At 74.9% G+C, this 54,786-nt stretch carries 56 protein-coding genes and 2 riboswitches (2 of these 58 cut by a window edge); of the genes, 24 read left to right on the top strand and 32 right to left on the bottom strand.

Features of this window, described 5'->3' with window-relative positions:
- Window positions 1-293: the 3' portion of a GroES family chaperonin gene (locus H1D33_RS26465; RefSeq protein WP_181570601.1), read on the top strand. Its footprint begins 55 nt before the window's first position; the window shows 293 of its 348 coding nt (coding positions 56-348); its start codon lies beyond the left edge, outside the window; it ends in the stop codon at window positions 291-293.
- A gap of 80 nt (window positions 294-373) precedes the next feature.
- Window positions 374-541 carry a hypothetical protein gene (locus H1D33_RS26460; protein ID WP_181570602.1) on the top strand — a complete coding sequence of 56 codons (168 nt, stop codon included), beginning with the start codon at window positions 374-376 and terminating at the stop codon, window positions 539-541.
- Between the two features lie 4 nt (window positions 542-545).
- Here the strand turns inward: H1D33_RS26460 and H1D33_RS26455 are convergent, their stop codons facing one another.
- Window positions 546-1,997 (bottom strand): PrsW family intramembrane metalloprotease, encoded by a 1,452-nt coding sequence (locus H1D33_RS26455; RefSeq protein WP_181572573.1) that lies wholly within the window; start codon window positions 1,995-1,997, stop codon window positions 546-548.
- A gap of 22 nt (window positions 1,998-2,019) precedes the next feature.
- Window positions 2,020-2,140: riboswitch (SAM riboswitch) on the top strand.
- 44 nt (window positions 2,141-2,184) lie between these two features.
- Between H1D33_RS26455 and H1D33_RS26450 the strand changes: the two genes are divergently transcribed.
- A complete protein-coding gene (locus H1D33_RS26450) occupies window positions 2,185-3,447 on the top strand; it encodes an aminotransferase class V-fold PLP-dependent enzyme (protein ID WP_181570603.1) in 1,263 nt (420 codons plus the stop codon).
- 10 nt (window positions 3,448-3,457) lie between these two features.
- On the opposite strand, the gene H1D33_RS26445 is transcribed toward H1D33_RS26450, so the two are convergent.
- A complete protein-coding gene (locus H1D33_RS26445; protein ID WP_414685446.1) occupies window positions 3,458-4,699 on the bottom strand; it encodes an FUSC family protein in 1,242 nt (413 codons plus the stop codon).
- A gap of 69 nt (window positions 4,700-4,768) precedes the next feature.
- Between H1D33_RS26445 and H1D33_RS26440 the strand changes: the two genes are divergently transcribed.
- Window positions 4,769-5,404, top strand: coding sequence for an HD domain-containing protein (locus tag H1D33_RS26440; RefSeq protein ID WP_181570605.1), 636 nt, complete (start codon window positions 4,769-4,771; stop codon window positions 5,402-5,404).
- Here H1D33_RS26440 and H1D33_RS26435 read toward each other — a convergent pair.
- Complete coding sequence (locus H1D33_RS26435; protein WP_181570606.1) at window positions 5,330-5,662, bottom strand: DUF4031 domain-containing protein; 333 nt, start codon at window positions 5,660-5,662, stop codon at window positions 5,330-5,332. The two genes, H1D33_RS26440 and H1D33_RS26435, sit on opposite strands and share 75 nt — an antisense overlap.
- A gap of 31 nt (window positions 5,663-5,693) precedes the next feature.
- On the opposite strand from H1D33_RS26435, the gene H1D33_RS26430 reads away from it, so the two are divergent.
- Window positions 5,694-7,094, top strand: a complete 1,401-nt coding sequence (locus H1D33_RS26430) for an FAD-binding oxidoreductase (protein WP_181570607.1) — start codon at window positions 5,694-5,696, stop codon at window positions 7,092-7,094.
- 1 nt (window position 7,095) lies between these two features.
- On the opposite strand, the gene H1D33_RS26425 is transcribed toward H1D33_RS26430, so the two are convergent.
- Entirely contained in the window at window positions 7,096-7,605 is a 510-nt protein-coding gene (locus H1D33_RS26425; RefSeq protein WP_181570608.1) for a hypothetical protein, read from the bottom strand.
- 69 nt (window positions 7,606-7,674) lie between these two features.
- Window positions 7,675-9,477 (bottom strand): glycerol-3-phosphate dehydrogenase/oxidase, encoded by a 1,803-nt coding sequence (locus H1D33_RS26420; protein WP_181572574.1) that lies wholly within the window; start codon window positions 9,475-9,477, stop codon window positions 7,675-7,677.
- 68 nt (window positions 9,478-9,545) lie between these two features.
- Between H1D33_RS26420 and H1D33_RS26415 the strand changes: the two genes are divergently transcribed.
- The 3 genes from H1D33_RS26415 (at window position 9,546) to H1D33_RS26405 (ending at window position 13,192) form a co-directional block, all read left to right on the top strand.
- Window positions 9,546-11,975: a S8 family serine peptidase gene (locus tag H1D33_RS26415; protein ID WP_181570609.1), complete on the top strand. Its 2,430-nt coding sequence runs from the start codon at window positions 9,546-9,548 to the stop codon at window positions 11,973-11,975.
- Window positions 11,976-12,008: 33 nt separating this feature from the next.
- Window positions 12,009-12,929: a GNAT family N-acetyltransferase gene (locus H1D33_RS26410; RefSeq protein WP_181570610.1), complete on the top strand. Its 921-nt coding sequence runs from the start codon at window positions 12,009-12,011 to the stop codon at window positions 12,927-12,929.
- 62 nt (window positions 12,930-12,991) lie between these two features.
- On the top strand, window positions 12,992-13,192 hold the full coding sequence (locus H1D33_RS26405) for a hypothetical protein (RefSeq protein WP_181570611.1): 201 nt from the start codon (window positions 12,992-12,994) through the stop codon (window positions 13,190-13,192).
- A gap of 71 nt (window positions 13,193-13,263) precedes the next feature.
- Here the strand turns inward: H1D33_RS26405 and groL are convergent, their stop codons facing one another.
- From groL to H1D33_RS26390, 3 genes are all read right to left on the bottom strand, one after another.
- Window positions 13,264-14,886, bottom strand: coding sequence for a chaperonin GroEL (gene groL, locus H1D33_RS26400; RefSeq protein WP_181570612.1), 1,623 nt, complete (start codon window positions 14,884-14,886; stop codon window positions 13,264-13,266).
- A gap of 275 nt (window positions 14,887-15,161) precedes the next feature.
- Window positions 15,162-16,655, bottom strand: coding sequence for a hypothetical protein (locus H1D33_RS26395; RefSeq protein ID WP_181570613.1), 1,494 nt, complete (start codon window positions 16,653-16,655; stop codon window positions 15,162-15,164).
- Between the two features lie 109 nt (window positions 16,656-16,764).
- A complete protein-coding gene (locus H1D33_RS26390) occupies window positions 16,765-16,968 on the bottom strand; it encodes a cold-shock protein (RefSeq protein WP_013288855.1) in 204 nt (67 codons plus the stop codon).
- Between the two features lie 222 nt (window positions 16,969-17,190).
- On the opposite strand from H1D33_RS26390, the gene H1D33_RS26385 reads away from it, so the two are divergent.
- Complete coding sequence (locus tag H1D33_RS26385; RefSeq protein WP_181570614.1) at window positions 17,191-17,706, top strand: GNAT family N-acetyltransferase; 516 nt, start codon at window positions 17,191-17,193, stop codon at window positions 17,704-17,706.
- A 61-nt stretch (window positions 17,707-17,767) separates the two neighbouring features.
- On the opposite strand, the gene paaN is transcribed toward H1D33_RS26385, so the two are convergent.
- From paaN to thrC, 3 genes are all read right to left on the bottom strand, one after another.
- Entirely contained in the window at window positions 17,768-19,441 is a 1,674-nt protein-coding gene (paaN, locus tag H1D33_RS26380) for a phenylacetic acid degradation protein PaaN (protein ID WP_181570615.1), read from the bottom strand.
- A gap of 52 nt (window positions 19,442-19,493) precedes the next feature.
- Window positions 19,494-20,666, bottom strand: coding sequence for a GNAT family N-acetyltransferase (locus H1D33_RS26375; RefSeq protein WP_181572575.1), 1,173 nt, complete (start codon window positions 20,664-20,666; stop codon window positions 19,494-19,496).
- Window positions 20,667-20,890: 224 nt separating this feature from the next.
- Window positions 20,891-22,180 carry a threonine synthase gene (thrC, locus tag H1D33_RS26370; RefSeq protein ID WP_181570616.1) on the bottom strand — a complete coding sequence of 430 codons (1,290 nt, stop codon included), beginning with the start codon at window positions 22,178-22,180 and terminating at the stop codon, window positions 20,891-20,893.
- A gap of 12 nt (window positions 22,181-22,192) precedes the next feature.
- Window positions 22,193-22,326, bottom strand: a riboswitch (SAM riboswitch).
- 182 nt (window positions 22,327-22,508) lie between these two features.
- Between thrC and H1D33_RS26365 the strand changes: the two genes are divergently transcribed.
- Complete coding sequence (locus H1D33_RS26365) at window positions 22,509-22,646, top strand: hypothetical protein (protein ID WP_220138734.1); 138 nt, start codon at window positions 22,509-22,511, stop codon at window positions 22,644-22,646.
- Window positions 22,647-22,653: 7 nt separating this feature from the next.
- Window positions 22,654-23,298 carry a DUF4232 domain-containing protein gene (locus H1D33_RS26360; RefSeq protein ID WP_181570617.1) on the top strand — a complete coding sequence of 215 codons (645 nt, stop codon included), beginning with the start codon at window positions 22,654-22,656 and terminating at the stop codon, window positions 23,296-23,298.
- Here H1D33_RS26360 and H1D33_RS26355 read toward each other — a convergent pair.
- The 3 genes from H1D33_RS26355 to H1D33_RS26345 form a co-directional block, all read right to left on the bottom strand.
- Window positions 23,285-23,839, bottom strand: coding sequence for a DoxX family protein (locus H1D33_RS26355; RefSeq protein ID WP_307755260.1), 555 nt, complete (start codon window positions 23,837-23,839; stop codon window positions 23,285-23,287). The genes H1D33_RS26360 and H1D33_RS26355 overlap by 14 nt on opposite strands.
- A gap of 180 nt (window positions 23,840-24,019) precedes the next feature.
- Window positions 24,020-24,904 carry an ABC transporter permease gene (locus tag H1D33_RS26350; protein WP_181570618.1) on the bottom strand — a complete coding sequence of 295 codons (885 nt, stop codon included), beginning with the start codon at window positions 24,902-24,904 and terminating at the stop codon, window positions 24,020-24,022.
- A complete protein-coding gene (locus H1D33_RS26345; RefSeq protein WP_181570619.1) occupies window positions 24,904-27,768 on the bottom strand; it encodes an alpha/beta fold hydrolase in 2,865 nt (954 codons plus the stop codon). Before H1D33_RS26345 ends, H1D33_RS26350 begins: the two co-directional genes overlap by 1 nt.
- Window positions 27,769-28,141: 373 nt before the next feature.
- On the opposite strand from H1D33_RS26345, the gene H1D33_RS26340 reads away from it, so the two are divergent.
- From H1D33_RS26340 to H1D33_RS26310, 7 genes are all read left to right on the top strand, one after another.
- Entirely contained in the window at window positions 28,142-29,290 is a 1,149-nt protein-coding gene (locus H1D33_RS26340; RefSeq protein WP_181570620.1) for a hypothetical protein, read from the top strand.
- Window positions 29,277-32,120 (top strand): sensor histidine kinase, encoded by a 2,844-nt coding sequence (locus H1D33_RS26335; RefSeq protein WP_307755259.1) that lies wholly within the window; start codon window positions 29,277-29,279, stop codon window positions 32,118-32,120. The genes H1D33_RS26340 and H1D33_RS26335 overlap by 14 nt, the downstream gene beginning before the upstream one ends.
- A gap of 102 nt (window positions 32,121-32,222) precedes the next feature.
- Window positions 32,223-32,687, top strand: a complete 465-nt coding sequence (locus H1D33_RS26330) for a roadblock/LC7 domain-containing protein (RefSeq protein WP_181570622.1) — start codon at window positions 32,223-32,225, stop codon at window positions 32,685-32,687.
- The gene (locus tag H1D33_RS26325; protein WP_181570623.1) at window positions 32,684-33,133 is read left to right on the top strand and encodes a DUF742 domain-containing protein; all 450 of its coding nucleotides are present in this window, start codon (window positions 32,684-32,686) and stop codon (window positions 33,131-33,133) included. The genes H1D33_RS26330 and H1D33_RS26325 overlap by 4 nt, the downstream gene beginning before the upstream one ends.
- Window positions 33,111-33,872, top strand: coding sequence for an ATP/GTP-binding protein (locus H1D33_RS26320; RefSeq protein ID WP_181570624.1), 762 nt, complete (start codon window positions 33,111-33,113; stop codon window positions 33,870-33,872). The genes H1D33_RS26325 and H1D33_RS26320 overlap by 23 nt, the downstream gene beginning before the upstream one ends.
- 44 nt (window positions 33,873-33,916) lie before the next feature.
- Entirely contained in the window at window positions 33,917-34,435 is a 519-nt protein-coding gene (locus H1D33_RS26315; RefSeq protein WP_181570625.1) for a hypothetical protein, read from the top strand.
- 39 nt (window positions 34,436-34,474) lie between these two features.
- Entirely contained in the window at window positions 34,475-36,709 is a 2,235-nt protein-coding gene (locus H1D33_RS26310) for an AAA family ATPase (protein WP_181570626.1), read from the top strand.
- Window positions 36,710-36,976: 267 nt separating this feature from the next.
- On the opposite strand, the gene H1D33_RS26305 is transcribed toward H1D33_RS26310, so the two are convergent.
- From H1D33_RS26305 to H1D33_RS26250, 12 genes are all read right to left on the bottom strand, one after another.
- Entirely contained in the window at window positions 36,977-37,330 is a 354-nt protein-coding gene (locus H1D33_RS26305; protein ID WP_220138735.1) for a gas vesicle protein K, read from the bottom strand.
- Window positions 37,327-37,599, bottom strand: a complete 273-nt coding sequence (locus H1D33_RS26300) for a gas vesicle protein (RefSeq protein ID WP_181570627.1) — start codon at window positions 37,597-37,599, stop codon at window positions 37,327-37,329. The genes H1D33_RS26305 and H1D33_RS26300 overlap by 4 nt, the downstream gene beginning before the upstream one ends.
- Window positions 37,590-38,402: a GvpL/GvpF family gas vesicle protein gene (locus H1D33_RS26295; RefSeq protein WP_181570628.1), complete on the bottom strand. Its 813-nt coding sequence runs from the start codon at window positions 38,400-38,402 to the stop codon at window positions 37,590-37,592. Before H1D33_RS26295 ends, H1D33_RS26300 begins: the two co-directional genes overlap by 10 nt.
- Window positions 38,383-38,754, bottom strand: coding sequence for a gas vesicle protein (locus H1D33_RS30430; protein ID WP_181570629.1), 372 nt, complete (start codon window positions 38,752-38,754; stop codon window positions 38,383-38,385). The genes H1D33_RS26295 and H1D33_RS30430 overlap by 20 nt, the downstream gene beginning before the upstream one ends.
- Window position 38,755: 1 nt before the next feature.
- Window positions 38,756-39,067, bottom strand: coding sequence for a gas vesicle protein GvpO (locus H1D33_RS26285; protein WP_181570630.1), 312 nt, complete (start codon window positions 39,065-39,067; stop codon window positions 38,756-38,758).
- Complete coding sequence (locus H1D33_RS26280) at window positions 39,064-39,402, bottom strand: gas vesicle protein GvpG (protein ID WP_181570631.1); 339 nt, start codon at window positions 39,400-39,402, stop codon at window positions 39,064-39,066. The genes H1D33_RS26285 and H1D33_RS26280 overlap by 4 nt, the downstream gene beginning before the upstream one ends.
- 2 nt (window positions 39,403-39,404) lie before the next feature.
- The gene (locus H1D33_RS26275) at window positions 39,405-40,160 is read right to left on the bottom strand and encodes a GvpL/GvpF family gas vesicle protein (RefSeq protein ID WP_181570632.1); all 756 of its coding nucleotides are present in this window, start codon (window positions 40,158-40,160) and stop codon (window positions 39,405-39,407) included.
- Between the two features lies 1 nt (window position 40,161).
- Window positions 40,162-40,557 carry a gas vesicle protein GvpJ gene (gene gvpJ / locus H1D33_RS30425; RefSeq protein WP_181570633.1) on the bottom strand — a complete coding sequence of 132 codons (396 nt, stop codon included), beginning with the start codon at window positions 40,555-40,557 and terminating at the stop codon, window positions 40,162-40,164.
- Complete coding sequence (locus H1D33_RS26265; protein WP_181570634.1) at window positions 40,554-41,684, bottom strand: SRPBCC family protein; 1,131 nt, start codon at window positions 41,682-41,684, stop codon at window positions 40,554-40,556. The genes gvpJ and H1D33_RS26265 overlap by 4 nt, the downstream gene beginning before the upstream one ends.
- Window positions 41,685-41,686: 2 nt before the next feature.
- Entirely contained in the window at window positions 41,687-42,139 is a 453-nt protein-coding gene (locus H1D33_RS26260; protein WP_246411850.1) for a hypothetical protein, read from the bottom strand.
- Between the two features lie 258 nt (window positions 42,140-42,397).
- Entirely contained in the window at window positions 42,398-42,907 is a 510-nt protein-coding gene (locus H1D33_RS26255) for a GNAT family N-acetyltransferase (RefSeq protein ID WP_181570635.1), read from the bottom strand.
- 152 nt (window positions 42,908-43,059) lie between these two features.
- Window positions 43,060-43,962: a hypothetical protein gene (locus tag H1D33_RS26250; protein ID WP_181570636.1), complete on the bottom strand. Its 903-nt coding sequence runs from the start codon at window positions 43,960-43,962 to the stop codon at window positions 43,060-43,062.
- 143 nt (window positions 43,963-44,105) lie between these two features.
- On the opposite strand from H1D33_RS26250, the gene H1D33_RS26245 reads away from it, so the two are divergent.
- A complete protein-coding gene (locus H1D33_RS26245; RefSeq protein ID WP_181570637.1) occupies window positions 44,106-44,318 on the top strand; it encodes a hypothetical protein in 213 nt (70 codons plus the stop codon).
- A gap of 6 nt (window positions 44,319-44,324) precedes the next feature.
- Here the strand turns inward: H1D33_RS26245 and H1D33_RS26240 are convergent, their stop codons facing one another.
- The 4 genes from H1D33_RS26240 to H1D33_RS26225 all read right to left on the bottom strand — a co-directional run bounded on the left by H1D33_RS26240 (window position 44,325) and on the right by H1D33_RS26225 (window position 47,864).
- A complete protein-coding gene (locus tag H1D33_RS26240) occupies window positions 44,325-44,786 on the bottom strand; it encodes a DUF3263 domain-containing protein (protein WP_181570638.1) in 462 nt (153 codons plus the stop codon).
- Window positions 44,787-44,923: 137 nt separating this feature from the next.
- Window positions 44,924-45,937, bottom strand: a complete 1,014-nt coding sequence (locus H1D33_RS26235) for an ABC transporter permease subunit (protein WP_181570639.1) — start codon at window positions 45,935-45,937, stop codon at window positions 44,924-44,926.
- Entirely contained in the window at window positions 45,934-46,935 is a 1,002-nt protein-coding gene (locus H1D33_RS26230) for an ATP-binding cassette domain-containing protein (protein ID WP_307755258.1), read from the bottom strand. Before H1D33_RS26230 ends, H1D33_RS26235 begins: the two co-directional genes overlap by 4 nt.
- A 143-nt stretch (window positions 46,936-47,078) precedes the next feature.
- A complete protein-coding gene (locus tag H1D33_RS26225; protein WP_181570640.1) occupies window positions 47,079-47,864 on the bottom strand; it encodes a DeoR/GlpR family DNA-binding transcription regulator in 786 nt (261 codons plus the stop codon).
- A gap of 199 nt (window positions 47,865-48,063) precedes the next feature.
- Here H1D33_RS26225 and H1D33_RS26220 point away from each other — a divergent pair, with 199 nt between their 5' ends.
- From H1D33_RS26220 to nagA, 3 genes are read left to right on the top strand one after another with little or no spacing between them, the layout of a single operon-like run.
- On the top strand, window positions 48,064-48,993 hold the full coding sequence (locus tag H1D33_RS26220; protein WP_181570641.1) for an SIS domain-containing protein: 930 nt from the start codon (window positions 48,064-48,066) through the stop codon (window positions 48,991-48,993).
- Between the two features lie 55 nt (window positions 48,994-49,048).
- The gene (locus tag H1D33_RS26215) at window positions 49,049-49,981 is read left to right on the top strand and encodes an ROK family protein (protein ID WP_181570642.1); all 933 of its coding nucleotides are present in this window, start codon (window positions 49,049-49,051) and stop codon (window positions 49,979-49,981) included.
- Window positions 49,978-51,087 carry an N-acetylglucosamine-6-phosphate deacetylase gene (gene nagA, locus H1D33_RS26210; RefSeq protein ID WP_181570643.1) on the top strand — a complete coding sequence of 370 codons (1,110 nt, stop codon included), beginning with the start codon at window positions 49,978-49,980 and terminating at the stop codon, window positions 51,085-51,087. Before H1D33_RS26215 ends, nagA begins: the two co-directional genes overlap by 4 nt.
- Before the next feature lies 1 nt (window position 51,088).
- On the opposite strand, the gene H1D33_RS26205 is transcribed toward nagA, so the two are convergent.
- Entirely contained in the window at window positions 51,089-52,297 is a 1,209-nt protein-coding gene (locus tag H1D33_RS26205; RefSeq protein WP_181570644.1) for a DUF4032 domain-containing protein, read from the bottom strand.
- Window positions 52,298-52,398: 101 nt separating this feature from the next.
- Between H1D33_RS26205 and H1D33_RS26200 the strand changes: the two genes are divergently transcribed.
- Together H1D33_RS26200 and H1D33_RS26195 are read left to right on the top strand one after the other, a co-directional pair.
- Entirely contained in the window at window positions 52,399-53,166 is a 768-nt protein-coding gene (locus H1D33_RS26200; RefSeq protein WP_181570645.1) for a phosphatase PAP2 family protein, read from the top strand.
- 111 nt (window positions 53,167-53,277) lie between these two features.
- Window positions 53,278-54,483: an APC family permease gene (locus tag H1D33_RS26195; protein ID WP_181570646.1), complete on the top strand. Its 1,206-nt coding sequence runs from the start codon at window positions 53,278-53,280 to the stop codon at window positions 54,481-54,483.
- Window positions 54,484-54,489: 6 nt separating this feature from the next.
- Here the strand turns inward: H1D33_RS26195 and H1D33_RS26190 are convergent, their stop codons facing one another.
- A protein-coding gene (locus H1D33_RS26190) for a potassium channel family protein (protein WP_181570647.1) crosses the window boundary here: on the bottom strand, window positions 54,490-54,786 show its 3' end. It continues 1,476 nt past the right edge of the window; only the last 297 of its 1,773 coding nucleotides appear in the window; its start codon lies beyond the right edge, outside the window; it ends in the stop codon at window positions 54,490-54,492.

Below are 54,786 nucleotides of genomic sequence, written 5' to 3'. Positions count from 1 at the left end.
GCGTGCTGGTGCGTACCGAGGGCGCCGAGGGGGAACGCCGCTCCACCGCCGGCATCGTGATCCCGGCGACCGCGGCGGTCGGCAAGCGCCTGGCCTGGGCCACCGCGGTGGGCGTCGGGCCGCACGTCCGCTCGATCGTCGCCGGGGACCGGGTGCTCTTCGACCCGGACGACCGCTCCGAGGTCGAGCTGCACGGCCGGGCGTACGTGCTGCTGCGCGAGCGCGACGTGCACGCGGTGGCGGCGGAGCGGGTGGAGAGCAGCGAGACCGGCTCGACCGGGCTCTACCTCTGACGGCCGCCCCCGCGCCGGCGCCGTTTGCGGCGCTGCCGGGCGGGAAGCCCAGGCACCTCAGCGCGCCCTGGGGAGGGACCATGCCGATCGTGATCAAGAGGATTCTCGCCTGGGGGTTCCTCGCGTTCCTGATCTACTTCATGGCGTTCCGGCCGGACGGCGCGGCGCAGCTTTTCCGGGGCATCGGCGCAGCGCTGATGGCCATCGCCCAGGGGCTCGGCGACTTCCTCACCGGCCTGATGTCCTGACCGCTCAGCCGTGCGGGTGCCACGGGTGCGGGGCGTGACCGACCGGCGGGGGCGGCGGGGCCAGCACCACCGGGATCGGCACCACCGGCTCGTCCGGCGCCTCGACCGTGCGCCGGGACCCGTCCGGGAACCGCAGGTGGTAGCGCTGACCGTCCCAGACCCCGACCGGCGCCTGCGGGTCCCGACCGACGAAGAACGACCGGTACGCGGCGATCGAGTCCAGCAGCTCCCGTTCCTCCCGTGCCGTCCGGTCCCGCTCGGCGGGCTTGCGGTCCAGCCCCCGGCGCATGCCGTCGCGCAGCAGCGCCAGCCGGGTGGCGGCGAACTGGTAGCCGCGCATCGCCTTCACCCCGCCGTCGCCGGCCACCCGGCGGGCCCAGGCGCGGGCCGCGTGCCGCCGGCCCAGGCTGCCCAGCGCCGCCACCTCGGGTGGGGTGAGCCAGCCCGCCCGGACGTAGTCGGGCAGCGTGCGCTCGGTGAGCCGGCCCTCCCAGGCGCGCAGGCCGACGGCCAGCCCCACCATGCCGAAGAAGATCGGCACCATCACGCCGATGTAGCCGTAGAGCGCGATCACCGGCTGCCCGGTGATCTGCGCCAGCGACGGGATCAGGTTCCAGGTGCCGTGCAGCATCATGGCCAGCAGCAGGCCGGCGAGCGGGGCGAGGATCCGCACCCGCCGGTCGGCGGTACGCGCGGCGACGCCCAGCCCGACGCCGGTCATCGAGGTGAACAGCGGGTGGGCGAAGCCGAACAGCAGGATCCGCACGATGAAGATCGCGATCACCTGCTGCGCGCCGGTCGCCGGGCCGTACTCCTCGACGCCGGTGCGGTAGCCGTAGCCGCCCAGGTAGAGGATGTTCTCCACCATGGCGAAGCCGACCGCGGAGAGCCCGCAGTAGACCAGGCCGTCGGTGACCCCGGAGAACTCCCGGCGCCGGAAGATCAGCAGCAGGATCGGGCCGGCCGCCTTGGTCAGTTCCTCGATGAACGGCGCGACCAGCACCGCGGTCAGCGCGGCGGGCAGCCCCCAGTCCTTGAAAAGCCGCGCGCCCGTCTCGTTGACCAGCAGCGAGATGGCCGTGGAGACGAAGGCGCCCCAGGCGAAGCAGAAGATCAGGTATTTCAGCGGCTCGGGCTCGTAGCGGTCGAGCCAGAGGAAGCAGGACACCAGCACCGGCACCGGCAGGATCGCCGCGATCACGCCGACCAGCAGCGCCTCGGCGCCCAGGCTCTCGCCCAGCGTGAACACCATGAACAGGGCGCCGGCCGCGATCAGCAGCACCACCCCGGCCAGCGCCAGGAAGCGCCGCCAGCCGAGCCGGCGCAGCGGCATCCGCGGCGACGGCGCCCCGGGCGGCGGGACGGCGGGCGCGGACGGCGGCGGCAGTGCTCCGCCGGGCGGGGTGACGGCCATGCGGTCAGCGTAGTCACCCGCGCCCCACTGTTCCGGCCGCATCACGACGGCTATGCTCCGGACAGGTCACGAGCGCCAGCGTCAAGCCCCGGCTTGCTGGCCGGCAACCCTCGTCAGTTCGCGGTGGGGTGCCCCGGGTGATGACCGGGCCCAGCGCCGCCACGCGTGCTGGGCAAGCGCGGACCCCGTCACCCACACCCGGGGTCCCGGTGCCCCGGGAGGCTTCGCCATGACCGTCACCCTCGTACCCGCCCTGCCCACGCTGCCCGTGCCGGCCCGGCCGGACCCGCTCGGCGTGCTCGGCGTACCGGGTGAGATCAACCTGGACCACGCCGCCAGCGCGCCGTGCGCGCGGGCCGCGGCGGACGCGGTGGCCGAACTGCTGCCCTGGTACGCGAGCGTGCACCGCGGCGCGGGCGCGCTGTCGCGGCGCTGCACGCTCGCCTACGAGCGGGCCCGGCAGGCGGTCGGGGACTTCCTCGGCGCCCGTCCCACCGACCACGTGATCTTCACCCGGAACACCACCGACGCGGTGAACCTGCTGGCCCGGGCGTTGCCGGCCGGCACCACGGTGGTCACGTTCGGCGGGGAGCACCACGCCAACCTGCTGCCCTGGCCGCGCGGCTCGGTGCGGCTGCCGGTGCCGGACAGCCCGGCCGGGGCGGTCCGGTCCCTCGACGCGGCGCTGGGCGAGCTGGCCCGCGACGCCCGGCCCGGCCTGCCGGTGCTGGTCGCCGTCACCGGGGCGAGCAATGTGACCGGCGAGTGCTGGCCGGCGGCCGAGCTGGCCCGGGTGGCCCACCGGTACGGCGCGCGGATCCTGGTGGACGCCGCCCAGCTCGCCCCGCACGCCCCGGTCGACGTGACCGCGTCGGACCTGGACTACGTGGCGCTCTCCGGCCACAAGCTGTACGCGCCGTTCGGCGCGGGCGTACTGGTCGGGCGCGCCGACTGGCTGGACGCGGCCCCGCCGTACCTGCCCGGCGGCGGCGCCACCGCGCACGTCGGCGCGGCCACCCACGACGTCCGGTGGACGACCGGACCGGCCCGGCACGAGGGCGGCACCCCGAACCTGCTCGGCGCGGTGGCGCTCGCGGCGGTCGGCGCGGCGCTCGACGCGGCGGACCGGGCCGCGCTGCACGCCGAGGAGCAGGCGTTGCTGGCCCGGCTGCGCACCGGCCTGGCCGCGCTGCCGGACGTGGTGGAGCTGCGCGCGTTCGGCCCGGACGCGCCCCGGGTGGGCATCGTCAGCTTCGTGGTGGCCGGGCGGGACTCCGCCGAGGTGGCCGCGCACCTGGCCCGGCGTCGGATCGGCGTCCGGGACGGCCTGTTCTGCGCCCACCCGCTGACCCGCCGCCTGCTCACCGAGGCCGCCGCCCGGTCCGGCCGCACCGACCTGCCCCCGACCGCGCTGCGCGCCAGCATCGGCCTGGGCACCACCGCCGGTGAGGTCGACGCCCTCCTGACCGCCCTGGCCACCCTCCCCGGTTGACCGCCGACGGTCAGCCGACCGGCGGGGCGGTGGGCGCTTGGGGCGCCTCGTCGGTCTGCTGGTCGTTGCCGTGGAACGCCTGGCGGACCAGGCGGTTCGCCTCCTCCTGCTCGATGCCGGAGGCCACCATCAGGTCGCTGGCGGCGGTCCGCACCTGCGCGATCACCACGCTGCCGGAGAAGCCCACCCCCTCGGCGTACGCCCGGCTGGCCTCGCTGACCGCGCGCAACGTCCGTTCGCGGGCCTGCTGCGGCTCCTCCCCGGCGGCGAACTCGTGCCGGAGCAGGCGTACCGACTCGGCGAGGTGGGCGATCGCGTCCGGCATCGGCTCGGGGATCTCCTCCTCGTCCTCGATCATGGTGACCGAGCGGCGGATCAGCGTGCCGCTGTTGCGCATCGCCCGGTCGATCGGCTCGGCCGCCTCCGCGTAGTGGGTCAGCTCGCTGCGCCGGTGCCAGCGGGCCGGCGAGATGGTGATGGTCTCCTTGGCGCCCTCGATCGCCTCGCTGAGCGCGGCCAGCTCCTCCTTGTTCTCCCGGAGCCGGAACAGCGCCCGCTGGGCCGCGCCCCGGTCCCGGTTGCGCAGCGCCTCGGCGCAGGCGTCGAGCTGTTCGGCGAGCAGGTCCAGCGCCGGCCGGGCGGCCCGGTTGATCACCCGTAGCGGGTTGAGCGGCAGCAACAGGGCGGTGACGATCAACGCGATGCTGCCGCCGAGGAACGCGTCGACGAAGCGCGGGAACTCCAGGTTCTGGGTGGACGGGCTGAGCGTCACGATCAGCACCGCGGTGGCCGCCGCCTGGATCACGATGGCGACGCTCGCCCCGGCGAAGATGGTCAGCAGGATCGCCGAGGTCACCACCAGCGCGAGCTGCCAGGCGCCGGTGCCGAGGAAGTAGATCAGCACGTCGCCGACCAGGACGCCGACCGCCACCCCGATGATCAGCTCGACGGTGCGCCGGAATCGTTGCCCGACCGACGCGGCCAGCGTGCCCACCGCGGAGATCGGCGCGAAGACCGGCTGCGGGTTGTGCAGCAGCCGGTGCGAGACCAGGTAGGCCAGGCCGGCCGCGAGCCCGGCCTGCAACGCCAGCCCGAACGCGGTGCGGACCCGGTGCAGCCGGTCGTGCAGGGTGGCCTTGCCCTTGTCGCGCAGCTCGTCCACGGCGGCGGCGATCCGCGGCCCGTCCAGGTCGGCCAGCCCCTCGCGCGAGGTCATCCGCCGCAGGAGCGGCGGTCGTCGGTCCCGGGCCATGGCGGGTACTACCCGTCCCGCCCCGGGTGAATCCTCGCCCCGGCGCCCGGATCGGGCAGACTGCACCGGATGGACGAGCTGACGGCGCGGTGGGAGCGGGCGGCGCGGGCGGCCGGCGCGACCGACCCGGACGGCGTACGGCGGGCCGGGGACCGGCTGCTGGCCGGGTGGCGGGAGCCGCACCGGCGCCACCACACCGTGGACCACCTGCGGGCGGTGCTCGACGTGGTCGACGCGTACGTCGGTTGGGCCCGCCGCCCCGACCTGGTCCGGCTCGCGGCGTGGGGCCACGACGCGGTCTACGACCCGCGCGCCGGCGGCGACGCCAACGAGCGGGCCAGCGCCGACCTGACCGGGGCGCTGCTCACCGCCGCCGGGCTGCCGGCCGCGCCGGTCGACGAGGTACGCCGGCTGGTGCTGCTCACCGCCGGCCACGCCATCGGGCCGGACGACCCGGACGGCGCGCTGCTCTGCGACGCCGACCTGGCCGTGCTGGCGGCCGAGCCGGCCGACTACGACCGCTACGCCGTCGCGATCCGCCGGGAGTACGCCCACGTTCCCGAGCCGGACTTCCGCGCCGGACGGGCCGCCGTGCTGCGGCACCTGCTCGACCTGCCGGCGCTCTACCGGCTAGCCGAGCCGCACGCCCGCTGGGAGGACCGCGCCCGCGCCAACCTGACCCGGGAGCTGGACGGCCTCACCTGAACCTCGGCGCTTCGGGCGGCGCATGCCGGCGGTGTGCAGCCGGCGGACGATCTCCCGGGGCGGGACCACCGTGGCGCCCAGCCAGACCGCCACCGGGAACCGCTCGGCGGGCAGGTCGTAGTGGTCCCGGTCGAAGCCGCGCCGGGGCACGCCGAGCATCTCGGCGAAGACGTGCAGCTCCGCGTACGAGACGTCGCTGATCAGGTGCGACCAGAGCCGGCCGCGCCAGGGCACCGCGGGCGGGTCCAGGTAGAGCATGACGACCGACGGTACGCGTAGCCTTCCCGGCATGGCCGCCCATCCCCTCCTCGACGACCTGCGGTCCACGCTCGGCGAGTCCGCCGTGCTGACCGACCCGGACCTGCTGGCCGGTCACGAGCGCGACGAGGCGGACCTGTGCGCCTCGGGCACCCCGCTGGTGGTGGTCCGTCCCCGCGACACCGCCCAGGTGGTGGCCGCCGTGCGCGCGGCCGGGCGGCACGGGGTGCCGGTGGTGCCGCAGGGGGCGCGGACCGGGCTGGCCGGCGCGGCGAACGCGGTGGCCGGCGCGATGGTGCTGAGCACGGTGGCGATGGACCGGATCGTGGAGGTCGACCCGGTCGGCCGGATCGCCGTGGTGCAGCCCGGCGTGGTCAATGCGGCGCTGGCGCAGGCGGTGCGGGCGCGCGGGCTCTGGTATCCGCCGGACCCCGGCTCCTGGGAGTCGTCCACGATCGGCGGCAACGTGGCCACCAACGCCGGCGGCATGTGCTGCGTCAAGTACGGCGTGACGAGCGAGTACGTGCTCGGCCTGGAGGTGGTGCTCGCCTCCGGCGAGGTGCTGCGCACCGGCCGGCGCACCGCCAAGGGCGTCGCCGGGTACGACCTGACCCGGCTCTTCGTCGGCTCCGAGGGCACGCTCGGCGTGATCACCGAGGTGACCGTGGCGCTGCGTCCCGCGCCCGAGGCGTCGCTGACCCTGGTCGCGGTCTTCCCCACCACGGCGGCGGCCGGCGGCGCGGTGGCCGGGATCGCCGAGCGGGGCCTCACCCCGAGCCTGCTGGAGCTGCTGGACCGCACGCACCTGCGGGCGATCGAGGCGTACCGGCCGATGGGGTTGCGCACCGACGCGCAGGCGCTGCTGCTGGCCGCCGTGGACACCGGCGACCGGGCCGCCGACGACCTGGCCCGCATCGCCGAGGTGTGCGGCGCGGCCGGGGCCGACGAGGTCTGGACCGCCACCGACGTCACCGAGGCGGCAGCGCTGCTCCAGGCCCGGCGGCTGGCCCACCCGGCGATGGAGCGGTTCGCCGCCGAGACCTTCCCCGGCGGCAACGGCGGCCTGGTCATCGACGACGTGGCGGTGCCGCGCGGCCGGCTCGCCGAACTGCTCGACGGGGTGGCCCGGATCGCCGAGGCGTGCGACGTGCCGATCGGCGTGGTCGGGCACGCCGGCGACGGCAACATGCACCCCAACATCGTCGTCGACCGGGCCGACCCGGCGAGCCTGGACCGGGGCCGGCGCGCCTTCGACGAGATCATGCGGCTCGGTCTGGAGTTGGGCGGCACCTGCACCGGGGAGCACGGCGTCGGGCTGCTCAAGCGGGACTGGCTGGCCCGGGAGATCGGCCCGGTGGGCGTCCGGGTGCACCAGGCGATCAAGGCCGCGCTGGACCCGGCGGGGTTGCTCAACCCCGGCAAGGTGATCTGACTCAGCCCTTGTCCTCGGCCGGGGTGGCCTGGGTGAGCAGCAGCAGCACGTCGTACGCCACCGGGGGCGCCGGCTCACCCGGGCAGTCCTGGATGGTGATGGTCAGCTCCGGCGGGATGAGCAGCGACGAGGTCAGCGCGCCGATGCAGAGCTGCCGGTAGCGCCGGGCCTCGTCGGTCTCCCGCACCAGCGCCGGGTCGGCGAGCATCCGCTGCAACCGCTGGGTCTGCTCCGGGTTGAGCGCGCCGGTCGCGTCGACGCCGTCACCGGCGCAGTCGCGGCACTGCCACCGCCCGGCCGGGTCGACCTCCAGCGTGCGGACCTTGCCGTCCGCGCCGAGTCGTTGCAGCAGGGTGACCGGTTTCCCGGCCGGTGTCGGGGTGGCCGAGCCCGGCTGACCGGGTGTCGTGGCGCTCTCGGCCCGGCCGAGGACCGAGCAGCCGGTCAGGGCGGTCGCCAGCAGGACGGCGGCGGACAGTGCGGGGACGCGCGTCGAGGATGGACGAACCACGCGGGAAACCTACACTTCCGTAGGTTGCGCGCACTACCCACCGAGCGGACGGTAGGGGCTGCTATTTCCTCAGCGCGGCGAGGTGGGCAGTCCGGTGTTCCGGTCGGCCGCGAAGCCGCGCACGTCGGGCGCGCCGAGCCGCGCCGCGTCGGCGGCGATGTCGTCCGGCATGAGCTGCGACTCCCGCTCGGCCTCGACCCGCGCCCGGTAGTGGGCCACCTCCCGGGCCCGGGTCGCCGCGTCCCAGCCGAGCACCGCGCCCATCAGCTCCGCGGCGTGCTCCGCCGACTCCAGGCCGCGGTGGCTGGTCTCGATGGAGATCCGGGTACGCCGGGTGAGCACGTCCTCCACGTGCAACGCGCCCTCGGCCCGGGCCGCGTACGTCACCTCGGCGGCGAGGTATTCCGGCGCGCCGGCCAGCGGCGAGCCGAGCAGCGGGTCGGCCTCGATCAGGGCGAGCAGGTCGAGGGTGAGGTTGCCGTAGCGCTCCAGCAGGTGCTCGACCACCCCGACCGGCACCCCGTGCCGGCGGGCCAGGTCGGCCCGGTCCCGCCACATCGCGGCGTACCCGTCGGCGCCGAGCAGCGGCAGGTCGGCGGTGCGCGACGGGCGGGCCCGGCCGAGCCGGTGCGCCGCGTGGTCGACCACGTCGGCGGCCATCACCCGGTAGGTGGTGTATTTCCCGCCGGCCACCAGCAGCAGGCCGAGCATCGGCTCGACCACGGCGTGCTCGCGGGACAGCTTGGAGGTGGAGTCCGCCTCGCCGGACAGCAGCGGGCGCAGCCCGGCGTAGACGCCCTCGATGTCGGCGGTGGTCAACGGCCGGTCCAGCACGGTGTTGACCTGCTCCAGCAGGTAGTCGATGTCGCGCGCGGTGGCGGCCGGGTGGGACCGGTCGAGCTGCCAGTCGGTGTCGGTGGTCCCGATGATCCAGTGCCCGCCCCACGGGATGACGAAGAGGACGCTCGTCGCGGTGCGCAGGATCAGGCCGGTCTCGCCGACGATCGCCGACCGGGGCACCACGAGGTGCACGCCCTTCGAGGCCCGCACGCGCAGGCCGGGGCGCAGCCCGACGTCGTTGAGCATGCGCGACATGTCGTCGCTCCACACGCCGGTCGCGGCGATCACGGTGCGGGCGCGGACCTCGAACTCGGCGTCCGGCGAGCCGGCCGGCGCCTCCAGGTCACGCACCCGGACGCCGGTCACCTCGCGGGCCTGGCGGATCAGGCCGACCGCCCGGGCGCTGTTGACCACGGTCGCGCCGAGGCTGGCCGCGGTGCGGGCCAGCGTCACCACCAGGCGCGCGTCGTCGACCTGGCCGTCGTAGTAGCGGATCGCGCCGGCCAGCGTGTCCGGCCGGAGGCTCGGGAAGATCCGGCGCGCGCCCTCGCGGGTCAGGTGCCGGTGCAGCGGCATGCCGCGCCCGCCGCCGAACACCCCGGCGAACACGTCGTACGCGGCCACGCCGAGGCCGTAGTAGGAGCGGCGGAGGAACCGCCGGGGCAGGTCGCGTACGCCGCCCTCGGCCGGCAGCGGCACCAGGATCGGCACCGGGCGGACCAGGTGCGGGGCGAGCCGGGTGGCGAGCAGCCCGCGTTCGGTCAACGCCTCGTGGACCAGGTGGAACTCCAACTGTTCCAGGTAGCGCAGGCCGCCGTGGATCAGCTTGCTGGACCGGCTCGACGTGCCGGCGGCGTAGTCGCGCGCCTCGACCAGGGCGACCTTCAGCCCTCGGGAGGCGGCGTCGAGCGCGGCGCCCGCGCCGGTCACCCCACCCCCGATGATCAGCACGTCGAACCGTTCGGCGCGCAGCCGGCGCAGGTCGTCGGCGCGACGCTCGGCGGAGAGCTGGCCGGCCGCGGATCGGGACATGTTGGGGTCGCGCACGGGTCCACGGTAGCCGTCCCCGCGCCACGGCGACACGCCCCGGCCGTACCGTGATGACCATGCTGACCGGCCCGCCCGCTGCTCCCGTACCCCAGCCGCCGCGCGAGACCGGGCCGTGGCCGGTCGTCGCGGCGGTGGCGACCGGCGTCTGGGCGGTGCTGGTCACCGTGCCCGGCCAGGTCACCGGCTGGCTGGTCGACCAGGTGGTGCTGGTGACCGGGGTGGACCGGGTGGTGGCGGGCTGGCCGCTCGTCGCCGTGGTCACGGCGCTGCTGGTGGGCGGGCCGGCGCTGGCGTTGGCGCTGCTGCCGCGGTCCCCGGCGGTGCGGGCGGCCGGGCGGGCGTGGACCGGCGGCGCGGTGGCGCTCGGCGCGGCGACGCTGCTGCGGGCGCTGCCGCCGGTGCACCACGAGGCCTATCTGGCCGCGCTGGCGTCGACCGCCGCGCTGCTCGCGCTCGTCGTGGCCCGCTCGACCCGCCGTGCGGCCGGCCCGGTGGTCGCGCCGGCCGCGACGCCGGGGACGGCCGGCGGCCGGCGGCGGCCCGGCGCGGTGACGCTGCTGGCGGCTGCCGCCGGGCTGGCGGTCCTGCTGCCCTGGCTCTGGGTGGGCGCGCTGGGCGGGCTGCTGGAGACGGTGCTCGCCGGGCTGGCCGCCGCCGCGTTCGGGGTGCTGGCCGGGGTGCTGCTCGGACCCGCGTTCTGGGCCGGCCTCGTGCCCGGCACGGCGGTCCGGCCGGCCCGGCTGGTGCTGGTCGGCGGCCTGGTCGCGGGCGTCACGCTGGCGCTGCTGGCGGCCGGCGCCGGGCAGTCGGGTGCGCAGTTGCCGGGCCTGGTCCTGCTGCCGCCGCTCGGTTTCGTGCTGGGCGCGCTGGAGGTGGCGGCGCGGCACGCCGGCCGTCCGGCCGGGCCGGCGCCGGTGCGCTGGCTGGTCGCCCTGGCGCTGGCCGGACCGCTGGCGCTGACCGACCCGGAGGAGATCACGCTGCTGCTGGCCACCAGCCGCGACGTGCCGTTCTGGGTCGCGGTCGGCACCGGCGTCGCGTTCGCCGTCGCGGTCCTGCTGGCCGTCGGGTACGGCGTGCTGCTCGCCCGCCCCCGCGCCCGCGCGCCCCGCCGGGGCGTCGCCGGGCTGACCGCCGGGGCGCTGCTCGCCGCCGTGGCGGTGGTCTACCTGGTCCCCGGCCAGCCGGGCCTGTACGGCGAGCGGCTGCTGGTGGTGCTGCGCGAGCAGGCCGACCTGGGCGGCCTGCCGGCCGGCGCACCGGGCCGGGCGGGACGGGACGCACGGGCCGCCGAGGTCTACCGGCGGTTGGTCGCCACCGCCGACCGGACGCAGGGCGAGCTGCGCCGCACGCTGACCCGGCTGCGCCTGCACCCGACGCCCTACTACCTGGTCAACGCGATCGAAACGGACGGCGGCCCGGCGGTGCGGGCGTGGCTGTCCGGCCGCCCCGAGGTGGCCCGGGTGCTCGTCGACCAGCGGCCGCGTCCGCTGCCCGCGGCGGCGCCGCCGGCCCGCGGCGACACCCCGACGCCGACCGGGCCGACCTGGAACGTGTCGCTGATCGGCGCGGACCGGGTCTGGTCGGAGCTGGGCGTGACCGGAGCCGGCGTGGTGGTGGGCAGCTCGGACTCGGGCGTGGACGGGCGGCACCCGGCGCTGGCCGGCGGCTTCCGGGGCGGCGACGACTCCTGGTACGACCCGTGGGAGCACCGCCGCGCGCCGGCCGACCGGGGCGGCCACGGCACCCACACGCTGGGTAGCGCGGTGGGGCGGGACGGGATCGGGGTGGCCCCCGGCGCGAGCTGGGTCGGCTGCGTCAACCTGGACCGCAACCTCGGCAGCCCGGCCCGCTACCTGGACTGTCTCCAGTTCATGCTGGCCCCGTTCCCGCCGGGCGGGAACCCGCTGACCGACGGCCGGCCGCAACGCGCGCCGGACGTGCTGACCAACTCGTGGGGCTGCCCGCCGCTTGAGGGCTGCGACCCGGGGGCGCTGCGCCCGGCGACCGCCGCGCTGGCCGCCGCCGGCATCCTGGTGGTGGCCGCCGCCGGCAACACCGGCCCGTCGTGCGGCTCGATCGCCGACCCGCCGGCGCCGTACCCGGACGTGCTCACGGTCGGCGCGGTGGACCGGTCCCGCCAGCTCACCGAGTTCTCCAGCCGGGGTCCGGCCGGGACGGCCGCGAAGCCCGACCTGGTGGCCCCGGGCGCGGCGGTGCCGTCCGCGTTCCCCGGCGGCGGGTACGCCACCCTGGACGGCACCTCGATGGCCACCCCGCAGGTGGCGGGCGTGGTGGCGCTGATGTGGTCGGCGAACCCGGCGCTGGTCGGCGACCTGGACCGGACCCGGCGGATCCTCACCGAGACCGCCACCCCGGCCACCGTCCCGGCCGGCGCGACCTGCGGCGCCACCCGGGACCTGGTCGGCGCCGGCCTGGTCGACGCGTACGCGGCGGTGCGGGCGGCCCGCGCCGGTTAACAAACCTGCCCGGATGGCCTAGCGTCGGCGCTCATGGAGATCATCGAGCTGGGTCCGGACCGGCTGCCCGAGGTCGTCGACCTGTGCCGGCGGGCGCTGGACCTGCCGGAGGACGCGGCCGAGGCGCCGGCCGTGGTGGCCACGCTGGCCGACCGGGCGGCGGCCGACCGCCCGGTGCTGCGGCTCGGCGCGGTCCGCGACGGCACGCTGCTCGGGGTCCTGCTCGGGTCGCTGTCGGCGACCGATCCGGAGCGCGGCCACGTCGACCTGATCGCGGTGGCGCCGGCGGAGCGCCGCCGGGGCGTCGGCACGGCGCTGCTGGCCGGGGCGGAGGCGCGGCTGGCCGCGCTCGGCGCGTCCGAGCTGCTGCTGGCCGGGAACCCGCCGCACTACGCGTGGCCGGGCATCGACGTCCGCTACACCCCGGCGGTGTGCGCCGCGCTGCGGCTCGGCTTCCGGCAGGACCGGACGGCCTGGAACATGACCGCCGCGCTGACCGAGGGGTCGCCGGCGCTGCGCCCGACCGAGGCGGCCGAGCGGCGGCTGGCCGCCGGGGGCGTGACGGTACGCCGGGCCGAGCCGGCGGACCTGCCGGCGCTGAGCGCGTTCGCCCGCTCGGTGTTCGGCGGCACCTGGGACGGTGAGCTGGCCGGCTCGGTGGGCCGCCCGGACGCGGGCACCCACCTGGCCGAGCGGGACGGTGAGATCCTCGGCTTCGCCGCGTACGGGTCGGCGCGGCCGAGCTGGTTCGGGCCGATGGGCACCGCCCCGGCGGCCGAGGGCTCCGGGATCGGCGGGGTGCTGCTGCGGCGCTGCCTGCGGGACCAGGCGGCGGCCGGGATCACCGCGGCGCAGATCGGCTGGGTGGGGCCGGTGCCGTTCTACTCCGGCGCGGCCGGCGCCCGGATCGAGCGCGTCTTCTTCCTCTACCGGAAGGGCATCAAACGGGCATAACGCCATTCCCCCTCCACGGTGATCGACCGGCACCTACCGTCGAGGCACAGAGGAGGCGGCGCATGCCCACGGAAGACGAACGGACCCACGAACCGGCCCGGGAACTGCCCGCCGACCGGCTCGACCTCGGCGACGCCGAGCAGGCCGCCGCCGACCAGCCACCCGAGGAGGAGCCCCGGCAACCGGTGGACGAGCCGAGACGGCTGGTGCCGCCGTACGACCGGGCGCACAAGCGGCGCAACCAACGCCCGCTGCCCACCTGAGACGACACACGGAAGGGGGCGGACCGCAGACGCGGCCCGCCCCCTTCTCGGCGTGCTGGATGGGGCTGGACTCAGAAGTCCATGTCCCCGCCACCCGGGCCGGCCGGGGCGGCCGGGGTCTTCTCCGGCTTGTCCGCCACGACGGCCTCGGTGGTGAGGAACAGCGCGGCGATCGAGGCGGCGTTCTGCAGCGCGGAACGCGTCACCTTGGCCGGGTCGATGATGCCGGCGGCCAGCAGGTCCACGTACTCGCCGGACGCGGCGTTGAGGCCGTGACCCGGGTCGAGGTTGCGAACCCGCTCGACGACGACGCCACCCTCGAGGCCGGCGTTGACGGCGATCTGCCGCAGCGGGGCGTCCAGCGCGATCTTGACGATCTGCGCGCCGGTCGCCTCGTCGCCGGACAGGTCCAGCTTGTCGAAGGCGGTCTTGCCGGCCTGCACCAGCGCGACGCCACCACCCGGGACGATGCCCTCCTCGACGGCGGCCTTCGCGTTGCGGACGGCGTCCTCGATGCGGTGCTTGCGCTCCTTCAGCTCGACCTCGGTGGCCGCGCCGACCTTGATCACCGCAACACCGCCGGCCAGCTTGGCCAGACGCTCCTGCAGCTTCTCCCGGTCGTAGTCGGAGTCGCTCTTGTCGATCTCGGCCCGGATCTGGTTGACCCGGCCCTGGATCTGCTCGGCGTCACCGGCGCCGTCGACGATGGTGGTCTCGTCCTTGGTCACCACGACCTTGCGGGCGCGGCCCAGCATGTCGAGGTTGACGGCGTCCAGCTTGAGGCCGACCTCCTCGCTGATGACCTGGCCACCGGCGAGGATCGCGATGTCGGTCAGCATGGCCTTGCGGCGGTCACCGAAGCCCGGCGCCTTGACGGCGACCGACTTGAAGGTGCCCCGGACCTTGTTGACCACCAGGGTGGCCAGGGCCTCGCCCTCCAGGTCCTCGGCGATGATCAGCAGCGGCTTGCCCGACTGCATGACCTTCTCCAGGATCGGGAGCAGGTCCTTCACCGACGAGATCTTGCTGTTGACGATCAGGATGTAGGGGTCGTCGAAGACGGCCTCCATACGCTCCGGGTCGGTCATGAAGTAGGCGGAGATGTAGCCCTTGTCGAAGCGCATGCCCTCGGTGAGCTCGAGCTCGAGGCCGAAGGTGTTGCTCTCCTCGACGGTGATGACGCCTTCCTTGCCCACCTTGTCCATCGCCTCGGCGATGATCTCACCGACGGTGGTGTCACCGGCGGAGATGGAGGCGGTGGAGGCGATCTGCTCCTTGGTCTCCACGTCCTTGGCGAGCTTGAGCAGCTCCTCCGAGACGTTGGCGACGGCGGCCTCGATGCCCCGCTTCAGGGCCATCGGGTTGGCGCCGGCGGCCACGTTGCGCAGACCCTCGCGAACCAGGGCCTGGGCCAGGACGGTCGCCGTCGTCGTGCCGTCACCGGCGACGTCGTCGGTCTTCTTCGCGACCTCCTTGACCAGCTCGGCGCCGATCTTCTCGTACGGGTCCTCGAGCTCGATCTCCTTGGCGATGCTCACACCATCGTTGGTGATGGTGGGGGCACCCCACTTCTTCTCGAGCACGACGTTGCGGCCCCTCGGGCCGAGCGTCACCTTCACGGCGTCGGCGAGCTGGTTCATGCCCCGCTCGAGGCCGCGGCGCGCCTCTTCGTCGAACGCGATCATCTTGGCCATACGGCGTTGTCCTCCTGGACACTCACGGGCCATCCGGGATGCCCGGATGGGCCGTCTGGTGTACGCACCTTGGGGACGTCGCCACCTGGCGACGACGACGTCCTCCTCGGTCGGGCCGGACAGCCCGCGACGACCGGCCCCGTTCCGCTCCGACGCCTCTTGCGACGCCGGTGCGACCGTGGCCCTACCGCCCCGACCATTGGCACTCACCGTACGCGAGTGCCAATGACTTGTTTAGCACTCTCCCTAGCCGAGTGCAAGCACGACAGCGCCGCTCAGCCGAGTTCCGCGGCCAGCCGGGCCGCGTTCACCGGGCCTTCCTGGGCCCGCTGTTCGGCGTACGCGACGACCAACCCGACGAGCTGCGCGACGTAGGCCGGCGTGGCCAGCACGGTCCCGATCAGCGCCAGCGTCACCGCACCGGCCGCGGTGCCCGGCGCGGCCGTCGGATCGGTGCCGAACACGGCGCTGCTCACCAGGCCCACCACGAAGTCCAGCACGCTCACCGCGAGCAGCGCGCACACGACCAGCGCCACCCGGCCCAGCACCATGCCGAAGCGCCGATGGAACATCCGCCAGGCCCGCCCGAGAGGATCCTGCCGCTCGAACAGGTGGACCGGCCCGAACAGCGCGACCGCGAACCCGGCGTAGATGCCGGGCAGCAGGCAGAGACAGGCGCCGACGGTGATCAGCAGCGAGACGACGATCGTCCAGCCCCAGAGACCGAGCGCGCGACGCAGTCCGTACCGGAGCGCGCCGCCGACCCCCGCCGGCTCCCCGGCCGCCTGGCGGGCCACCACCCACGTGCCCGCGCCCCAGCCGAGGGCCTGGAGCGGACTGAAGACCAGCGCGGCGAGCAGGACCACGCCGTAGAACGCCAGCATCTGCTCCAGATAGCCGTCCGGCAGCACCGGCGCGCCGTCCGGGCCGGTGCCCATCGGCTCGGACGGGACGAGGAAGAGCGAGAGGACGGAGATCACCGCCGCCGGGACGACCTGGGTGAGCAGCATGATCGGCAGAAGCTGCCGCCAGCCCCGTCGCACCGCGCCCACGCACCGCGCGAACCAGCCCCCGACACCCTCGTGCGGCAGGGTGACCAGCGGATCGTTCGGGACGAGGCCCGGATACCAGCCGGGCGGGCCGCCGGGCACCGGCAGCGCGGGATAGGTCGCGCCCGGCATCGGATGACCGGGGTACGCGGGGCCGCCCGCGGCCCAGTTCCCCCCGGCGTCCGGCGCGGCCCAGCCGGACGGGGTACCCGGCTGTGCCGGCCAGCCAGGCGGGGTGCCCTGCGGCGCGGGCCAGCCGGACGGCATGCCCTGCTGCGCCGGCCCGCCAGGCGGGGTGCCCTGCGGCGCGGCCCAGCCGGACGGCGTGCCCTGCGGCGCCAGCCCGCCAGGCGGGGTGCCCTGCGGCGCGGACCACCCAGGCGGGGTGCCCTGCTGCGCCGGCCAGCCAGGCGGGGTGCCCGCCGACTGGTCCGGGCCACCAGGCTGTGCCGGCCAGCCGGGCTGCGGGGAGGCGTCCGGGGTGGAGCCGGCCCAGGGGGAGCCGGGCGGAGCCGCGTACCCCGGCGGTGGAATGTCCGGCTCGGAGTCGGACGGGCCGGCGGCGGCCCACGGGTCGACGGCCGGCTGCCCGGCCGCGGACGTCGGCGGTCCGGACGGGCCCGACCGCTGCGGCGGCGGCCCGGCGGCCGGCGACGCGGGCCGGATCGGATCGACCGGGGGCACCGGTTCGGCGGAACCCGGCGGGGGCGGCTCGGACATGGGCCCTCCTCAGCGACGACGGCTGGAACGGCTCATGATCTTCCACGGTCCGGGACCGGGGCGCAGCACCGGTCGGGTGGCTCGGCCGCGTGTCGCGACCGCCGAGGGATCAGGCGATGACGCGGACCCGCTCGGCCTGCGGACCCTTCTGGCCCTGGGCGATCTCGAACTCGACCCGCTGGCCGTCGTCCAGCGCCTTGTAGCCGTCCATCTCGATCGCGGAGAAGTGGACGAAGACGTCCTGCCCGCCGTCGACGGCGATGAAGCCGTAGCCCTTTTCGGCGTTGAACCACTTCACGGTGCCCTGTGCCACGGTGCACTTCCCTCACTCTGCGCGGCGTTCCAAGACCCGGGGACCGGCGGACCGGCACCGGCGGCACCGGTGCGAGCCATCGGCGACGGCCGCTGAATACGGTGACCGAAATCGCACGCTACACGAGGCGTGACGACCGCGCACGACCACAAAACGGGCATAATTCGGCGCTCCACGGCCCCGCTGAGGCGCGGTTCCGCACCGGTCCGGTATGCATGCGGCATGACCAGCGCGCCCACCCCGACCACGGTCCGCCGGATCCGTCCCGACGACGCCGCCCGGATGCGGGCGCTCCGGTTGGAGATGCTCGCCGACGCCCCGCTGGCCTTCCTGGAGACCGTCGCCGAGGCCGCCGCCCGGCCGCACGCGGACTTCGCGGCGCGGGTGGCGGCGGTCTCCCGCGGCGACCACACCGCCCAGTTCGTCGCCGACCCGGGCGGTCGCCTGGTCGGGCACGCCGGCGGCACGGTCGCACCGGACGAGCCGGGGCTGACGCTCGTGTACGCGGTCTACGTGACGCCGGACCGGCGGGGCAGCGGGCTGCTCGCCGCGCTGGTGGACGCGGTGGCGGCCTGGTCGCGCGCCTGCGGTCGGCCGGAGCTGATGATGGAGGTGGTGGTCGGCAACGACCGCGCCTTCCGGGCCTACCAGAAGCTGGGCTTCACCGACACCGGGGTACGCGTGGGCCACCCGCGCATCCCCGCCCTGCGCGAACTCCAGATGCGCCGCCCGGCCTGAGCGCGGGTTGTTAAAAGGGGGCCCCTCCTCTACCGAATGCGTTAAGAAGGGGCCCCGCCTTTCACGCGTGGCGGCGTGACTGGACGATGCGGAAGCGGTTCGCCACGTACGCGCCGTCGGTCAGTGCGGAGTTCGCCGCGGCGTTCGCGCCCGAGCCGTGGAAGTCGGAGAACGCCGCCGACTGGTTGACGAACACGCCGCCGGTCAGGTTGCAGGACAGGTGCACCCCGGCGTCGACCGCCGCCGCCTCGGCCGCGTCCAGCACCGCCTCGTCGGTGGAGTAGACGGCGGCGGTCAGCGCGCCCTTCTCCCCCACCGTCTCGCGCAGCACCCGCAGGCTGTGCTCGGTCGAGTCGGTCGCGATGGCGAACGAGATCGGCCCGAACCACTCCCGCCCGTAGGTCGCGGCGTCGCCGGCGTCCAGCTTGACCACCGTCGGCGTCCGCACCACGGCGCCCGGGAAGGACGGGTGCTCGACGGTGCGGGACTCCAGCACCGGCTCGCCGACCTTGGTCACCTCGTCCAGGCGCTCCAGCACCCCGTCGTTGACGATCGCGCCGGTCAGCTCCACGCCCCGGGCCGGGTCGGCGGTCAGCTTGGCGACCGCGCCGGCGATCCCGGCGGCCACCTCGTCGAAGCTCTTGTGCCCCTGGTCGGTGTCGATGCCGTCGCGGGGGATCAGCAGGTTCTGCGACGTGGTGCACATCTGGCCGCTGTAGAGCGTGAGCGTGAAGCCCAGGTTGCGGCAGAGCCCGGCGAAGTCGTCGGTGGAGTCGATGACCACCGTGTTCAGGCCGGCCTTCTCGGTGTAGACGGCGGCCTGCCGGGCGTTCGCCTCCAGCCAGTCGCCGTACTCGGTGGAACCGGTGAAGTCGACGATCTTCACGGCCGGGTGCAGGGCCAGCGTCGAGGCGAGCTTCTCGCCGGCCGCCTCCGGGGCGAGCTGCACCAGGTTCGGGTCGAAGCCGGCCTCGGCGAGCACCTGGCGGGCGTACTTCACGGTGATCGCCAGCGGCAGCACGGCACGCGGGTGCGGCTTCACCACCACCGGGTTGCCGGTGACCAGCGAGGCGAACAACCCGGGGTACGAGTTCCAGGTCGGGAACGTGTTGCAGCCGACGACCAGGGCCACCCCGCGCGGCACCACGTGGAACGTCTTGGTCATCCGCAGCGGGTCGCCCTTGCCGGCGGCCTTCTCCCAGCCGGCCGTCCCCGGGTGCCGGGTCATCTCCGCGTACGCGTAGGCGACCGCCTCCAGCGCCCGGTCCAGCGCGTGCGCGCCGCCGGCCTGGAACGCCATCACGAACGCCTGCCCGCTGGTGAACTGCACCGCGTTGGCCAGCTCGAAGATGTTCTTGTGGAGGCGGTCGAGGATCTCCAGGCACACCCCGGCGCGGGCCTTCGGGCCGGCGTCGCGCCAGGCCGGCAGCGCGGCCGAGGCGGCGGACACGAGCTGGTCGGCGTCGGCGTGCGGGTAGCGCACGTCCAGCGCCACCCCGAACGGGCTGGCCTCGGTGGCGACCGTGCTGCCGTCGCCGGCCTGGTCGAGCGGGAAGTCGCCGCCCAGGTACGCCTCGAAGGCGGCCTTGCCGTCGGCGGCGGCGGTCTCGCCGTATACCCGGGGGCTGGGCGACTCGGGATAGGCGGACCAGTACCCGCGCTCCGTGATGGCGGTCAGCGCCCGGTCGAGGGTCTCGGCGTGCCTGTCGTACAGGGGGTGCGGGGTCTCCGTCATGCCCGCCATCATGCAACAGGAAGGCACCAGATCAGTAGGGGCGTGTCACAACTCAGATCGTCAACTGCCAGTCGACGTGACCGGCGGCCGGGCGGAAGCCGAGCTGCTCGTTGATAGCGATCATCGGGGTGTTGGCGGCGGCGTTCCAGGTGTCCACGATCCGCAGCGCGGGTTCGTGCGCCAGCGCGTACCCCAGGTTGGCGGCCTTGCAGAGCAGGCCGAGCCGGTGGCCGCGGTGGCCGGGGTCGACGATGGTGATCTGCTGCCACGCGTGGTCGGTGCTGCTCGCGTTGAGGCTGAGCTGGCTCCAGCCGACCAACCGGCCGGACGCCTCGTGCACCGCACCGGTGTTGTAGCGGCGCACGCCCCGCGCGTCGAGCGCCCGCTCCACGCCCCGCTTGCGTTCCGCGTCCATCCGCTGCCGCTCCCACGCCAGCTCACCCATCGGCGCGTCGAGCAGCAGCCGGCCCTCCAGGTGCGCGACGTCGGAGACGTGGTCGTCGGGCACGTGGTCGCGCCAGTGCACGGTGCGGTAGCCGGTGGCCGCCGCGCGGGCGTCGGCGTGCAGCGCGTCCAGCCGGGGCCGGTCGAGCGTGGCCAGGTCGAGCCGTCGGCGCACGTCGGCGTTCGCCGCCTTCGCGCCCATGGCGACGGCGAACGCCGCTCCCGGGAACTCCCGGTCCTCCTCGCCGGGCAGCGCGGCGGTGGTGGAACCGACCAGCCGCTTGCCGCCGTGCGCGCGGAGCAGCCGCAGGCCGTGCTCGTGCAGCGCACGCCCGATCCCGCGGCGCCGGTGGGCCGGGTCCACCACCAGCTCGACGCTGGCGTTCTCGGTGTTCTCCAGCGTGTGTAGGTGCAGCCGGAGCCAACCGACCGGCTCCCCGTCGAGGCGGGCGACGGCCCAGCGCCCGTCGACCCCGGGCATCGGGTGCCGCAGCAGCGCCTCGAACCGCCGTCGGCAGGTCGGTGGCAGGTCCGGCTCGTCCACGGCGCGGGCCGCGCAGTCGATCCGGTACGCCGCGTCGAGCGTCGACGGGTCGGCGGGATCCAGCGGAGTGACGGTCAGGCCCATGACGGTGAGCCTGGGCCGGAAACGGCGACAGGGCCAGCGGTTTTCCGCTGGCCCTGCGCGAGGTTGGTCGGGAGGGACGTCCGCACAACGCCTCCGGCGTTGGGTCGCAAAACTTAGAAAAGTCTCCGGCGGATGCCCTCCCGCACCGAGCATCTTGCGCCGTCCGGTTCCTGCCGTCAAGTCCTTGGCGGTGGTTTTCTGCCACTCCCCGCAGTCCCCCCGTCACCCCCGCCCCCACCCCCGTCTCCCCACCCCACCCGCCCCCTTCGTCGATCTTGCACTTTCGGCCCCACGTAAGGGCGATTCACCCCTTCGCCGGGGCAGAAAGTGCAAGATCGACGCAGGTGGGGCGGGTGAGGGAGAGGGGCGGGAGGGGGTTAGGAGAGGAGGCCGGCGTCTCGGGCGGCTCGGAGGTTGGGCTTGATGCGGTGGGTGGGGCCGGCGGTGGCGGCCACCGCGTCGAGGGTCTTCAGGCCCTCGCCGGTGTTGAAGACCACCGTCTCCGCCGTAGGGTCGAGGCGGCCGGACTCCACCAGCTTCCGCAGGACCGCCACCGTCACGCCGCCCGCCGTTTCCGCGAACACGCCCGTGGTCCGGGCCAGCAGCCGGATGCCGGCGCGGATCTCGTCGTCGTCGGCGTACTCCATCCAGCCGCCGGTACGGCGGACCGCCTCCAGCGCGTAGACGCCGGCGGCCGGGTCGCCGATGTTCAGCGACTTGGCGATGCCGGTGGGCTTGACCGGGACGATGGTGTCGCGCTCGTCGTGCAGCGCGGTGGCGATCGGGTTGCACCCGGCGGACTGGGCGCCGAACACCTTCCAGCCGCCGGCCGGCGCCTCCACCAGCCCGATCTCGACCAGCTCGGTGAACGCCTTGTCGATCTTGGTGAGCAGTTCGCCGCTGGCCATCGGGATCACCACCTGGGCCGGGATCCGCCAGCCCAACTGCTCGGCCACCTCGTAGCCGAGCGTCTTGGAGCCCTCGGCGTAGAACGGCCGGACGTTGACGTTGACGAAGGCGGTGTCCTCGAACTCGTCGGTCTCCACCAGCTCCCCGCAGAGCCGGTTCACGTCGTCGTACGAGCCGTCGATGGCGACCAGGTCGCCGCCGTAGACCGCGGTGGTGACGACCTTGCCCTGCTCCAGGTCGCTGGGGATGAAGACCACCGACGGCACGCCGGCGCGCGCGGCGTGCGCGGCGACCGAGTTGGCCAGGTTGCCGGTGGACGCGCAGGCGTAGCGGGTGAAACCGAGCGCCCGGGCGGCGGTCAGCGCCACCGACACCACCCGGTCCTTGAACGAGTGGGTGGGGTTGGCGCTGTCGTCCTTGACCCAGAGCGGGCCGGTGAGGCCCAGCTCGGCGGCGAGATTTCCGGCGGCGACCAGCGGGGTCAGCCCCGGGTCGAGGGTGACCCGGGTGGCCGGATCCTGACCGGCCGGGAGCAGGGCGGCGTAACGCCAGATGCTGTTCGGGCCGGCCTCGATCTGCTCCCGGGTGACGGTGGCCAGCGCGGCGATGTCGTAGTCGACCTCCAGCGGGCCGAAACACTCGTAGCAGGCGTGCTGGGCGGCCAGCGGATAACGCGCCGAACAGGCGCGACAGACCAGGGCGCGGGCCGGGCTGCGGGTGGTGTCGATGCCGGAGACGGCGGGAAGCGTCGACGTCATGTCGAGGAGTTCCTCTCATCTTTCCCCGCATCGCCGGGTGCGGCGGGGACGGAATTGGCACCTGCCCGCAGGGCGCTCGGCGTCGAGCGTGCGGGTGGTTGCCGGGGCGTCGTCGGGCCGTATCCCTCAGCCCCTCTGGATGAGGTATGCAGTTGTGCCGTCGAGTCTATGCGCCGCTCACGTCGTCGCCACCCCGGGATCCCACGCAGTGGGCCGGCTCAACGGCCGACCACGGCGACCGGTTCCACCACCGCCGGGCGGTCGACGACGGCGGCCGGCGCGTGCCGGAGGCCGGTGAGGTCGGCCACCGCGCTGGCACCACTTCAAGGTGCTGCGCGAGGCCGGCCCCACCCGCACCCGGGTCGTCGGCACCAGCCGCTACGTCCGGCTGCGCCGCGACGAACTGGACCGCACCTGTCCCGGGTTGCTCGACGCGGTCCTCGCCGCACCCGGGACGGTGGCATGATCACCGGATGCGCAACGCGGCAGCCGGGACCGGCCTCCTCGCGGCACTGACGCTCCTGGCGGCCTGCACCCGGGCACCGGCACCGGTCGACCCGCCGTCCGGCCCCGTCCCGCGGCCGGGCCAGCACGAATCCACACCGCCCGGCCCGACGACCTGCCCCCCGGACGGCGTCCGGATCGCCGAGACCGGGGTCAGCGCCGCGATGGGGCTGCGGGCCATGGGCCTGGACCTGGTCAACTGCGGCAACCAGCCGTACGAGCTGCGCGGCTATCCGGCGGTGCGCCTGCGGGACGCGGACGGGGACCCGATCACGGTCCACACCGTCCCGGGCGCCGCCGGGATCACCTCCGGCTTCGACGCCCCGCCCACCCGGATCGTGCTGCTCCCCGGCGAACGGGCCGGCGCCACGCTGCTCTGGCGCAACACGGTCACCGACTCGACCGTGGCGGCCACCGAGGGCCGGCAGCTCGACGTCGCGCCGCAGGCCGGACGCCCGTCGCAACCGGTCACCCTGGACGGACCGATCGACCTCGGCAACACCGGCCGCCTCGGCCTGAGCGTCTGGAAGCGCCTCCCCGCCTCTCCCACCACGCAACCAGCCGTGCCGGACGCCCCACCCTCGACGGCCACCACCCCGGTCAACCCGCTCTGACCCCACCGCCCGCCGCAGCCGTCGTGCCGCTGAAAATCGTGGTACGGGACCGCCCCTCGGGGGCGATCCCGTACCACGATCTCGCCGGTTCAGGCGGGGACGGACGCGCGGGGGCCGACGGGGTCTCGACGGGGGCGGCGGGACGGCGGCGGGCCAGCAGGGCGTCGAGCGCCCACGGGCCGGGGCCGAGCACCGCGACCAGCAGGAACGACCAGCAGAAGATCGCGGCCAGCTCACCGCCGTTGCCGATCGGCAGCAGGCCGTGCGGCTGGTGCACCACGAAGTACGCGTACGCCATCGAGCCGGAGGCGAGCAGCGCGGCCGGCCGGGTGAACAGCCCGACGAGCACCAGGGCGCCGCAGACGAGCTGGATCAGCGCGGCCCACCAGCCGGGCCAGGTGCCGGCCGGTACGGCCCCACCGGTGGCCGGGTTCCCACCGAAGACACCGAAGATCGACGCCGCGCCGTGGCACACGAAGAGCGCGCCGATGACGATGCGGAACAGGGACTGCACGGGACCGTTCAGCTGCGCCGGGACCATGGGAAACCTCCTGGACGGATATCGGACGACGTCCAGGATGGTCGCTACAGAGATTGAAGTTAATCAATTCCTTGCTGGCGGGACGAGTACATGGGAACGCTCCCATGATATGGGCGCGAGGTGTTAAGCGGGGCCCCCTCCTCTACCGGAGGCGTTAAGCGGGGGCCCCGCCTTTCATGCTCAGCTGGTGATGTCCTTGCGGGTGAAGCGCCAGAAGGCGAGCGACCAGAACAGCGTGGCGTAGACGACCGCCGAAATCGCGCCCTTGACCACGTCGTCGGTCTGCATCGGCGACGACAGCAGCCCCAGCCACGCGCTGCTGTAATGGGTCGGCAGCAGGTTGCGCAGCCCGCCCAGCGCGGTGATCTGGTCGAGGATGCTGGACAGGATCCAGAGCAGCACCGCCCCGCCGACCGCCCCGAGCGCGGCGTCCGTGGTCACCGACAGCAGGAACGCCAACCCGGCCACCACCAGCAGCACCACCGCCAGGTAGCCGAGCACCCCGAGCAGCCGCAGCAGCCCGTCCGCCGGGGCCAGCTCGGCGGAGACCTGGCTGCTCAGCGGCTTCCAGCCGTAGCGCAGCGTGCCGGCGACCAGCGCGGTGCCCGCCAACAGCAGCAGCGCCAGGCCGGAGTACGCCAGTGCGACCACCAGCTTCACCGCCAGCAGCCGGGCCCGGGGCACCGGCACGGCCAGCAGGTAGCGCAGGCTGCCCCAGCTCGCCTCGCTGGCCACCGTGTCACCGCAGAACAGCGCCACCACCACGACCAGCAGGAACGACGCCGACACCAGGATGGAGAACAGGGTGAAGTTGAGCCCGCCCGACGTGGCCAGGTCGGCCAGGCTGGCGAACTCGCCTCGCCCGCCGCCGTCGTCGTCTGAGGAGTCGAACTGGAACGCCACCAGGATGATCAACGGCAGCAGCACCATGAACCCCAGCGCCAACTGGGTACGCCGGCGCGACGCCTGCCGCCGGAACTCCGCCCCGAACGGCATCGTGGCCGACGGCCGGTAGCCGGCCGCCGCCCCGCCACTGCCTTTCGGCGCCACCTGAGAGTCCACCATCACCGGTCACCGCTTCCCCGAGAGTTCTCGCCGACCAGGGCGAGGAACGCGTCCTCCAGGCGACGCCGGGGCACCACCCGGTCCACCCCGATGCCGGCCCGGACCAGTTCGGCCACCACCTCGCTGCGGGCGGTGCCGTTGGTGTCGACCACCAGCGCCCCGTCGTCGTCGGGCAGCACCCGTACGCCGCCGAGCCGGTCCAGCACCGACCGCGCCGCGTCCGGGTCGCTCACCTCGAACAGCACGCTCGGCGACTCGCCGACGATCTCCTCGACCGGGCCGGACGCCACGATCCGCCCCTTGTTGACCACCACCGCGTGGGTGCAGGTCTGCTCCACCTCGGCCAGCAGGTGACTGGAGACCAGCACCGCCCGGCCGTCCGTGGCGTAGCGCTGGAGCACCCGGCGCATCTCGGCGATCTGCGGCGGGTCGAGCCCGTCCGTCGGCTCGTCGAGCACCAGCAGCTCGGGCAGGCCGAGCATGGCCTGGGCGATGGCGAGCCGCTGCCGCATGCCGTGGCTGTACTTCTTCGTCCGCCGGTGCACCGAGTCGCCCAGGCCGGCGATCTCCAGCGCCTCGTCGAAGTGCGCGTCCTCCCACGGCCGCCCGGTGGCCCGCCAGTACGCCTTCAGGTTGTCCAGCCCGGACAGGTGCGGCAGGAAGCCCGGCCCCTCGACCAGCGCGCCGATCCGGGAGAGCACCGGCGAGCCGGGCACCAGCCGGTGCCCGAACACGTAGATCTCCCCGGCCGTCGGCTGGGTCAGCCCCATCAGCACCCGCAGTGTGGTGGTCTTGCCGGCGCCGTTCGGCCCGAGCAGGCCCACCACCTGACCGGGGTGCACCTCGAAGTCGACGTCGGAGACGGCCACGAAGCCGTCCGCGTACTCCTTGCGCAGGTTGCGCACGGCGAGCGGGACGCCCGCGTACTCCGGGTGCACCGAGCGGTCCTGGCGGCGGTGCCGGTGGCGGGTGAGCAGCACCACCACGACCAGCCCGGCCACGATCGCGGCGAGCAGGCCGGCCAGCACCCAGCGCCAGATCGCGGCCGAGGTGGGGATCGGCGCGGCGTCCACGGTGGGCAGCACCACCGGGCCGTCGCCGAGCGCCACGGTGTGCACCGCCGGCTCGGCGGGCGTCGCGTACGCCTGGTCCGACGTCGCCACCACGAGCCGCAACCGGTGCCCGGCCTCGACCCGCCGGACGATCGCCGGCAGTGTGACGGTCACCGGCGTCGCGGCGTCGAGGCCGGCCGGCAGGCCGGTCAGCCGCACCGGCGCGACCAGGCCGTCCGGCAGCGTCGACGCGCCCTGCGGGTCGACGTCGTAGAGCTTGACGAAGAGCACCGCCTCACCGGTCTTCGAGGCGGCCCGGATCCGCACGGTCGGTGCGCCCACCACGTCGACCGGCTCGTCCAGCGGCGCCGACTCGAAGAGGGCGTGCTGGCCGGGGATGTCGCCGGCCACGCCGTCCAGCAGCGAGCCGAGCGCCCCGGCGAACGGGATCGCGGAGATCGCCGCCGGGTTGCCGTTCGGCGGCACCGCGACCGGCTGCGCCGGGCCGGTCAGCGCCACGTCGCGGCGCTGCTGCCCGGTCACGCCCGGGTAGTCGTCGGTGCGGTAGCCGGTGGCCACCAGGCCGCGGTCGAGCGCGTCGAACCCGGCGATCCGGGAGAACGTGAAGGTGTCGCCCGGCGCCGCCCCCTCGCCCTTGACGTAGTGGTCGAGCCACTGCGCGGTCAGGAACTTCACCCGGTCGGAGTCGGACGTCGGCCCGGCGCCGCCGTCGTGGCCGCCGGTGAACCAGGCGACCCGCACCGGGGTGCCGGCGGCGGCGATGCCGCGTGCGTTAGCGTCCGCCTCGGTGAGCGGGAAGAGCGTGTCCGCCTCGCCCTGCACCAGCAGGGTGGGCGCCTTGATCCGGTCGAGCACGCCGGCCGGCGACGAGCGGCGCAGCAGCTCGACCGCGGCGGCGTCGGCCCGGCCGGTGGTGGCGATGCGCAGGTACGCGGCGCAGACGTCGGCGGCGAACCGGCCGCAGGACGGGTCGGCGGCGCCACCGGGCGCCCGGCCGGAGCCGCTGCCCGGACCGGCGCCCGGCTGCGGGCTCGCCGGACCGGCCGAGGCGGGTGCGCCCTCGGGTACGGCGGCGGTGGCGCCGGAGAGTCCGGCCGGGCCGGAGCCGGCGTTGCCGCCCCCGCCGAAGAAGATGCCGGCCCAGCCCTTCTTGAACACGCCCTCGGTCGGCGCCTTGCCGGTGCTCTCCGGCAGGAAGGCGCGGGACAGGTCGTTCCAGGTGATCATCGGGACGATCGCGTCGACCCGGGGGTCCTGCGCGGCCAGCAGCAGGGCCAGGCCGCCGCCGTACGAGCCGCCGACCACGCCGACGCGCGGGTCGCCGGCCGAGTCGAGGCGGATGTCCGGGCGGGCGGCGAGCCGGTCCAGCAGGCGTTGCGCGTCGCGCACCTCGTAGTCGGGGTTGTCCAGGTGGATCTGGCCGCCGCTGCGGCCGAAGCCACGGGCGGTCCAGGTGAGCACCGCGTAGCCGCGGGCGACGAGGTCCTCCGCGTCGGCGCGTACCGACTCCTTGGTGCCGCCGAAGCCGTGCGCGAGCAGCACCGCCGGCACCCGGTCGGTCTCGGAGGCGTCGGCCGGCAGGTAGAGCGTGGTGTCCAGGTCGACCGGCTCGTCGCCGTCGGGCCCGGAGCGGACGTTCACCACCGCCGACTCGGTCCGGAAGTCCGCGCCCTGCGGCCGGACCGCCCAGAGCAGCGCGGCGGCGACCAGGACGACCACCACTGCGGCGGCGACGATCCGGCGCGGGTGGCCGGCGAGGGCGCGCCGGACCCGCGCCACGGGTGATCTCATGCGGCACACGGTACGGCGCTCCGGCTGAGCGTTCCCTGAGATCCGCCGTACGTCCGTCCGGTTGCACCGTTCGGTGTGTGCCGCCCGTCGTCCGCAGAAGGTCCAGAGCATCCCAGCGACATGTATTCGGATCACGTGAATTCACATCTACAGCCGCAAATTACCGTTGATGCCGCGTCTCGACGGTGCAATCGGACGCTGAGTGTCCTCTTTATCGACTATCGGTGACCCCGGACGAACTGACGTGAAGCCGACTCCACGACCACGGCTCCACCCGCGCCCCGTTCGGCTAATTTTCCGGTCCGGTGGACGGGACTGCGGACGGCGACCTCCCGCGCACCGACCGCCCCGCCGTCGCCGGAGGAGACAGACCATGACCGTTCCCGCGCCGCGGGTCCGTCGGCGGCCCTCCGTACCGGGCCGCGTCCTGCCCCTGCTGCTGGCGCTGGCGCTGGTCGCCCCGCTCGGCCTGCTCTTCGCGGTCGCCGAGGGGAACACCTCGGACGACCACGACCTGGCCAGCCGGGAACGCCTCGGCGTCCGCTACCTGCGCGCCCTGGGGCCGGTCACCGACGCGCTGGTCGAGGCCCAGTCCACCGCCGTCGCCGGGGCGCCGGTCTCCCGCACCGCGCTGAACGCCGCCATCGAGCAGGTGGCACAGGTGGACGACGCGGTCGGCGACGAGCTGCGCAGCCACGAGCGGTGGGCCGGGCTGCGGGCGAAGCTGGAGGGTCTGCCGGACCGGGGGCTCGCCGACCCGGAGGCCGCCTACGTGGCGTACGGCGAGGCCAACGACCTGCTGCTCGCGCTCTACCGGAAGGTACGGGAGAGTTCCGGCCTGATCCGCGACCCGGAGCCTGACTCGTTCTTCCTCCAGGACGGCATCAGCGGGGACCTGCCCACCGCCACGGTGCTGGCCGCCCGGCTCGCCGACCTGGTCCGGCTGGCCCCCACCCGACCCGCCGCCCAGCGCGCCAGGACCGGCCTCGAACTGGCCGAGCTGCGCGCCGCCGCGTTCGGGCCGGCCAACGACCTGGTCGCCGACCTGCGCGCGGCGGTGGACAGCTCGGAGAGCACCGACCTGGGCGCGAACGTGCTCACCCCGCTGGACGCCTACCAGCGCTCCCTCGAAGCGTTCACCGCCGCCGGTGGCGGCCAGGCCGCGCCGAACCCCAACCAGCTCACCGCCGCCGGGATCACCGCCCAGGCCGCCGCCAAGCAGCTCCGGACCGTCATCCTCGACCAGCTCGACCGGCTGCTGGAGAAGCGGCTGGACTCGTTCGACCGGGACCGGCTGCTGGCCCGGGTCGCGGCCGGGGTGGCGATCGCGCTGCTCATCGGACTGGCCCTGACCCTGTTCCGGCGCCAGGCCGCCCGGACGCGCCCGGCGACCGACGCCGCGCTGCCCCCGGCGGTCCGCCCGGACCCACCGGCCACCGCCCGCGACGCCGACCGTCGACCCGTCGGGGTCGGCGCGGGCGCCGAGGCCGAGCGGTGGAGGCCGTTCGATGCTGCTCGCTAGGTTGCGGATCCGGGGCAAACTCGCCCTGCTGGTCATCATCCCGCTGCTCAGCATGGTCGGGTTGGCCGTGCCGGTGGTCATCGACCGGGTGGCCGCCGCGCAGCGGGCCGCCGACACCGCCGAGACGGTCCGGGTCGCCAGTCGGATCGGCAGCCTGGTCCAGGACCTCCAGCAGGAGCGCCTGCTCTCCGTCGGGCTGCTGCTCGGTCGGGTCAACCGCACCGAGCTGATCCAGAAGTCCGCCACCGTCGACGACCGGATCGCCGACCTGCGCGCCGAGTCGCTGCCGGCGCCGGTCCGCGAGGCCCTCGACGGGGTACGCCGGCTGGCCGACGTCCGCACCGCGACGCTCGCCGGGCGGGCCACGCCGCAGCAGATCCTCACCACGTTCGCCGCGGTCGACACCGCCCTGATCGACGCGCTGCGGCTGCCGTTCCAGGTGGACACGAAGACCTCGGCCGGCCGGCAGGTGCTGGCGCTGGACGCGCTGCTGCGTACCGACGAGGCGTTGAGTTCGTGCTCCACCCAGATCGTGCTGGTCCGGGCGACCGGCGACCAGCGGGTGGCCGGCTCGTACATCGCCTGCATCTCGGCGCTCAACGTGGACAACCGGCGGTTCCGCCGGCTGATCACGCCGGAGCAGCTCAAGCTGGCCCTGCTGGACGACGCGGCGGTGGCGGCCCGGACCAGCCCGACCTTCCTCCAGGACAGCGTCCGGGACCCGGTCGGCGCGATCGCCCCGGTGCCGCTGGACGCGCTCTTCCCCTCGGTCCGCTCGATGATCACGCTGGGCCAGTTCGTGGAGAAGAAGGTCGTCGCGGACGTCATCGCGGAGACCCGGACCGAGGAGCGGAACGCGCTCACCGCGGCCTGGCTGGTCGCCGGCGCGGCGGCCGTGATCCTGTTCCTGGTCGTGCTGCTCAGCATGACGGTGGCCCGGACCGTGTCCCGGCCGCTGAGCCGGCTCACCCGCTCCGCCGAGCGCATCGCCCGGGTCACCGAGGCGGAGCTGACCCGGGTGGCCGACGACGAGACCGAGTCGGTGCCGCCGGTACGCCTCGACCCGGTGGACGTCGGCGCCCGGGACGAGATCGGCGACCTGGCCCGCGCCTTCGACCGGGTGCAGCACACCGCCGGGCGGCTGGTCGAGCGGCAGGTCGCCGGCCGGCGCAACGTGGCGCAGATGTTCGGTCACGTCGGCCGCCGTACGCAGAACCTGGTCGGCCGCCAGATCGCGCTGATCGACCGGTTGGAGCGGCAGGAGGCCGACCCGGGCCGGCTGGAGCACCTCTACCGGCTCGACCACATCTCCAGCCGGCTGCGCCGCAACGCCGGGAGCCTGGTGGTGCTCTCCGGCGCCACCGGCTCGGACGGGCACGTGGCGCCGGTGCCGCTGGCCGACGTGGTCCGGCTCGCGCTCGGCGAGATCGAGGACTACACCCGGGTCGACGTGCAGGTCCCGCCCGGCGTCTCGGCCGCGCCCGCGATCGCCGGCGACCTGGTGCTGGCGTTGGCCGAGCTGATGGAGAACGCCACCTCGTTCTCCCCGCCGCACACCCGGGTGGTGGTGGCCGGCGAGCTGACCGACGCCGGCGCCCGGCTGATCGTGGTGGACCACGGCATCGGCCTGACCGCGGAGCGGCTCGCCGAGGAGAACTCCCGGCTGACCCGGCGGGAGCGGCTCGACCTCGCCCCGACCGAGGTGCTGGGGCTGTTCGTGGTGGGCCGGCTGGCCCGCCGGCACGGCTGGAACGTGCGGCTGTCGGCGACGCTTGGTGGCGGCGTCACCGCCGCCGTGGAGATCCCGACCGGCTCGCTGGTGATCCGGCGACCGGAACCGGTGGGGGCGCCCGTGGCGCGGGCTGCCGTGCCGGCGGTCGAGCGGCGACCGGAACCGACGGAGCACGCGCTCGCCGCGCCGCCGGTCACCGCCGAGCCCACCGGCTTCGACGCCGAACTGCTGAGCCGGGCCACCCGCAGCATCTCCGTCGGCGACTCGTGGAACGCGTTCGGCAGCCAGGCCGACGAGCCGGAGCCGGGCGACGTCTCGCCCGTTGCGGCGGCGGCGCCGGCCGTCGACACGCCGCCGGCCGAGGACCTCCGCTTCCCCACCGGCGGCCCGCCGCCCGCCTGGCCGCCCGCGGCCGGGTCGCCCACCACGCCTCCCGCCGGCCCGTCGGCGCGTCCCGCGGGCACCACTCCGCCGACACCGGTCGTCGGCCCGGCACCGGCCGCTCCCCGGCCGCCGGGCCGACGACCGGCCCCGCCGTCGCCCCGCTGCCCACCCGCCCGACGCCGGCCCGCCCGACGCCGGCCCACTCGGCACCCACCGGCCCGGGCCACCCCGCGACGCCCACCGGCCCGGGCCACCCGGCGGCCCCCGCCGGCCCGGGCCACTCGGCGGCCCCCGCCGCGCCGGTCCGCCGCGCGCCCGCCGGCCCGACCCCGCCAGCCGGCGCGCCGCGGTCGACGCCGCCCGCCGGCTTCCCGCCGGCCGCCCGGCCCGCCTCCCCGGACCGGTCGGCGCGCCGGCCGGACCGGCCGGGACCCGCCCGATCCGCAAGCGGGTGCCGGGCGCGAACCTGCCGGCCGGCCCACCGTCCGCGCCGGCCGGGCCGGTGATCGGGCCGCTGATCGGCGTCCCCGACGACCCGGCCACGGTCCGCGCCCTGGTGGAGGCGTTCCAGGACGGGGTACGCCGAGCCGAGGACGACGTCACCCCGGCCGAACCGACACCGGAACGGCCCCGGCTCAGCCGGCGGGTGCCCGGCGCGAACCTGTCCGTCTCCCCGGTGCCGCCCGCGCCCCCCACCAGCTCCGACCCCGGTGACCCCGTCGAGGTCCGCAACCTCATCACCGAGTTCGAGGCGGGCGTCGCCCGTGCGCTGCGCGAAGTCAGTCCCGACCGCCGCTACGAAGAGGATCCATCACGGTGACCAGCCCGTTCCTGCACGACAACGTCGAACAGAGCACCACCGGCGACCTCAGCCCCGAGGCGCGCACCTTCAACTGGCTGCTCGACTCGTTCACCTCGAGCACCGCCGGGGTGATGGAGGCCATCGCGGTCTCCTCGGACGGGCTGCTGATGGCCATGTCCGCGATCAAGGACCGGTCCAACGCGGAACGGCTCGCCGCCGTGGTCTCCGGCATGACCAGCCTCGCCGGTGGCGCCGCGAGCTGGTACGCGCTGGGCGGCCTCAACCGGGTGATCGTCGACATGGCCGAGGGCTACCTGCTGATCAGCGCGATCAGCAGCGGCTCGGTCCTCGGCGTGGTCGCCGACCGCTCAGCCAACCTGGGCACCGTGGCGTACGAGATGACGCTCTTCGCCGGCCGCGCCGGCGGTGCCCTGAGCCCCCGCCTGATCGCCGAACTGAAGAACGCCGTCCAGCAATGATCCCGGGGGCCGCCGGTGGGGACCCGGAGCCGGAACCCGGCATCCGGATCCGCCCCTTCCTGCGCGCGTCCACCCCGGCCCCGGCGGCGGACGACGGCGGCGGGGAGCCGCCCGGCCCACGCCCGTTCGTGCTCACCGCCGGACGGGTGGAAGGCGACCCGTCGATCGGCCTGGAGACCCAGGTGACCGCCCGTCCCGGCAGCGGCTCGTGGGCGGTGACCGCGCGGCTGGCACCGGAACTGGCCACGATCGTCGCGATCTGCGCCGAGCCGGTGTCGGTCGCCGAGATCTCCGCCCGGACCCGGATGCAGTTCGGGGTGACCCGGGTGCTGGTCGGCGACCTGCGCGCCGCCGGCCACCTCGACGTGCACGTCGCGGACGTCGACGACGCCCTCGATCCGGACCTCATCCTGCGAGTGATTGATGGACTTCGTGCGATCTCCTGAATGGCGGGCGGCCGGCCAGGCCGGGCCGGCCGCGAACAGCGCCCCCGCCCGCTACGGCAACCCGGCCCCGCTGATCGGCCGGGCCACGCCGCCCCCGCCGGCCGGTCCGCCGTTGCCGTACCGGCCGCCGAGCGGGCCCGGGGAACCCGCCCCGATCGTCAGCCGGGTGCCCGCGCCCCGCCCGCCGATCCCGGTGAAGATCCTGATCGCCGGCGGCTTCGGCGTCGGCAAGACCACCACGGTCGGCGCGATCTCGGAGATCGCGCCGCTGACCACCGAGGCGGAGATGACCACCGCCGGGATCGGCGTCGACGACCCCGGTGGGGTGGCCGGGAAGACCACCACCACGGTGGCGATGGATTTCGGCTGCGTCACCATCGACCGCAGCCTGAAGCTCTACCTCTTCGGCACGCCCGGCCAGGCCCGATTCGGCTTCATGTGGGACGACCTGGCCCGGGGCGCGCTCGGCGCGCTGGTGGTGGTGGACAGCGCCCGGCTCGACGACTGCTACCCGGCGATCGACTTCTTCGAGCGGGCCGGGCTGCCGTTCGCCGTGGGCGTCAACGCCTTCGACGGGCGGCTGGCCCTGGATCTGCCGTCGATCCGGTGGGCGCTGGCGATCGCCGAGCACGTGCCGCTGGTGCAGTTCGACGCCCGGGACCGGCTCTCCGTACGGGACGCCCTGCTGGTCGTCCTCGATCGGGCGCTGGACCGGGCGACCCGGGCCCGGGAACGCTGAACCGCCCGTCGGTTCGGTCCGTGATCTGCGAGGGGGTGGACGCGATGCGAGGTGATCTGGACGAGACACTGGCCCGGCTGGCGCGGCGCGAGGAGGCGCAGCGCCGCCGGGTGCCGCTGCCCGGCGAACCGGTCGGGGAGGTCGACCGGGAGACGCCGGTCGACGGCCCGGACCGGGTCCAGCCGGCGGAGCGCCGGGCGGGACACGGCGCGTACCGGCTGCGGGGCGGCGTCCCGCTGCCCGGTGCCGGGGTGCCCCCGCGCCGGGACCCGGTCGAGGAGGTCGCCGAGGCGGTCCGGCGGGTGGTCGCCGAGCACCCCGGGCTCGCCGTGACGCTGCGGGTGGAGCTGGGCGATCAGGGGTACCCGCTGCGGGTCTCCTGGGCGGGCCCGGAGGTGACGGTGGGTCCGGTGCCCGCGCCGACGCCGCCGCCGGCCTGGCCGATGTCGGTCAAGACGGTGGCCGCGCCCGGCCACGACCCGCTGGAGTCGGATCCGGCGGCCCGGCTCGCCGAGATGATCCGCCGCGACCCGTCGCTGCTGGAGGACCCGGGCCCGCGCTGACGCGGGGCGGCGGGTGGACCCGGCGGCTACTGTCGGCGGGTGGCGGAACCCGATCTGACCCTGACCGCGAGCCTGCGGCCGGCCGCGCTGGACGCCCGCCGCGGCGTCGTACGCCTGCACCCCGAGGTGCTGACCGCGCTGGCGCTGCGCCCGGGCGACCCGGTGCGGCTGAGCGGCCGGCGGGTCACCGCCGGCATCGCGGCGGCCGCCGACCCGGGCACCAGCAGCCTCCTGCTCCACGCCGACGACCTGCTGCTCGGCAACCTCGGCCTGCGAGCCGGCGGCCAGGTCACGGTGAGTCCGCTGCGGTGCGTCGCGGCGACCCGGGTCACGTTGAGCGGGCCGGTGGCGGTGACCGCCGCGGTTCCGCCGGAGATGCTGCGGCTCGCGCTGCTCGGCAAGGTGGTCACCGCCGGCGACGACGTCTCGCTGCTGCCGCAGGACGTGCTCCCGGACGCCGCCGTGCGCGGCCTGGTCGAGGCCGCGCGGCGCAGTCTCGCCAGTTCCGTCGGGTACGCCTGGACGAGCACCCTGCTGACCGTGGTCTCGGCGGAGCCGGCCACCGGCGCACTGGTCACCATGGACACGGTGGTGGGCTGGGAGCACGGCGCCGCCACCCACGGCTCCGCCCCTCCGGGGGCGGCCGACCGCTCGGCCGGCACGACTCATCCGGCCGACGAGCAACTCCGGTCCGGGCGCCCGGAGGACGCGCCCGACGTGGACGAGCTGCCCGGGCTGCGCGCCCAGGCCGAGGAGCTGACCGAGCTGCTGGACCTGGGCTTCCACCACCGGGAGGTGCTGGGCCGGCTCGGCACCACGGTTTCGCTGGGCGTGCTGGTCGAGGGTCCGGCCGGCTCGGGCAAGTCGTCGTTGGTGCGCGCGGTCGCCGCCCGCGTCGGCGCGTCGGTCCGCCCGCTCTGGGCGCCGGAGCTGGCCGCGCTGGCCAACGACGCGGCGGCCCGGCGGCTACGCGAGGCGGCCACCGCGGTACGCGCCGGCGGGCCCGCCGTGCTGCTGGTCACCGACGTGGAGGCGCTCGCCCCGGCCGACGAGCCGGGCCCGCTGGCCACCGTGTTCCGGCAGGTGGTCGACGAGATCCTGCGCGCCGGGGTGGCGGTGGTCTGCACCACCGGGCGGCCGGAGGCGGTGGATCCGGCGTTGCGCGGCCCGGACCTGCTGGCGCTGCGGATCACCGTGCCGCTGCCCGACCCGGCGCTGCGCCGCGAGCAGTTGACCGTGCTCACCCGGCAGGTGCCGCTCGCCGGTGACGTGCGGCTGGACGAGGTGTCGGCGCGTACCCCCGGTTTCGTCGCCGCGGACCTGGCCGCGCTGGTGCGCGAGGCCGGGGTGCGGGCGGCGCTGCGGCAGAAGACGGCGGAGACGCCGACCGTGGCGATGGCCGACTTCACCGCCGCGCTGGAGGTGGTCCGGGCGACCACGATGGTCGCCTCCACGCTGGAGCTGGCCTCGGTGACGCTCGACGACGTAGGCGGCCTGCACGAGGTGAAGCAGACGCTCACCGAGTCGGTGCTCTGGCCGCTGACCTATCCGGACACGTTCGCCCGGCTGGGCGTGACGCCGCCGCGCGGCGTGCTGCTCTACGGCCCGCCCGGCTGCGGCAAGACCTACCTGGTCACCGCGCTGGCCGGCTCGGGCCGGGCGAACGTGCTGTCGGTGAAGGGCGCGGAGCTGCTCTCCAAGTGGGTAGGCGAGAGCGAACGCGCGGTCCGTGAGCTGTTCCGCCGGGCCCGCGAGGCGGCGCCCACGCTCGTCTTCCTGGACGAGGTGGACGCGCTGGCCCCGGTACGCGGCCAGGCCACCGACGGGGGCACCACCGATCGGGTGGTCGCCGCGCTGCTGACCGAGCTGGACGGGGTGGAGGCGCTGCGCAACGTGGTGGTGGTCGGCGCGACGAACCGGCCGGAGCTGGTCGACCCGGCACTGCTGCGCCCCGGCCGGTTGGAACGCCCGGTCTACGTGCCGCCGCCGGACGGGCCGGCCCGCGCCGAGATCCTCCGCGCCGCGGCCCGGCACGTCCCGCTCGCGCCGGACGTCGACCTCGACGCGCTCGGCGCCGAGCTGGACGGATTCTCCGCCGCCGACTGCACGGCGCTGGTCCGGGAGGCGGCCCTGGCCGCGATGCGCGAGTCGCTGGCCGCCGCGACCGTGACGGCGGCACACGTCGCGTCGGCCCGCGCCCGGGTCCGCCCCTCCCTGGACCCGACCCAACTGGCCCGCCTGGAGTCCTACGCCGACACCCACCGCCTCCCGTAGGCGTGGAATCCGGCGGAAGACAGACGTCGAGAAGTGGGTCAAGAAGCACCGCCCCGACCGATCGACCGACTGACCGCAGTTCAAGATCTTGGTACGAAACGGCCCTCAGAGGGGCCCTTTCGTACCAAGATCTCCCCCACTCCCGGCATCCAGGACGGCTCACCCACCCCGCGGGAAGCCAGGTCGATCATGAAGTTGGCGGCGATGTAGATCTCCGATCCGGCCGCTAACTTCATGATCGACGCCGCCTCGGCGCGGTCGGCGCGGTCAGTCGGTGGGGAGGAGGGGGCCCAGGGGGCCCAGGTCCAGGTTGAGGTCCTCGGGGGAGAGGCCGAAGTGTTCGCGGAGCTGGGTCATCTGCTCCTCCAGCGCCATCAGCGTGGCGCCGATCCGCTCGACCTGCTCGTCGGTCAGGTCGCCGAGGTCGACCCGGCGCAGCGCCTGCCGTTCCATGAGTTGGCGGAGCAGCTCGACGACGGTGAGCACCAGGCTGGCCAGTCCGCGCTCGACCGAGTCCTGGTCGACCGCGAGCCGGCGGTCCAGCGGACGCACCCGGGGCGCCTGCCATCGCGGCTCGCCGAGCGCCACCGCCAGCTCGGCCGCCTCGTCCCGGCCGGTCACGGCGACACCACCGGCTCCGGCGGCCCGGCCACCGGACCGGGCGACACGAGCGAGCCGGCGGCGAGGTCGGGCGGGGCGAGCGCGCCGACGGACGCGACCAGCGCGCGCAGCGAGATCCGGACCAGGTCCACGTCCGCGATGGCCAGCGTGATGTCCCCGCTGATCACCACGCCGGTCGCCAGCACCCGGTCGAGCAGGTCGACCAGGGCGACCTGCCGGTAGGCCGCCGGGTCGTCGGCGCTGCTCGGCGCCAGCGCCGTCACTCCCATGCCGACTCCGCCGCCGGTTCGGCCACGAAGGAGTACGGGGGCCACGGGCCGGTCAGCTCGAACCGGAGTTCCGGGTGCCGGTCGGCCAACTCGGCGGCGAGCGCGGAGAACGCGGCCACCTCGGCGCGTTCCACCAGGTAGGCGCCGTTGAGCACCATGGCGGTGGGCGCGCCGGACAGCCGCCGGTCCTGCGGCGCGTGTCGCCGGGCGTCGACCGCGTGCCCGCCCAGCGCGGCGTGGACGGCGGCCGCCGCGTCGGCGGCGATCCGCTGCCCCTGCTCCCGGGCGGTGAGCTGGGCCCGCCGACGCCGCAGGTACGCCGCCCCCACCCCACCCCCGCCGGCGGGCTCCTCGACGCGGGGGGTGCCGCCGGGCACCGCGTACCCCTTGACGCCCCACTCCTCGCGGCCGGTGAGCCGGGCCAGCGTGCCGGCCAGGGTGGCGTGCCGTTCGGCCAGCACCCCGGCCACCCGGTCGTCGTCGCGGTAGACGGTCGCGAGCCGGGCCGGCACCACGGCACCGGACCGGGCGAGCGCGTCCACCACCGCGTGGTGCGCCCGGGCGGCGCGCTCCAGCCAGCCCAGGTCCTCCAGGTTGCGGCGCAACGCCTCCTCGCCGTACTCGGTCAGCGGCACATCGCCCACGACGGCGACCAGGCCCGCGCCGGTGACCGCGCGGACCGGTGTGCCGGCGAGGCCGGCGACACCGGCCAGCGACGCCGGGTCCACGGTGGACGTCACCGCGTGCAGCCAGACGCCGGTCCCGGTCGCGACCGGTACGGGCTCAGCGGTCGTACTGGTCATCCCGGTCCCTCCTCGCGGCCCGGGTGGCGACCCGCGGCCGGCGCGACGCCTCCACCTCCTCCGGGTCGCGCGGACCCGGCTCGACCGGCGGGCGGGCCCGGGAGCTGAGCCACGGGTCGTGCTCCCACCAGTCGATGCCGATCTGCCGCGCGGTGTCCACCGAGGCGATGACCAGCCGCAGCTTCAGCGTCAGCAGTTCGATGTCGAGCAGGCTGACCCGGATGTCGCCGGCGATGACGATGCCCCGGTCGAGGACCCGTTCCAGGATGTCGCCGAGGTTCGCCGGCTCGTTGCCGGCCGGCAGCACCTGGCCCGAGTTCTGCACCACCGAGGGCGTCGACGCTTGGCTCATGTCAGCCCCCGTCGCCCTTGCCGCGCTGGTAGCGGCGCGTCCGCCGGTAGCCGAGCAGGCTGCCGGTCATGTCCAGCTCGACCTCGTAGAGCCCGAGCAGGTCGGTCGAGGCCGGGACGCGGCGGTCCTCGACCACCTCCACCCCGACCAGCCAACCGTCGTCGGTGGGCTGGATCGAGGTGATCCCGAGCGCGTCCCGGCCGGTCAGCGCCACCACCTGCCGCAGCCCCTCCCGGGCCGCCTCGGCGGCGCTGATCGCGTCCTCGTCGTCCTCGTCGAGATACCGCTCGTCCCGCGTCCGCGCCGATGTCATCGTCGCCCCCCTCCTGGCCGGCGCGGCCCGCCGCGCCGGTCGGTGGTCGCCCGCCGCGTGGGCGCCGGCCGCCGCGCCGCGCCGCCACCCGGCGACGGGGTACGGCCGGCGGCCGGCCCGGTCAGTCGTTCCAGCACCCGCCGCTGCCCGTGGTCCCGCTCCTCCGGCGTGATCTCGCCGGCAGCGGCGGCCCGGTCGAGTTCCTCCAGCTCACGCCGGATGGTGACCGGGCTGTGCTGCTGCGACTCCGCCTCCCGGGCGACCACCTTGACGATGGCGGTCAACCCGCGCACCGGGGCGTAGGGCAGGGTCAGCAGCGTCCACAGGATGTCCATGCTCAGCCCACCAGTTGGTGCGCGCCGGCGAAGTCGTACGGGGCGAGTGGCCCGATCAGGCGCATCCGGATCAGCTCCCGCCGCCGCTCGGCGAACTCCTCCACGGCCCGGACGAACTCCTCCTCGTCCTCGTCCGCGACCAGGAAGGCGACGTGTGCGGCGTCCATCTCGTGGCTCGGCGCGCGGGCCGCGTCGGTCACCGCGTACCCGCCCACCGCGTCGATCAGCTCGCGGTTCTCGGACTCCCGGCGCAGCTCCACCGCCTGGCTGATCATCTCGCCGAGCCGGATGCGCTGGTCCCGGCTCTGCCCCTCCGGCCGGCCACGTACCTGTTCGGCGAGCGCGGCGGCGTTCCGGTCGGCGGCCAGCAACTCGCCGATGAACGCCTGCTCGTCGAAGCGCCCGTGCACGGTGTACTGCACCCGGCCCTCGAACTCGTCGAGGGCGGCGGCGAACCGGTCGTGGTGCGCGTCGAGCAGGTCGGCGACCGCGTCCTCGCCGGTCACCACCGTGCCGAACCGCACCGGCAGGACCGGCGCGACCGCCGCCGTGCCGTCCAGCAGCCGCTCGTACGCGGTCAGGTCGTCCGGCCGGCCCAGCGGCTCCGCCAGCTCCACCTCGCTGACCAGCGCGGCCAGTTCGCCGTGCCGGACCGCGCTCACCTCCCCGGGCGGGGAGCCGACCCCCTCCGCGTCGAGGGTCGGCTCCACGTCCGACGGCACGATGCCGTAGATGAACAGCCCGGTGTCCTGCGTCATCTCAGTCCTCCCCGTTCCGCCGGCGCGGGCGGTCGCGCAGCGAGTCCGCCACCGCGCCGCTGATCTCCTGCGCCGCCCGGCCCAGCCCGGCCACCGCCTTGCCCTTGGCGGCCGCGCCGGCCGCGCCGTCGATCAGGTCGGGCAGCGTCTTCTGGTCCTTGGGCACGATGTTCATCCGGTCGACCGCCTCGGCGTACCGCAGGTACGTCTCGATGCTGGAGATCGCCACCCGGGCGTTGATCTCCAGGAGCTGGATGCCGACCACCGCGATCGACACCTGGGCGTCGATCACCACGCCCTTGTCCAGCACGGTCTCCACCACGTCGGCGAGGGCGTCACCGCCGCCGCCGGTGCGTTCCAGCGCGCCGCCGGACTGGCCGGCCGTCGCCACGCTCATTCGCCACGCTCCTCACGGCGACGCCGGACCACCGGACGGCGGGGCGCCTCCGGTGCGCGGCGGGCCCGCTCCTCGCGGGGCGCCCGCTCGTCGCGCTGCGGGCGGCGGGCCCGCTCGGGCTGCCGGCGACGCGGCGGCTGCTCCTCCTCCGGCTCCTCGTCGTACTCGTCGTCCTCGAAGTCCTCGCCGTCGTCGTAGTCGTCGTACTCCTGCTCCTCCTCGGTGGGGCGACGGCGACGCGGCGGCCGGCGCTGCTCGGCCGGCTCCCCGTCACGGCCCGACTCCCGCGGCCCACTCCCCTCCCGCTCCTCGCGGAGTGCGGTCTCGTGGTCCTTGACCACCTGGGAGTCCTGGATCTCACCCCGCCAGCCCTCGACCGAGTCCGGGTCGAGCACGGTCTCGGTCATCACGTGCCGGACGAAGTGCTTCAGCTCCAGCCGGACCCGGCGGCCCTGCGCCCGCCAGAGGTTGCCGGTGTGCTCGAAGAGGCCCTGCGGGTGGTACTCCAGCACGACCAGGATCCGGGTCAGCTCCGGGCCGACCTCGTGGAAGCTGACCGTGCCGTCGACCGAGCCCTTGTCGCCCTTGGACCGCCAGTGGACGAGCCGGTCCGGGATCTGCCGGACGATCGTCGACTCCCAGGTGCGGTGCGACCAGAGGACCTGCGCCTTCCAGGTCATCTTCTCGTCTTCGTCGTTGTCGGCCTGCTCGACCTTCTTCATGAAGCTCGGGAAGTCGCCGAAGGTGGTCCACTGGTTGTAGGCCACCCGGACCGGCACGCCGACCTCGATGGTCTCGACGATGTTGGTGACCTTGAGCTTCTTGCCGCCCTTGCCACCCTTGCCGCCGCCGAACGCCGACATCAGCTTCTCCTTACCGCCGGCCAGGCCGGCATGGAACATGGCCTTCAGCGGGGAGTGGCCGTCGGCGAGCTTCTGCGCGCCGGTGGCCGCGGCGACCAGGCCGGGGCCGCCGCCCTGCTTCGCGTACTCGCTGAGCCGGCCGGTGGCGCCGGTGACCCGCTCGGTCACCACCTGCACGGCGCGTTCGCCGATCGCGGTGGCGAGGTTGCGCAGCTCGCCGCCGATCTCGTCGCGTGCGCGGTCGGTGAGGCTGTTCGTGGGCATGGTCACCGCCCCCGACGTCGACGCACCGGGGCCGGCCGGTCGGCGCGGTCGGTGTCGTCGGTCTCGTCGTAGTCGGCGTCCGGCTGGTCGTCCAGCTCCGGCTCCTCGTCCGGGGCGGACCGCGGCCCGCCCTCCGGCGGCGCGCCGGTGCGACGGCGCAACGCGTCCGCGCCGTCGCGCAGGCGGCCGCTGACCGCGTCGATGCCGCTGCCGGCGGCGGCGGTCGCCGCGGCCCGGCCGGCGGTGACCAGGGGTGCGCCGAGCCTGCTCAGGTTGCCCAGTTGTGGGGTCGACCCGAGCAGGCCGGTGGCCATCTGCTTCAGGCCGCCGGGGTTCTGGCTGGCCCGTCCGGCGGCCACGGCGGCCGCCAGGGTGAGTGCGGTCCGCAGCTTCCGGCGGCGGCCCAGGACATATCCGAAACCGACCGCCAGGGCGATCCGAGCTCCGCTCTTCATCAGTTCTCCTTCGCTCCCCGGCGAAAAGGACACCTCATGGGTGGAGCAGGCCCGGAGAACAACTGCCGGGGATCAGCGAAAAAGGGCCTGCGACCGGTGTCCCGCATCAGCGGACCCGGCCGGCAGTACCCGTCAGAACAATCGCAAAACATTTCCCCCGGAGAACCAGATAGGCGCTGCCACGGGGGACGAACTTCGCATCAAGGCGCTATTGAGCAGGGGGAACGCGAGAAGATTGCCGGAAGGCAAGCAACGACCTCAGTGGGTCGGCAGGGCCGAATCCAGACACATTCGGGCGTACGTCTTACCGCCCTGCTCGCGCAATTCGGCACCACATTTACGGAGCACCGAAATGGCACCGGCGTTGTCCGGCGTGGTGTCCGCCACGACGGTGTTCATCCCGGCCGCCGCGGCGACGTGCAACAGTTCCCGCAGCGCGGCGGCGCCCAGGCCGCGGCCACGCGCGGACCGGCCGAGCCACATCCCGGTCTCCACCGTTCCCGGCTCGTCCCGGCGGGCCATGCGCACCATGCCGACCACCTCGCCGCCGGACACGATCGCGTACATCGCCGTCGCGGTCGGGCCGTCCAGGCCGCCGAAACTCGCCCGGTGGAACTCGCGGAAGGCCTCGCGGCGGGCCAGCGACCACCCGGCCGGCGCGTCCACCGGAGGCATCACGTCCTCCGGCTCCGCCTCCGCCGCCGCTACGGAGAGCAACGGCTCCAGGTTTCGCTCGTCCACCGGCTCCAGCCTCACCGCACCTGTCACGAGCCGGAGTCTGCCGGCCGGTGCCACGCCCGTCCACCCCTTTGGGCACTCATTGCCGGTACGGACGAGCGGGGCGTCCGGTCGTACCCCCGGGGTGTTCCCGGCTCACGCTGCGTTGTCAGCCGACCGGCCCGTTCCGGGGGTGAGGGTGCTCACGTCGAGGGCCCGAACTCACACAGCGCGACGGACGCGTCATCGGTGCGCTTGTGCCGGCGCAGCCGGTCCGGGTGGGCCCGTTCGGCCGCCCGTACCCGGTCGATCAGCCCCTCCGGGCCCTCCACGCCCACCACCTCCACCAACCCGGCCCAGTCGAAGAGGCCGAACTGCTCGACCGCGCAGGACGCGCCGTCGCTGAGCAGCACCGCCCGGCGCAGCGCCCCCGGCCCGCGCAGCGGCACCGACCCGGTCACCGCGTGGTACGCCGCGTCCGGGTCACCGGCCGCCACCCAGTAGCCGTGGCTGCGGTTCATCCGGGCCCGCTGCCCGGTCACCGCGCGCCGGAACCGGGTCGACGGGTCGACCTCCCCGTCGGACAGCGCGGTCGCGGTCCGACGCAGGTCGGCCACCGCGGCCTCCAGCCGGTCGTCGGTGACCACGTCGACCCCGACGTCGGTGTCGAGCACCAGCGGACTGTCGCAGAGCACCAGGTAGTCGACCCGGTCCCCGCCCTCGCGCAGCAGGCAGACGGTGGACGACGGGGTGCCGGCGTGGTCCAGGTCGCAGGCGCCGCCGTGGTCCGCGCGTACCGCCAGGATCGCCGCGGCCAGGCTGCTCATCAGCGTGGCCGCCGGCCGCGCGGCGACCGCCAGGCCGATCCGGGCGGCCAGGTGCCGGACGAACCAGGCCGGACCGTGTACGCAGCCGGTGTCGAAGCCCTCCGGCACGGTCGCGCCGTCGAGGACGCCGACGAGCGGGCCGAACCGGAAGACCAGATCCTCGTTCTCCGCGCGCCCCGGCGCCGGATCGGACGCGGTACGCACCCGCATCATCGGCGCGGCGCCGACCGGCCGCGTCGTCCCGCTGCCGGTCGCGTACCGGCGGTCCGGTGCGCCCATCGATCCGCTCCCTCCGTCACCGACCGCCGCCTTACCCGGACCGGGTGCGGCCATGCCACGCATCCGGCCAACTCCACGTCGCCGCGCGAACGCGGTCGGTAACGTCGGGTTCGACCTCGTCGGATCGTCGCAGGGGGATCGCCATGTTGGAACGCTTGCACGAGTCGGGAATCCGCGCGGAACACGCCTACCTGGCCGGATTCGTCAGCATCGGACTCTCGTTCACCAGTTGGTTTCTCTCCAAGAGCCTGGAACGCGCCGGCGTGGACCGGGCGGACCGCTGGGGCATCTTCATCGGCGAGTGGGCGCCGACCTTCTTCGCCATCGGCAACGGGCTGCGCACGTACGAGAAGTGAGGCCGGTCAACGCCGCCGGCTGCGGGCCCGCGACGACCGGAGCCGGCGCAGCCGGCCGATCAGCAGCGGCTCGGCGGCCAGCGCGGCCGGATGGTCGAGCAGCCCGTTGAGCAGTTGGTAGTAGCGCGTCGCGGAGAGTCCGAACGTGTCCCGGATGGCCTGCTCCTTCGCACCGGCGTGCTTCCACCACCGGGACTCGAAGTCGAGGATCCGCCGCTCCCGCTCGGTGAGCCCACCGGCCGGTTCGGCCTCGGCGTCGGGTCGGGTCTCGTCGGCGTCGGTCTCGTCGGCGTCGAGCCGAGCGTCGGCGGCGGTCGGCTCGACGAACGACGCGACCTCGGCCGGAGGCGAGGACTCGACCGGCGGGGCGGGGCGGGGCGGTGGCACCGACGCGCCGGCGCTCCGGCGCGTACCCCTGGTCGTGGCCGACTCGTCGGCGGTGGCCCGGTCGGTGGCGTCGGCGGACACGGCGCTCCTCTCCGACGGCGGGTGACCGGCGCGGGAGCCGCGCCGGCCGGGGGGACCCCAGCGTAACCAGGGCCGCCACCGGCCGCACCGGACGCCTGGTCCGCGCCGCCGGCGTGCGGCCGGCGGCGCGGACGAGGTCAGGAGATGTCCCGCCGGCGCATCGTCCAGAACGCGGCGACCAGGGCCGCCACCGCGCCGACGCCGAACACCACGGCGGACTGCTCCCAGGTGACCACGTACTTGGCCGGCTCGCAGGCGCCCTTGGCGAACTGGCAGGTGTCGTAGTCGAACAGCTCCGCCTGCTTCATGAACCACGACTGGGCGTACGTGGAGAGCACGTAGCGCTCGCCGAACGGCACCGACAGCACGCTGACCGCGATCCGGATGCCGATCTCGCTGATCGCGAACAGCGCCACCGCCGCGCCCAGCGCCATCGCGGTGTGCCGGCCCAGCGAGGCGAGCGCGAACGCGACCGCGCCGACGAGCAGGACCAGCCCCACCGCCCGCAGCCCGTCCAGCCCGATCGAGCGCCACACCCCGGCGGTCACCTTCGCGGTGGTGCCGCGGGACGTGCCGATCAGCCAGAACACCGCCGTCCACAACGCGCCCAGCACGACGCTCAGGCCGAGCACGGTGGTCAGCAACGCGGCCAGCTTGGTGCCCAGCACGGCCAGCCGTTTCGGCCGCCAGAGCAGCAGGTTCATCATGCCGCCGGTGTTCCACTCGGCGCCCACGAAGGACGCGCCGACGATGAACGCGAAGAGCGCCACCGCGCCGGCGAACACGGCGATGAACATGGGAAACTCGGCCCGGAAGTCGAACTGGTAGGGCAGGTTCCACTTCGGGTCGAACATCTCCGGCTGCGGCTGGTAGTCCTTGCCGCAGTTCGGGCCGTACCGTTCCTCGGTCGCCTCGCCCTTGGCCAGGGCGGCCTCACACTCGGTCACGGTGCGCTGCCACTCCTGGACCGACCGCTTGTACTGGGCGTCGGACTCGGCCTGCGCGGCGGCCACCACCTCCGGCGAGAGCTTGTGGCTGGAGAAGCTGAACGCGGTGGCCACGGTGGCGAGCCCGACCACCAGCAGGACGAGCAGCAGCCGGGTGAGCCGGCGCTTGGTGAGCCGGCGCAGCTCGGTGACGAACAGGCTCATGCGCCCCAACCTCCTGCGGTGCCGGTCTGGTCGACCTTGGCGGACTGATCGACCTGACGGTTCTGGCCGGGGACCGGCGCGGTGGCGGTCAGTTCGAGGAACACGCTCTCCAGGTCGACCGCGACCGGGGTGAGCTCGCTGACGTAGAGGCCCTGTTCGGCGAGGAGCCGGCTGACCACGGCCGGCTTGTCCACGCCGGACAGCATCAGGTGGTCGGGTTCGGTGGCGGCGACCCGGACCCCGGAACGGGTCAGCGTCTCCGCCGCCGGCGCCAGGTCGGTGACCGCCTCCAGGCGGACCCGCACGCTGCCCTGGGAGTGCGCCGCGAGCACCTGCTCGACCGGCCCGAACGCGACCCGCCGGCCGAGCGAGATGATGGTGACCGAGTCGCAGATGAGCTGGATCTCGCCCAGGATGTGGCTGGAGAGCACCACCGTCATCCCGGATTCGGCCAGCTCGCGCATGAGCCGGCGCATCTCCCGGATGCCGCCCGGGTCGAGGCCGTTGGCCGGCTCGTCCAGGATCAGCAGCTTCGGGTTCTTGAGCAGCGCGGACGCCACGGCGAGCCGCTGCTTCATGCCGAGCGAGTAGGTCTTCACCCGCTCCCCGGCCCGATCCCGCAGCCCGACCTGCTCCAACACCTCGTCGACCCGCCGCTGCGGCAGCTCGCCGGCGCGGGCGAGCAGGCCCAGGGTGTCCCGCGCGGAGAAGTGCGGGAAGAACTGCGGGCTCTCCACGATGGCGCCGACCTGCCCGGCGACCGCCGGCAACGCCTGCGGCAGCTCCTGGCCGAGGATGGCCATCCGGCCGCCGTTGGGCCGGATCAGCCCGAGCAGCGTACGCAGCGTGGTGGTCTTGCCGGAACCGTTGGGACCGAGGAAGCCGTGCACCTGGCCGGCCTCGACCCGCATGTCGAAGCCGTCGAGCGCGTGGCGGACCCCGCGTTTCCGGCTCCGGTACGTCTTGCGGAGACCTTCGATCTCCAGGACAGCCGACACAGCTGACCTCCCCCGATGAGTTAGGTGACAGCGACACCATACGCGGTATGCACGGGAAGGCAATACCGGGTATGCAGTGTCGGCGTGTTAAAAGGGGGCCCCGCCTATACCGGAGGCGTTAAGCGGGGGCCCCTCCTTACCCCTCAGGCGCAGACGACGTGCACGCCGGCGTCCCGGAACGCCTGCACCAGCGCGGCGGGGGCGCCCGAGTCCGTCACCAGCGTCTCCACCCGGTCCACCGGGCAGATCCGGGCGAACGCGTGCCCGCCCAGCTTCGACGAGTCGGCGATCACCACGACCCGCTTGGCGCGCGCCACCATCAGGCTGTTCATGGCCGCCTCACCCTCGTGGTGCGCGGCGGCGCCGAGCTGCGGGTCGATCGCGTCCACGCCGAGCAGTGCGACGTCGAGCGTCACCTCGCGCAGCAGCGCCCCGCCGAGCGGGCCGACCAGCTCGAACGACTTCGGCCGGACCACGCCGCCGGCCACCACCACCTTCATCCGCGAGCGCACCAGCAGCTCGTTGGCGATGTTCAGCGCGTTGGTGACCACGGTGAGCTGGGCGCCCTCGGCGCTGGTGTTCAGGTCGGGGCGGACCGCCAGGGCCCGGGCCACCTCGGTGCTGGTGGTGCCGCCGTTCAGCCCGACCACGGTGCCCGGGGAGACCAGCGCGGCGGCGGCCGCGCCGATCCGCTGCTTCTCCGCCGAGTGCTTGGCGGTCTTGTAGCGCAGCGGCAGGTCGTACGAGACGCCGTTGGCGACCGCGCCGCCCCGGGTCCGCGTGATCATCTGCTGCTGGGCGAGCTGGTCGAAGTCCCGCCGGATGGTGGCCTGGGAGACCTCGAGCCGCTCGGCCGCCTCCTCGACGCTGACCCGGCCGCTGTCGGTCAGCATCTCGAGCAGCGCGTTCCAACGCGCGTAGCGGTCCACCGCGGGGGCCTCCCCTGACTGTGCACGTACGGTGATTGATTGCGTGCACAGTAGTGCGCGAAACTACGTCTGCGCAAAACCCTGTGCTGCGCGAACCGGGAGACGGTTGCCACGCCCACCCCGGTTCGCGCAGAATGACGCGCGAAAGATGGCCTTATCGCGCCGTATTGCGCAAGGTCTTCCCTGGCGAGGAGTTGTCATGGCGTACGTGCACGCGGAGATCGCGAGCCAGCCCGACTGCTGGCGTGAGGCGGCCCGACTGGCGCCGACCGTCGCCGCGCACCTGCCGAGCCCCGGCGAGCGGGTCGCCGTGGTCGGTTGCGGAACGTCGTGGTTCATGGCAGCGGCGTACGCCGGGCTGCGCGAGGGCGCCGGCCAGGGCGAGACCGACGCGTTCCAGGCCAGCGAGTTCCCCACCGGCCGCCGCTACGACCGGCTCATCGCGATCACCCGATCCGGCACCACCACCGAGGTGCTCGACCTGCTCGCCGCGCTGCGCGGCCGGACCCCCACCACGGTGCTGGTGGGCGACCCGGGCTCGCCCGCCGTCGCGCTGGCCGACGCCGCCGTCGCGCTGCCCTTCGCCGACGAGCGCTCGGTCGTGCAGACCCGCTTCGCCACCACCGCGCTCGCGCTGCTCCGCGCCCACCTCGGCGAGGACCTCGGCCGGCTGGCCGCCGACGCCGAGGTGGCCGTCCGGGCGCCGCTGCCGATCGACCCCGCCGGCATCGAGCAGGTGACGTTCCTCGGTCGCGGCTGGACCGTCGGGCTGGCCCAGGAGGCGGCACTGAAGTGCCGCGAGGCGGCCACGTTCTGGGCCGAGGCGTACCCGGCCATGGACTACCGGCACGGCCCCATCTCGGTCGCCGCCCCGGGCCGGCTGGTCTGGGCGTTCGGCGACATCCCGGACGGGCTCGCGGAGGACGTGGCGGCCACCGGCGCGGCATTCGCGCACAGCCGCACGCACGGCTGCCGCACGGTGCTGACGAGCTGGGCGGCCGGCCGTACCCCGGTCGACCCGATGGCCGACCTGATCCTGGCCCAGCGGTTCGCCGTCGCGCTGGCCACCAGCCGCGGCCTCGACCCCGACGCCCCCCGGCACCTGACCCGGTCCGTGGTCCTGGCATGAGCGAGCGCACCGAGCGCAGCGAGGGCCACGAGCGCATGCCCAACTGGCAGACGGCGTGACGGACCGCGACGAGGTCGTCGTCGCGTTGGACGTGGGCGGCACCGGGATGAAGTGCGCCCTGGTCCGACCGGACGGCACGACCGTGCACACCGAACGGCACGCCACCGACGCGGAGCGCGGGCCGGACGCCGTGGTCGGCACGATCCTGGCCGTGGCCGACGGGCTGGCCGCCACGGCTCGCGCCACCGGGCACACGCCGGTGGCCTGCGGCATCGCCGTGCCCGGGGTGGTCGACGAGGCGCGCGGGGTGGCGGTCTGGTCGGCGAACGTGGGCTTCCGGGACGTACCGCTGCGGGAGCTTGCGGCCACCCGCCTGGGCCTGCCCGCGGCGCTCGGCCACGACGTGCGGGTGGGCGGCCTGGCCGAGGCCCGGCTCGGCGCCGGGCGCGACGCCGGCCACGTGCTCTTCGTCGCGATCGGCACCGGCATCGCCGCCGCGCACGTGGTCGACGGGTCGGCCGCCACCGGCGCGCACGGCGCCGCCGGGGAGATCGGCCACATCCTGGTACGCCCCGGCGGCCCGCGCTGCGGCTGCGGCCGGGACGGCTGCCTGGAGGCGGTGGCCTCGGCCTCGGCGATCGGCCGCCGCTACACGGAGCTGGCCGGCGCGCCGGCGACCGCGGCGGAGGTGGCCGACCGGGCGGCGGCCGGTGAGCGGCTCGCCGGCGACGTCTGGCGGGAGGCGGTCGAGGCGCTCGCCGACGGTCTCGCCACCGGGCAGGCGCTGTTCGACGTGGCGACCGTGGTGCTCGGCGGCGGCCTGGCCCAGGCCGGCCCCCGGCTGTTCGACCCGCTGCGCGACGCGCTGCGCGCGCGGCTGACCTTCCACCGCGAGCCGCGCCTGGTCGCGGCCGCGCTCGGCGACGAGGCCGGCTGCCTCGGCGCCGCCCTGCTGGCCCTGGACACACTGGCGAAGGAGAGTCGATGACCCGGCGCGTGACCGGCAAGGTGGTGACCCCGACCGGCGTCGTCCGGCAGGGCTGCGTGGAGATCGCGGACGGCCGGATCACCGCGGTCGCCGAGTACCCGTCGGTGCGTGACGGGCACTGGATCGTGCCGGGCTTCGTGGACATGCACACCCACGGCGGCGGCGGGCACACGTTCACCACCGGCGACCCGGAGTCCGCCCGGCAGGCCGCCGAGTTCCACCTCGGCCACGGCACCACCACGCTGCTGGCCAGCCTGGTCAGCTCCCCGTTCGCGCTGATGCGCGACGCCACCGCCGCGTTCCGCCCGCTGGTCGAGAGCGGCGTGCTCGCCGGCATCCACTTCGAGGGCCCCTACCTGTCCGCGGACCGCTGCGGCGCGCAGAACCCGGAGTTCCTGCGCGACCCGTCCGTCGAGGAGCTGACCGAGCTGATCGAGGCGGGCGCAGGCGCGGTACGGATGGTCACGGTGGCACCCGAGCGCGCGGGCGCGACCGAGGCGATCGAGCTGCTGGTGGCGAACGGCGTGGTCGCGGCGATCGGTCACACGGACGCCACCTGGGCGCAGACCCGCGCGGCGGTGGCCGCCGGGGCGAGCGTCGGCACCCACCTGTTCAACGGGATGCGACCGCTGCACCACCGCGAGCCCGGCCCGGTGGTGGCGCTGCTGGAGGCCCCGAGCGTGGTCTGCGAGCTGGTCGCCGACGGAGTGCACCTGCACGACGGCATGCTCGGCTTCGCCGCCTCGGTGGCCGGTCCGGAGCGGGCCGCGCTGATCACCGACGCGATGGCCGCCGCCGGCATGCCCGACGGCGACTACGAGCTGGGCGGCCAGGCGGTCACCGTGGCCGACGGCGTGGCCCGGCTCAGCCGCGGCGGCGCGATCGCCGGCAGCACGCTCACCATGGACGCCGCGCTGCGGCACGCGGTCGGCGCCGGCGTCGCGCTGCCCGACGCCGTCCGGATGGCCGCCACCACCCCGGCCCGCGCGCTCGGGCTGGGCGACCGGGTGGGCGCGCTCCGGGCCGGCCTGCGCGCCGACCTGGTGGTGCTGGACGACGATCTGAACGTGGTCCGGGTGATGCGCGCCGGCGACTGGGTGGAGTGAGTCAGGCGGTGGGCACCTCGACGCCCAGCACGGCCTGCTCGTCCGGGCGGTGCACCAGCACGTCCGCCAGGTAGGAGTGCACGGCCCGGCGCATCCCGACGTCCCGGCCGGCCTGCTCGGAGAGCAGCCACTTGTGCTCGATGATCTGGGCGAACAGCTCCTGCGGCTCCAGCTTGCGCCGTAGGTGCGCCGGCACCGCCCGGACCACCGGCTCGAAGACCTCGGTGAGCCAGCGGTGCGCCGCCTGCTGCTCGTCGGTCAGGTCGCTCTCCACCCGGTAGGCGTCCAGGTCGTTGAGGAGCTTGCGGGCCTGGTTCTCCTCGGCGTCCAGGCCGGTGAGCCGCAGCAGCCGCCGGGTGTGGTAGCCGGCGTCGACCACCTTCGGCCGCACCAGGTACCGCCCGTTGTCGACGGTCGACATGGCCACCTCGGCCACGTCGAAGCCCAGCTCGTTGAGGCGGCGGATGCGGCCCTCGATGTCGTGCCGGGCGGCGCGCTCGACCTGCTGCTCGTAGGTGATCTCGTGCCAGAGCCGCTCGTAGCGCCGCACCACCTCCTCGCAGACCACCTCCGGGTCGATCGACTCGTGCAGCAGGCCGGCGGCCTGCAGGTCGAGCGCCTCGCCGAAGATGTTGACCCGGGCGATCTCCAGGTCCTCCCCGCGCTGGCCGTTGGAGAGCGACGGGTGCAGCGCGCCGGTCTCGGCGTCGACCAGGTAGGCGGCGAACGCGCCCGCGTCCCGCCGGAACAGCGTGTTCGACAGCGAGCAGTCGCCCCAGAAGAAGCCGGTCAGGTGCATCCGCACGATCAGCGCGGCCAGCGCGTCCAGCAGCCGGTTCATCGTCTCCGGACGCAGCATGTTGGAGAACAGCGCCCGATAGGGCAGGGAGAACTGGAGGTGCCGGGTGATCAGCACCGGGTCGAGCGGCTCGCCGTCGTCGGTCTGCCGGTCGGCCACGATCGCGATCGCCTCGACCGACGGGAAGTCGATCCGCTCCAGCGCGCGCAGCAGGTCGTACTCCCGTTCGGCCACCCGCTCGCCGGTCTCCTTCACCGCGTAGACGTAGCCGCCGAGCCGGACGAACCGCACGACGTGCCGGGAGATGCCCTGGGGCAGCGCCACCAGGTGCTCGGCAGGCCACTGCTCCAGCGGGGTCGACCAGGGGAGGTCGAGCAGCGCCGGGTCGACGAGGGCCGAGGTGATCCGCACGGCAACCAGTGTGACCGCTGACCCCCGGGCAGCGCTTCCCTTCGTGGTTCGGCACACAGCCTCCGATCTCCTCGCCCCCGGCCGGCCGGTAGCGTGGTCGCGTGCGCCAGACCTCAGCGGTACGCCGCGACCTGCGGCTGCGGCCGGTCCGACCGGCCGGGTGGTGGTGCGACGGGCTGCTGCTCGCCGCGTTGGTGGCGCTGACCGTGACGCTCGCCTCCGGTCACCTCTTCGGGCTGGACCGGGCGGTCGCCGACTGGTCGGCCGCGCACCGGCCGACCGCCGCGCGCTGGGTCGCCATGGCACTCAACCTGCTCGGGCAGGGCACCCCGCTGACGTTGCTGGCCGCCGGGCTGGGCGTGCTGCTGGCGCTGCGGCTGCGCTCGGTGCGGGCGGTACTGCCGCCGGTGACCGCGTTCGTGCTGACGTTCTTCACCATCGGCCCGCTGAAGGTGTGGACCGCCCGCCCGGCGCCGAGCGCCAGCGTCAAGGAGCCGTTCCTGACGCCCGAGCAGACCCTGCCGCTGTTCCAGCACGAGCTGCCGGTGCGCTTCGCCCAGTCGTACCCGTCCGGGCACGTGGCCAACGCGATCGTCTGGTACGGCGTGCTCGCCCTGCTGCTGGCGCCGCTGCTGCGCACGGTCGGCCGCGTCGCGCCGCCCCGGCTGGTCACCGTGGTCCGGGTGGTGCCGCCGACGGTGGTCTTCTGCACCACCGTCTACCTGGGCTGGCACTGGCTCACCGACTCGGTGGCCGGGCTGCTGCTCGGGCTGCTGCTGGACCGGCTGCTGCACCGGGTGCCCTGGAACGCCCTGCCGCTGCCGGCGCGACTCGGAGCCTGGGCCAGGCCGGCCGACGGGCTCGACTGAGCGTCCGCCGACCACGGGCCACGGCGGTGGCCCGTCGACCTCCGCCCGGTGCCGTCGGGGCGATCCCGCAGGCGGCACCGGCCGTTCACCCCGGCACCCTAGGCTGCGGTGGTGGAACGGCTCGCGCGGCGACTCGGCGTACCCGATGCGGTGGTCATCGGTCTGGGCGCGATGCTCGGCGCGGGCGTCTTCGTGGTCTTCGCCCCGGCCGCGTCCGCGGCCGGCGGCGCCGGGCTGCTCGTCGCGCTCGCGCTGGCCGGCTTCGTCGCGTTCTGCAACGCCACCAGCTCGGCCCGGCTCGCCGCCCGCCACCCGGAGTCCGGCGGCACCTACGTCTACGGCCGGGAACGGCTGCACCCGTTCGCCGGCTTCGTCGCCGGCTGGGGATTCGTGGTCGGCAAGACCGCGAGCTGCGCGGCGATGGCGCTGACCATCGGCGCCTACCTGTGGCCGGGTCGGGCGCGGCTCGTCGCGGTCCTCGCGGTGGTGGCGGTGACCGCGGTGAACCTGCGCGGGATCGGCAAGACCGCGGCCGTCACCCGGGCGCTGGTCGCGGTGGTGCTCACGGTGCTCGCGGTGGTGGCGGTGACCGGCGCACCGCAGGTGGTCCCCGATCGGCTCACCGTCTCCGCCGACGTCCCGACGCACGGCGTGCTCACCGCCGCCGGCCTGCTCTTCTTCGCCTTCGCCGGGTACGCGCGGATCGCCACGCTCGGCGAGGAGGTCCGCGACCCGGAACGCACCATCCCCCGCGCGGTGCCGCTGGCGCTCGGCGCGGTGCTGGCGGTCTACCTGACGCTGGCCGTGGTGACGCTCGGCGTGCTCGGCCCCGACCGGCTCGCCGCCTCGACCGCGCCGCTCGTCGACGTGGTGACCGCCGCCGGCCACCCCGGGCTGGCCTGGCTGGTCCGGGCCGGGGCCGCCGTCGCGGTGACCGGGGTGCTGCTCTCCCTGCTCGCCGGCGTCGGCCGCACCACGCTGGCGATGGCCCGCCGCCACGACCTGCCCGACGCGCTGGCCGCCGTGCACCCCCGCCACCGGGTGCCGCACCGCGCCGAACTGGCGGTGGCCGCCGTGGTGGCCGTGGTGGTGGCACTCGGCGACGTCCGGGGCGCGATCGGTTTCTCCAGTTGCACCGTGCTGGTCTACTACGCGATCACCAACGCGGCGGCGCTGACGCTCGGCCCGTCGCTGCTCGCCGCGCTGGGGCTGGTCGGCTGCCTGGTGCTCGCGGTCAGCCTGCCGGTGACCAGCGTGCTCGCCGGGTTCGGCGTGCTCGCCCTCGGCGCCCTCTGGTACGCGGTGCGCCACCGCTGAGCGGGGTCACTCCGCCGGTTCACGCGGGGTCGGCGGCGCGACCGGCGCGGGCGTGGTCTCCCGCAGCAGCGCGGTCAGCCCGGCCCGGCGGGCCACCACGGTCAGCCGGTCCCCGGCGGTGAGCACCACGCGCGGGTCGACCGACCAGTCGGCCTTCTGCCCGCTACGGGTGTGCGCGAGGAGGCGCACCTCGCCGGGCCGGGCCACCGCGCCGAGCGGCCGGCCGTCCAACGGGGAGCCGGCCACCACGGGCACCTCGGTGACCAGCAACGCGTGCCGGTCCACCGGGATGGTGGCGATCAC

Origin of the sequence: Micromonospora ferruginea, assembly GCF_013694245.2 — a bacterium.
Taxonomy (GTDB): Bacteria; Actinomycetota; Actinomycetes; order Mycobacteriales; family Micromonosporaceae; genus Micromonospora; species Micromonospora robiginosa.
The sequence above is the reverse complement of the archived record's forward strand: the minus strand, read 5'-3'. Positions and strand labels throughout refer to the sequence as shown.

Bases quoted from the DNA above. Each gene is read 5' to 3' on its own strand.
- H1D33_RS26460 (WP_181570602.1), top strand. From the start codon at position 374: ATGCCGATCGTGATCAAGAGGATTCTCGCCTGGGGGTTCCTCGCGTTC.
- H1D33_RS26455 (WP_181572573.1), bottom strand. From the start codon at position 1,997: ATGCGGCCGGAACAGTGGGGCGCGGGTGACTACGCTGACCGCATGGCC.
- H1D33_RS26450 (WP_181570603.1), top strand. From the start codon at position 2,185: ATGACCGTCACCCTCGTACCCGCCCTGCCCACGCTGCCCGTGCCGGCC.
- H1D33_RS26445 (WP_414685446.1), bottom strand. From the start codon at position 4,699: ATGGCCCGGGACCGACGACCGCCGCTCCTGCGGCGGATGACCTCGCGC.
- H1D33_RS26440 (WP_181570605.1), top strand. From the start codon at position 4,769: ATGGACGAGCTGACGGCGCGGTGGGAGCGGGCGGCGCGGGCGGCCGGC.
- H1D33_RS26435 (WP_181570606.1), bottom strand. From the start codon at position 5,662: ATGCTCTACCTGGACCCGCCCGCGGTGCCCTGGCGCGGCCGGCTCTGG.
- H1D33_RS26430 (WP_181570607.1), top strand. From the start codon at position 5,694: ATGGCCGCCCATCCCCTCCTCGACGACCTGCGGTCCACGCTCGGCGAG.
- H1D33_RS26420 (WP_181572574.1), bottom strand. From the start codon at position 9,477: ATGTCCCGATCCGCGGCCGGCCAGCTCTCCGCCGAGCGTCGCGCCGAC.
- H1D33_RS26415 (WP_181570609.1), top strand. From the start codon at position 9,546: ATGACCATGCTGACCGGCCCGCCCGCTGCTCCCGTACCCCAGCCGCCG.
- H1D33_RS26410 (WP_181570610.1), top strand. From the start codon at position 12,009: ATGGAGATCATCGAGCTGGGTCCGGACCGGCTGCCCGAGGTCGTCGAC.
- H1D33_RS26405 (WP_181570611.1), top strand. From the start codon at position 12,992: ATGCCCACGGAAGACGAACGGACCCACGAACCGGCCCGGGAACTGCCC.
- groL (WP_181570612.1), bottom strand. From the start codon at position 14,886: ATGGCCAAGATGATCGCGTTCGACGAAGAGGCGCGCCGCGGCCTCGAG.
- H1D33_RS26395 (WP_181570613.1), bottom strand. From the start codon at position 16,655: ATGTCCGAGCCGCCCCCGCCGGGTTCCGCCGAACCGGTGCCCCCGGTC.
- H1D33_RS26385 (WP_181570614.1), top strand. From the start codon at position 17,191: ATGACCAGCGCGCCCACCCCGACCACGGTCCGCCGGATCCGTCCCGAC.
- paaN (WP_181570615.1), bottom strand. From the start codon at position 19,441: ATGACGGAGACCCCGCACCCCCTGTACGACAGGCACGCCGAGACCCTC.
- H1D33_RS26375 (WP_181572575.1), bottom strand. From the start codon at position 20,666: ATGCTCGGTGCGGGAGGGCATCCGCCGGAGACTTTTCTAAGTTTTGCG.
- thrC (WP_181570616.1), bottom strand. From the start codon at position 22,180: ATGACGTCGACGCTTCCCGCCGTCTCCGGCATCGACACCACCCGCAGC.
- H1D33_RS26360 (WP_181570617.1), top strand. From the start codon at position 22,654: ATGCGCAACGCGGCAGCCGGGACCGGCCTCCTCGCGGCACTGACGCTC.
- H1D33_RS26355 (WP_307755260.1), bottom strand. From the start codon at position 23,839: ATGGTCCCGGCGCAGCTGAACGGTCCCGTGCAGTCCCTGTTCCGCATC.
- H1D33_RS26350 (WP_181570618.1), bottom strand. From the start codon at position 24,904: ATGGTGGACTCTCAGGTGGCGCCGAAAGGCAGTGGCGGGGCGGCGGCC.
- H1D33_RS26345 (WP_181570619.1), bottom strand. From the start codon at position 27,768: ATGAGATCACCCGTGGCGCGGGTCCGGCGCGCCCTCGCCGGCCACCCG.
- H1D33_RS26340 (WP_181570620.1), top strand. From the start codon at position 28,142: ATGACCGTTCCCGCGCCGCGGGTCCGTCGGCGGCCCTCCGTACCGGGC.
- H1D33_RS26335 (WP_307755259.1), top strand. From the start codon at position 29,277: ATGCTGCTCGCTAGGTTGCGGATCCGGGGCAAACTCGCCCTGCTGGTC.
- H1D33_RS26325 (WP_181570623.1), top strand. From the start codon at position 32,684: ATGATCCCGGGGGCCGCCGGTGGGGACCCGGAGCCGGAACCCGGCATC.
- H1D33_RS26320 (WP_181570624.1), top strand. From the start codon at position 33,111: ATGGACTTCGTGCGATCTCCTGAATGGCGGGCGGCCGGCCAGGCCGGG.
- H1D33_RS26315 (WP_181570625.1), top strand. From the start codon at position 33,917: ATGCGAGGTGATCTGGACGAGACACTGGCCCGGCTGGCGCGGCGCGAG.
- H1D33_RS26300 (WP_181570627.1), bottom strand. From the start codon at position 37,599: ATGGGAGTGACGGCGCTGGCGCCGAGCAGCGCCGACGACCCGGCGGCC.
- H1D33_RS26295 (WP_181570628.1), bottom strand. From the start codon at position 38,402: ATGACCAGTACGACCGCTGAGCCCGTACCGGTCGCGACCGGGACCGGC.
- H1D33_RS30430 (WP_181570629.1), bottom strand. From the start codon at position 38,754: ATGAGCCAAGCGTCGACGCCCTCGGTGGTGCAGAACTCGGGCCAGGTG.
- H1D33_RS26285 (WP_181570630.1), bottom strand. From the start codon at position 39,067: ATGACATCGGCGCGGACGCGGGACGAGCGGTATCTCGACGAGGACGAC.
- H1D33_RS26280 (WP_181570631.1), bottom strand. From the start codon at position 39,402: ATGGACATCCTGTGGACGCTGCTGACCCTGCCCTACGCCCCGGTGCGC.
- H1D33_RS26275 (WP_181570632.1), bottom strand. From the start codon at position 40,160: ATGACGCAGGACACCGGGCTGTTCATCTACGGCATCGTGCCGTCGGAC.
- gvpJ (WP_181570633.1), bottom strand. From the start codon at position 40,557: ATGAGCGTGGCGACGGCCGGCCAGTCCGGCGGCGCGCTGGAACGCACC.
- H1D33_RS26265 (WP_181570634.1), bottom strand. From the start codon at position 41,684: ATGCCCACGAACAGCCTCACCGACCGCGCACGCGACGAGATCGGCGGC.
- H1D33_RS26260 (WP_246411850.1), bottom strand. From the start codon at position 42,139: ATGAAGAGCGGAGCTCGGATCGCCCTGGCGGTCGGTTTCGGATATGTC.
- H1D33_RS26250 (WP_181570636.1), bottom strand. From the start codon at position 43,962: ATGGGCGCACCGGACCGCCGGTACGCGACCGGCAGCGGGACGACGCGG.
- H1D33_RS26245 (WP_181570637.1), top strand. From the start codon at position 44,106: ATGTTGGAACGCTTGCACGAGTCGGGAATCCGCGCGGAACACGCCTAC.
- H1D33_RS26235 (WP_181570639.1), bottom strand. From the start codon at position 45,937: ATGAGCCTGTTCGTCACCGAGCTGCGCCGGCTCACCAAGCGCCGGCTC.
- H1D33_RS26220 (WP_181570641.1), top strand. From the start codon at position 48,064: ATGGCGTACGTGCACGCGGAGATCGCGAGCCAGCCCGACTGCTGGCGT.
- nagA (WP_181570643.1), top strand. From the start codon at position 49,978: ATGACCCGGCGCGTGACCGGCAAGGTGGTGACCCCGACCGGCGTCGTC.